Source organism: Mesorhizobium sp. M2A.F.Ca.ET.039.01.1.1 (genome assembly GCF_003998035.1).
GTDB lineage: Bacteria > Pseudomonadota > Alphaproteobacteria > Rhizobiales > Rhizobiaceae > Mesorhizobium.
In genome coordinates, this window is sequence record NZ_RZRY01000002.1 from 1 (window position 1) to 47800 (window position 47800).

The window sequence follows — 47800 nt, forward strand, 5'->3', positions numbered from 1 at the left end:
GCCCGGCCGCGACCAAACCCGCCACAGGCTGACCGACGTCGAGCTCGACGAAACGATCGGACGTTCGACGCCCGACGTCGAGCACGAGCGGGCGGTGGCGATCTTCGATCTCATCGAGGAGAACAGTTTTCGGCCGGTCAACGACGACGGCGCGGGTCCTTACAGGCTCAAGCTTTCGCTGGCCGAGTCGCGCCTGGTCTTTGCCGTCAGCCGCGAGAACGGCGCCGAGGTGGTCACCCACATCCTGTCGCTGACGCCGCTCAGGCGCATCGTCAAGGACTATTATTTGATCTGCGAAAGCTATTACGAGGCCATCCGCTCCTCGACGCCCAGCCATATCGAGGCGATCGACATGGGGCGGCGCGGCCTGCACAATGAGGGCTCGCAGACCCTGATGGATCGGCTCGCCGGCAAGATCGAGATCGACTTCGACACGGCGCGGCGGCTGTTCACGCTGGTCTGCGTGCTGCACTGGCGGGGCTAGATCAGGATGACGTTTCGTTGAACCGCCGTCCTGGTCCAGCTCTTTGTTGGAGCATGATCTTTTCCAAAAACCGGTTCCCACTTTTTGGGATCATGCTCTAGTGCCCGTCCTGCCCCACTCGATCCTGTTTTTGTGCGGCATGAACGCCGTGCGCTCGCCGATCGCGGAGCAGCTGGCGCGCCGCATGCTGCCTGCCACCACCTTCGTCGCTTCGGCCGGCGTGCGCGCCGGCGAGCGCGATCCGTTCGTCGATGCGGTGCTTGCCGAGGACGACCTGTCGCTTGGCGAGCGCCAACCCCGGACGCTGGAGGATCTGGAGGATGATTATTTCGACCTGATCGTGACGCTGGCGCCGGAGGCGCACCACGCCGCGCTCGAGCTCACCCGCTCACTCGCCGTCGAGGTCGAATACTGGCCGATGCCGGACCCGACCGACACCGGCGGGACGCGCGAGCACATCATGGCGGCCTATCGCGACGTGCGCGAGCGGCTGAAAACGCGCATAAGCCGACGTTTCCTGCTTCCAGAGGCAGCAAACGCCACGGATTAAGCGTGTTCACAAGCGCACGATTATCATATAGGTTCCGCCGCAATTTCCAGCCGGGTGCTGGAACTACCATCCAAGCAAAGGTATCGAATGCCGAAGGAAGAAGTCCTCGAGTTTCCAGGTGTGGTCACCGAACTGCTGCCCAATGCGATGTTCCGCGTGAAGCTCGAAAACGAACATGAAATCATCGCCCACACGGCCGGCCGCATGCGCAAGAACCGCATCCGCGTGCTGACCGGTGACAAGGTCCTGGTCGAGATGACGCCTTACGACCTGACCAAGGGCCGCATCACCTACCGTTTCAAGTAGCAAATCGGCGTTAAGCACGATGAGCATCCTGCAGAAGCTCGTGCTTGCCTCGGGTTCGCCGCGCCGCATCGAACTCTTGCAGCAGGCCGGCATCGAGCCGGACCGGGTGCTGCCCGCCGATGTCGACGAGACGCCGCAGCGCGCCGAGCATCCGCGTTCGCTGGCCAAGCGCCTGTCCAAGGACAAGGCCGAGAAGGCGCTGGCCTCGCTGAAAAGCGAGGAAGATTACGCGCCCGCCTTCATCCTCGCCGCCGACACGGTGGTGGCGGTGGGGCGGCGCATCCTGCCCAAGGCCGAGACGATCGACGACGCCATCAATTGCCTCGGCCTGCTCTCCGGCCGCTCGCACCGCGTCCATTCCGGCGTCTGCCTGATCACGCCCGGCGGCAAGCTGCGCCAGCGGCTGGTGGAGACCAGGGTGCGCTTCAAGCGGCTGCCGCGCGAGGAGATCGACGCCTATGTCGCCTCCGGCGAATGGCGTGGCAAGGCCGGCGGCTATGCCGTGCAAGGCCTGGCCGGCTCCTTCGTGGTCAAGCTGGTCGGCTCCTACACCAATGTGGTCGGCCTGCCGCTTTATGAGAGCGTGGCGCTGCTTTCCGGCGAAGGCTTCAAGGCGCACAAGAACTGGCACGTCGCGCGGCCATGAGCCTGGACGACAAGGTGACACCGCTTCGGCCGAAGCGGCCCTGCCCCGAATGCGGAAAACCGTCCTCGCGCGAGCACTATCCGTTCTGCTCCGCGCGCTGCAAGGACATCGACCTCAATCGCTGGCTGAAGGGCGCCTATGTCATCCCCGGCCGTGAAGAGGAAGACGAGGACAGCCCGAAGCCTGGCCCCAAGGACGAGGGCTAAGCGCCAGCGGCACGCCCCCTTCTAAACCGCGTCGCGATCTTTCAGATCGCTCCATGCGCTTTAGGTTTTGATTTTACGCATGTCTTTATCCCGAAACCGGTTTCCACTGCGGGAGACATGCTTAGGGTGGTTGCGGGCAATCAGATCCCGGCTTTGCCGGCAAGTGCGATTGCTCCTTTGCCGACATCGTTCGAACCCCATTGCGCGGCTGCGACAATTGCCCCGGAAAATCGCCCGTTAGGCGCTGGACAGCCAAGATTCCCGTGCTATAACCCACGCGCTTTCAAGGGGCGCCGCCTGGTGCCCTCGCGAAACCCGGCGGGCGCATCCCGTTAGCCGGCGCAGGCCCAGATAGCTCAGTTGGTAGAGCAGCGGACTGAAAATCCGCGTGTCGGTGGTTCGAATCCGCCTCTGGGCACCATCGCCCTTGATAAATCAGCGTTTTTCAGCGGAATTCCCGAACCCCGGATAAGGTTAGGGGTTGGCGGGCTCGTTGGCCGCCTCGAACTTCTGCATTGCCGAGGCCGCGAGGACGCGCTGCCGAGCCGATTTCGTGTAGCGCGTGACCTCCTTCATCGTCTGATGACCCGTGATCGCCATGATCTCGCGGTCGCTGCACCCAAGCTCGGCGAGGCGCGCGGACGTGGCCTTGCGAAGGCCATGAGCCGAGCAATGCGGCAGACCGGCCTTGTTGCACCAATAGCGGAACTTGTTGCCGAAGCCGGCGTCGGCGAAGGGCTTGCCGAATTCGGTCACGAGGAAGGTTTTGATCCCGGTCGGCGTCGCTGCGATGATATCGCGCAGGGGCTTCACAATCGGGATCGAGAGCGTGACCGGGTTTTTGCTGCGGCCCTTTTGCTGCGTGAAGTGGAGCCATCCGTCGCGGACGTGCTGCTGCCCGAACCGGACGATATCGGATCTCCGCTGCGCGGTGTAGAGCAGGAGCGCGAAGGCGAGGCGGGCCTGAGTGCCGATCGGATACTTCGCCTCGAACTGCTCGACTTCCTCGATCGTCCAAGCGTGGAAGCCGCCGGGCTTGCCTTTCAGATACGGCACTTCCCGCGCGACATTGGTCGGCAGCTCGTCGGTATCGACGCCGTATTTCAGCACTTGCCGGATCGCCTTGACCCGGTTGTTGGCGGCCTCGGGAAAGTCCGCCTTCCGATCCCGCAGGACGCGGATCGCCTTCGGCGTGAGGCGATCGAGCGGGAAGTCGGCAAAGGTCGTGGTCGCGCCCGGCTCGGTAGGCTCGTCAAGGCAATGCTCGACAATCTGCCGGCGCACCCGCTGCGTGCTGGCATCGAGCCCCGTGAATTCCGGGGCCGCGAAGTAGTTCTGACAGAGCCACCGCAGCGTGCGCGGGATGGCGACCTTGATCGCTTGCCGCTCGGCCGAGGCCGGCCGGCGGATGCCGCCGCAGGCTGCGTCATAGGAAGCCTTGAACTCGTCCGAGCCCGGCTCCCCTGTCAACGCAATACGCGGGCCTTTGCCCGCGCGGTAGTAGTATCGAACCTTCTTGTGCCGATCGGTCTCGCGGCACACGTTTTTCAATCGGAACATCATTCATTCAACTCCATCACTCGCTAGGCCCTGACGTTCCCCCATGGGTCAGCCGGGGCGGCCCCGTCAGTTGGAATAGCCTCAAAGGCAACGTCAACAGCCAGGCGATCCCATACGAGGCGTCCGCCGAGAGACTTCGGCCCCGGCAGCTTCTTTTCCTCGACCAACCGATCGAAAAGCGTCGTCCCGATCCCGAGGTACGCCGCCGCCTCGTCCCGCGAGAGGCCGCGAGGCGGTAGCGTAGGCGGCAGGATCGAGGCGCGGGCGCGGCTCATCTGCCGCCCTTCCTGGCGCTCGACCGGATCACGGTGCGCCCTTCCCTGATCCCGGCCACGATCAGCGCATTGACCGTATGCAGGAAGCTCTCGGCCGCGAGCTGCACCGACTTGAGGGGTCGCCGATTGCACGGACCCTTGAGCTGCGCGATCACATAGAGCTCTCCCCTCGGGTGCAGCTCCATCGTCGCGACCCGATCGCCCTGGCTGTTGCGGATCGAATAGATGCGGGTGCCGCCGAGCATGACGTGGCGCACGTAGCTCGACACGCAATGGTGCATCGCCTTGCCTTCGATGAAGAGATCGCGGCCGGATTGCAGGGCGGTGAACTCGTAGCTCCCCTCGACCCACGTTTCCGGCAGCGGCCCGTAATCCCGCCGATCGTCAAAGCCGAAGCCCTGCCGTGCGAGGAAGTCCTTCTCGGACTTCTCCTTGGCGAGGTCGGCGTGCCAACGCTCGGTGGCAGCGATCGCCGATCGGAAAGACCAGTCGGGATTGAGGCCTCCTGTGCCATAGCGCAGCATGTCGATGATCTGCCGAATGTGATCCTCGGGGTTCTTCATGCCGTCGCGGATCGCCACCGAGACGGTCTTCGCTGCCCACTCCCACGAGGCTCTGCGCTTTGTCTCGTTCCCGGCGAGCAACATGTCGTTCTGTTGCTTCCAGTTCCGCAGGAAGCGCAGCCACACCACTTGCTCGCCCGATTTCGGGGGGATCGCCTGGGCCAAGGTCGAGGGCGCGATCTGCCGCAGGGCGAGGATCGTCTGGAAATTCGAGGGGATGCAGCCCGATCCTGTGAGGGCGCGGACCTGCAATGGCCCGTTGAATTCCGCCAGCATGTCGCGGAGCTTGAGCCCACGATTGACGGCCGAGCCGAAGCGGTTGGCGACCATGACGCGCTCGTGGGGCCGCCGAGGTATCACGCCCCAAGGGGCGAAGACGATCAGCGCGGGGCACTGTTCTAGATACTGGATCGCATAGCGGTGCGTGCGCGCCATCAGCACCGCGAGGCGCTCAACCCCTTGGTTGGGGTAAAGCTGCCGGGCGCGGACCATGGCGTCGCCTTCCCAAGAGGTGTCGATCGAGGGGAGTGTTTCGCTCATGGCCGTCCTCGCTTGCCGAACGGGCGGCTTGGCCACCTCGACTTCTTCTTGGGCTCAGGCTCGCCCTCGGCCTTCGCGAGCAGCCGGCGTCGGAAGGCTTCCTCGTCCTTTGTGAGGTGCCGCAGCTTCTTGATGTTGCCGATATCGCTCCCGGCCGTGGTGATCCGCTTGTCACCGCCTCGGCCGAAGGTCTTCGTCTTGTGCTCGGTGATCAGCAACAGGTCGATGTGATCCGGGCTGTTGGCCGGCGGGATCGTGTCGCCGGTCTCGGGATCAATCGGACGCAGTTCGAGCGCAGGGTTGTGATCGAACTGCACTTGCTCGATCGTCAGCCCCATCCGCCGCAGGGCCGCGATCAGCTTGACGCGATCAGGGATGGCCTTGCGTTTCTTCATCGCCGGAAGACCTGCGTCCACAAGACGATCTTGTTGTCGATGATCGAGCGCAGCCGCCGCCACGAGCGGCGGCCACCGCGCTCGCGGATATCCTCGTCCCGGTATTGCCGCGTCAGCCGAGTGAGCGCCGTCCAGACTTTGTGCTTGGTCGCCTCGCCGCGATCGAAGCGCTGGATCATCATCAGATCGTACAGCTCTGCGCCTCGGATATAGCGTCGGTTGTTCCACGCTCGGACGCATTTTCGGCTACAGAACTCGGCCGCCTTGCGGCCCTGCTCGAAGCTCTCGCCGCAATTCAGGCAGACGCACACGCGCGAAGGCCGGCTCGGAACTGACGGCCCGTCTTCTGGCGATCGTTCTAGAATTTTTCCGCTCACCGGATACCTCCGGCGGCCTCGATCGCCTGCCGCTTACAGCGATCCCAGGCGCGGTTTGCCTGCCTGCCCTTCTTGGCAGCGAAGCCAGCCGCGACGCTGTAGCGGTAGATGATCTCTTGGTGGACCCCGCCCCCGTTGGCCTTGGCGCATTCGACGCCCTCGGCGTCGATCTGCACGCAGATCATGCGCGCAGCCTCGTAGGCTTCCTCGGCTCGGCGCTTCATCAACTTCGCCTTGCGGGAGACGAGCCGCCAGTGGGCCGAGCATATCCATTCCGTGTGGCCGGCGGGGAGCCGGCGGGCAGCGGTCGTGCGCCGGCAGAAGGGGACGAGGCATCCGATCCTGTCGGTCATTGCTTCGCCTTCCACATGCCGTGGCCTGCCCGCTCGATCACGGCGGCCCGCCTCACAGGCCCGAGATCGGCCACGATCGCCGCGTCGATCGCCTTGCCGACTTCATCGAGCACCCGATCCCGCAGGGCCTTGCTGCCGCCCGCCATGGCCTTGATGATCGCGTCGCTTGCGGCGCTTTCGATCGCGAGGGCTGCGCGGACGAATTCGTCATCGAGCGCCGCCTGGATCAGATCGGCGTTAGGCATTGCCACCCTCCTTGACGAGGCGCTGCACATTCACGTTCTGGCGCTTGATCGTCCAACCGTCGCCGGCTGCGCTCTTGCCGTTCAGCCGGCCCCAGGCGAAGACCTCGAACTCGCCGCGCCGCATCACGTCGGGGATGCCGGCCCCGATCCCTTCGACCCACAAGCGACGGCCAGCGAAGCGGCCAGCCGTGACCCGATAGATCGCGCCAACCTCGATCGTGCATTCGGCTTTCAGGCGATCGCGGACAGCCTCCTTGAGGGCCTCGGCCTCGCGGCGGGCTTCGCGCTCGCGCGCGAGGAGATCGGCCGTGGGGATGTTGTCGAAGCGATCCGTCATACGACGAGCCCCCTTGCCCATTTCAGGATTGCCGTGGCCTCGGGGCCGTCCGACTTTTCCAGCCGGCGCTCGATCTCTTGGACCGCGTAGAACAAGGCGTCGTCCTTGCTCTCGGCGAACTTCCCCCACTTCGCGCCGACCTTGTAGGAACTGCCGTGGCCGCCGCAGTTGAAGCTTGCCGACCACATCCAAAGGCCGTTGTCGTGGCGGTGCAGCTCGATCTCGGCCTGATGCCAGGCGAGGCGCTTGTGCGGCAGGACAAAGGAAACGTCGGCCTCGCCTTGGACAACCGGCCCGTCGCGATCGACGGGCACGATCACCGGGGGTTTGTGCAGGGCGTCGAAGAGATCACGCATCGCCGGCCCCCACGTCGAAGGGGACGAGCGGCCCGAGCTTCACGCCGCGACCGTGGCGCGGCGAGCCGTCCTGCGCGAGCGCGAGGCAGAAGACCGGCTTGCCGACTTCCCGCAGGATCGCCTTGACTGCCGTAGCGTGGACCCGCAGGCGATCGGGCAGCGCGCCCCAGGCGGCCACGATGACCTCGGCGTCCATGGCATAACGCCGGATCGTTTCCCGATTGACCGGGCTGCACGGGAAGATATCGGGGTCGAGCAAGGCCGCCGGATCGGTCGCGCGATAATCCATGACGTTCGCCTTGACGTAGGCGTAGAGGCCGAGGCGATTGTAGGTGTAAAGCCACTCGCGGCGGACGGTCGGATCATCGACCGAGGCGTCAGCCGTGGACGGGTTCATGCCGATCCACAGGGCGAAGGGCGTCCAGCCGTAGCCGAGCTTGCGGCGGGCGAGGATCGTGCGCCGCTTGCCGTCCCCGCTAAAGAACGCCTGCCCTTCCATGTCGGCCGGGATCGGCCACCGGGTCTTGCCGCCCGGATCGTGCAGATCGGCACTCATTTCCTTTTCCTCGCAAAGTCGGAAAGCCTCGGCTCCCTCGGCGGGGCGAGCCCTAAATCGAGCAGCGCGCCCTCGATCTCGTCGGACGCCTTGCGCAGCTTGGTCGCCAACTCGTGCAGCCCGTCGTAAGTGCGCGTGATCCCGGTCTGTTTGACAGCCTTGGCGGCGCGACCGAGCTGCTCCGCGTCTGCGCCCCAAGTGTTCCACGCGGGAAGCTTGATCCCGCTCGCCGCCTCGAACTCGGCGACCTGCCGCTTGAGCCCTTCCGCCTCATGCGCGCGCCGCGACGCTGCGGCCTCGACCCGAGCCTCGAAGGTCTCGTCGTGCAGCTCGCTACGGCGAGCGACCTCGGCGGCGATCACTGCCTCGTCGGCTTTGTGCGCGCGGCGCAGGAGCGCCGCGAGAAATGTGCGATCGATCGGCGCGGCGTCGGTCTTGAGGGCAAGCTTCCGGGTGGTGAATTTCTCACCGTTGAACTCGATCAGCCCCCAGGCCGGCGGGATTTCGGTCAAGTCCTTCACGACGCCCGGCGCGGTGACCAAATCCCAAAAGTCGCAGTAGGCCGCGATCTTCTCGGCTTTCTCGGGCTGCGCCCTCTCTTTCTGCCAATCCGAGCGGCTGACCTTGATCTCGATCCCGTGCAGCGTCAGCCCGCGCGAGGGCCACAGGGACATCGCGAGGGCATCGGCGAAGCGCGTGTGCCTCGCGCCCGTGGCGTCGCCTACCTCGAAGAGCAGCGCCCACTCGGGCTGCGCGTAAAGGCGACGCAGCCCGAGCTTGATATCGGAGGCGGTGACAGCCTTGCTCAACGCCACCTCCTTGCGTCCGCCATGGCGCGGAAGTCGCGCATCGCGCGCTCGGCGTCGCGCAGGCTCGCGGCCAGCCGGCGCATCGCGTATTCATGATCCGCGAGCAGCCGGCGCACCCGCCGCCAGGCGAGGAATTCTGGCGTGATCCCGTGCTTCGCCTTGCACGCATCGATCCGCCGGCCGAGATCGGCGAGGGCTTCGCGTTCCGGGCTCATTGACGGCACTCCTTCGCCGTGAGGACGATCACCGGGCGATACCAGTTGATCTTGATGTTCTTCGGCGGGGTCTCGCCCCGCTTCTTCATGGCGTCGATCTCGTCGTCGCTCGGGGCGTTGGGATCGTATTCGCCGATCATCCAGACCGGCTTCCCGCCGCGCTGCTTGAAAGCGAAATCGTGCGCGCCGTTGAGGCGCTTCCAGCGTTTGCCCGGCTTCGTGCCGGTCGGCATGGAGGCGCTGTATTCCAGCAGCTCGTTGAACTCGCGCAGCGAAAGGCGCAGCCTCGGCAGGTCGCGGATGAACCTGTCCTTGATCACGAGCGCCTCCCGATCTTGCCGACCTTGGCGCGCCGGAAGAATTCCTCGCCGACCTCGGGGATATCGCTGGTATCGACCGGATCGCCCCACAGCTTCGGCATGAACACGTCGGCCGGGCCGTCATAGTCGATTGCGGTGATGACGAAGTGCCGGACGAAGGGGAGGAACGCGGCATAGGTCCGCGCGCCGCCGGCAATCCAGATCGGCAGCGCCGGGTCCATCGTGTGGCACATCTTGAGAAGGCCCTCGGGATCGATATCCCGGCCCCACCCGATCTTGATCCGATCGGGCCGCAGGTTGGGCATGGTGTCGTAGGTCCGGCCGCCGACGATCACGAAGCCGGGCGTCGTCATGCGCTTGAACCATGCAAGGTCCGCCGGATCGTGCCAGGGCAGCTTGCCGCCGAGGCCGAGCTGCCCGCTGCGGCCCACGGCCGCTATGAGGCGCACGTCCATCACGAGCGCCCCCAATGCGTCGGATCGTCCATGAACTCGCGGACGCGGCGCTCGACAGCCTGCGCCTCTTCGGCGATCGCCCGCGCGGGGCGGGTGACTACCGCGCAGAGCGCCCACCCGATCCACGATCCGACAGTCAGCCCGATCAAGAGCCAAGCCCACCAAGGCAGTGCGCTATGCATTGTTCCCCTCCAAGGTATCGATGTTGCCGAGGCGCGGCGCGAGGCTGTAGGCGGCGACCCAAGGGTTCGCCGACCAGAGATCGCCGCCGTGCAGGTTGTTGATCAGGTCGCGGTAGACGAGGCGCGGATCGGGGTGATTACCGATCATGAGGCGGCCCTTGGGCGCATTCACGCCACAGAGCAGTTCCGCGCCGGGCAGGTAAAAAATATCGGGCACGTCGCCGTCGTCCTCGACAATGCCCTCGGCGAGCGCGTCGGCGTAGCTGATATCCTGCAACCGCTCGATCCGAACGTCGGTCACGAGCAGCGTGAGGCGCGACGCCCATCGCGGCATGTGAAGGCCGGGGTACTTGATCGCCTTCCGTGCTGCGCGCGAGCGGTCCACCATGCGGAAGTAGGAAACGAGCGCGGCATCAGGAATTTCGCCCGTGTTCGGACCCGTGTCGCGCAGTGCCTTGTCGGCGATAAATCGGAGTTGGCAGTCGTGGCCGTCTGACCAGAACTCGAACGCCTCGCGGACATACAGCCGGTCGCCGGCTGCAATCGGCAATTTGAACGCCTTCGAGTAGGCATTGAACCGACCGATGCGGAATTGCCAAAGTCGCCCGTTTTGCGCGGCGTAGCCTTCCTTTGGAGCGAGACGCGGGGCCTCGGCGCACGCAAGCGCAGAGGGCTCGATGCCGCTGACATCGAGCAAGCGCCGCGTCTGCGTCTTGCCCTTGCCTGGGCGAGCGATCTCGCGCAGGAGCCCTTGGACCATCGGCGGCGAGAAGAGGATCGGAAGGTCAGCCATCGCCGCTGTCCTTCCTGCCGGCGATCCGGCAGTTGCCGATCCGGCCGGCATTCATCTGGCCCGCCGCGTGACGTTCCAGCAGCATCCGCCCCATGGGGCCGGAGAACTTCGCGCACGAGAAACCGCCGGCTCCGGCGGTGAAGAAAATGCACGTGTTCTTCCCCTCGCCGACGCGGCAGATCGAGCGCTCCCACCCCTCGGGGATCGCCGCCAAGTTGCCGTCGCTGTAGTAGACAGCCGGCGTGTCCTCGGCATCGCGAGCGATCAGCGCGAAGCGATCCTCGGCGATCTCGACCTCGATCCGCCGGGAATTGAGGTTGTGCATGTGCTGCTCGAAATAATAGAGCACATTCGAGAAACCCCACCGGAACGAGGGCATCTTCGAGATCAAGATGCCCTCGCCTCGCGTCTCGAAGATCAGCTCGTATTCCGATGCCGGATCGGCGCGCAGCGCTATGCTGTCCCCGCGCGCGTCCATGCTTGTTGGCTTGCCCTTGAGGCGCTCGGCAGCGTCCCAAAAGTCGGCGCTGATATCGCGCGTCGATCCATCCTCGGCCGTGAGCGTCCACGGCCTTTGCCAGCCGAGATATTCGAGGGTGCCGATCATTGGCCACCTCCGACGACGCTGCGCTTGAAGAGATCGGGCTCGGCCGCCTGGGCGCGGCGATAGTCCTCGGCGATCGCCGTCATGATGCCGATCCGCCGGGTCGCCTCGGCGGTCTTCATCTTGCCAGCGCTGATCAGCCGCCGGTAAACCCGGTGCCGATAGGCGACTTCCTTCTCGACCTCGCGGAGCTTGTCGAAGACGGTGAATTCGGGAGCCTGATCACGCATCGCTGTGATCCCCGTCGTCCGCGAGCGGCAGCGGCGGCGAAAAGCCGATCGGCACCGCCTTAATATGGTTCGGGTTGTCGGCCGTATCCCCGCAGATCGAGCAGTCCCCCATGTGCATCACCGAGGGGCTGTAGTGGTGCGGGCCGGGATCGTCGGGCTGCGGCGCGTCGATCGGCCAGATGAAATCGGGGCCGAGGGGCGTGAAGCGGCCGGGGGTGTTGAAGTTCTCGGTTCGCCTGATCCAGACCTCGCCGGCCTCGTTGTCGTAGACGATGGCCTCGGAGAGATTTTCTTCGAAGCGACCAGTCATCAGGACGCGGTAATAACCGCCCTTGTAATGCCGGTGCGTCGGCCGCCATGCCGGCGGCAGATCGGCGGGCCGCTCGACCCCGAGATCGGCGAATACATCGCCGCTGCTCGGCACCACGATCTCGGCGACCGTGTTGCCGATCTTGCCCGCGAGGTTCGGGTAATTGAGCCGCACCCACTCGGCCGCGCTCGCCAGATCAGCCTCGCCGTTGATCCTGCGGATCAAGACCTCAAGCGCGCTGTCGAGATCGGCCGACAGGCCATCGATCTTGTCCTGCGCCTGATCAAGCTGATCGAGCAACCAGACATCGAGATTGGCGAGGTCGGGCTGCACCAATTCGTTGCCGGGGTTCCCGTTGCGCCACCGCTCGATAGCGCGCATGTGCGCTTTCCACCGCAGATCGAAAAGCTGCTGGTGTTCAAGCACCTCCATTTCGAGTTCGGAGATCCTGTTCTTGCGCTTGGTCAGCTCTTCGCCCACGACGAGCATCTTCGACGCCGCCGCCGCGAGGGCGGTGGACATGGACGAGGTGTTGATCTGATCCCGCCTGCGGGCCTCGCGCGCCTCTTCCTGATAGCGATTGTTCGCTTCGAGCAGCTCGGCCACGCGGCGCTCGTGTTCCTCGCGCGGCACGCCGCTATTCAGCTCGATGAACACCGCCTCGCGTTCGCACCCCTGGCATGGCTTCCAGTCTTCGCTATCGACGCACGGCGTCATGCCGCGCCGCTCGCACGAGCGCCGGCAGGCCGTCGCTGCGCGGGACTTGAAAAGTTCGTCTTCGGTCATTTTCGTGGGCCTCGTGGGTGGGGGAGCCGGCCGCCGCCGCGCGACCGGCTCGGGTCGCTATTCGGACTTGCTGTCGCTGCCCTCGGCGGCGTCGGTCTTGCCCCGCCGCGTGACCGGATCAGCGCGGAATTCTTCGACGCGCAGCCCTGCCTCGGTCAGCGCTTCGAGCTTGCCGCCCTCGGCCTCGACCACCGCATCGAGCTTGGCGCGGTGGCCTTTCAGATCGTGCGGATCGATCGGGATGAAGCCCCTGATCGTGATGTTGATACCCTTCTCCGTTGCCATCCTTTTTCTCCTTGGAAATGGCGTTGCAAAATCAGTGCTTGGCCACGCCGGCAGGCGCGACCGCAGGCTCTTCCTCGATCGGTTCGTTGAGGCGCTTGCTGACGAGCCCGGCGAGCGTGAGCTGCGCGTGGTTGGCGAGGTTGGCGCGGTCTTGGCCGGGGTTGCTGGCCTGCACGATCAGGTCGGCCAGGGCGCGGCAATACTGCGTGACCATGACCACGCGGTCGCCTTCCACGCCCTCGCCGTGCTCGGCGATCCACTCGTTCGCGGCTAGGATAAGCTGGCAGTGAAGGCAGGCTTCGACGGCCATCAGCTTGCCCCTCCGACAAGCCGGATCAGCGCGTCGTTGCTGGCGCTGGCGAGCCGATCGTTGGCCTCGATCTCGCGGGCGGCGTGAGCCTTCGCCTCGGCCACGTCACGCTCGATCCGGCTGCGCAAGGCGATGAATGCCCGCTCGGCCTCGAAAAGCTCGTCTTCGAGCGCGCGGACCTTCTCGTCGCGCTCGCGCCGGATCGCGAGCACGTTGAGGCTGTGCTTCTCGATCGCGCTGCGGTGGACGGCGGTCACGTCGGCGATCGCCACCGAGGCGAGCTTCACCGGGGCAGGCGCGGGTGCCTCGGCCGGCTGCGCCTCGGCGCGCAGCGCCTCGTCGGTGGCGAGCATGGCTGCGCCGAGCATTCTTCTCTCAGCCTGCATTGGTCGCGCCCTCCGCTTCGATCACGGCCGGCGGGATCACCACACCCGGCAGGTTGCCCTCGATCAGCTCGGCGATGGCTTTCAGAATGCCGGCCGCCGACCGCGCCTGCGCCTCGTTGCGCTTGATCCGCGAGTGGAAATCGTGGGCGGCGCGGACATCGATCTCGCTCCCGATGATCAGGCTGGATCGGCTGTCGCCCCATCCGCCTTGGTGCGGTGCCGGCCGAGCGCTCTTCCACTCGCCGTCGTAGTCACCCCCGTAGCCAGCCGCCTTGGCGATCTCGTCTTCGCTCGCCTCGATCAGGTAGCCGGCGTGGGTCTTGCCGATGATCTTCATGTTGAACTCCTTGGGATTGATGGGGCGGGCCGGCAGTGCGGCCCGCCGGCTGATCACAGGTCGGGCGACTTCTTCACCGGCCACGCGTCCATCCTGTCGGCGTGGCCCTCGACAAGGGCCGCGAGCTGCTCGTCCCCGCCGTCATTGCGGACGGCGCGGGCGTAGAGGCGAAGGAGCCGCGCCGCGTGCTTGTCCTGCCCCCGCAGGAGGAAGACCGGCTCGGCCTCGGGAATGAGCCCGGCCGGGTCTTGGATGCGGTCGTAATCGGGGCGAGCGTGCAGCATGGGTCAGCCTTCCTCGCCCGGCTCGCGCAGGGCCTCGCCCTTGAAGCCCTTGGTCCAGGCGTCGGCCTCGGCCTGCCGCTCCTTCGCCTTGAACTCGGCCGGCATTGCCTTGGGGGTCATGCCCTTGGCCTTGGCTTCCTCGCCGCGCGCATAGGCGGCGTCGATCGCTGCGGCGATCTGTTCCGGCGTGCGCTCGTCCTTGGCTTCCTCGGCCTTGGCGGGCTTCTCCTTGGCGGCCTTGCCGCCCTCGGCCTGCTTGCCCTCGCCTGCGGCCTTGCCGCCCTCGGCAGGCTGCTTGTCGCCGCCCTCGGCCGTCGCCTCGGTGCCGGCGTCCTTGCCCGCCTGATCCCCTTCCTCGGCTTGCTTGTCGTGGTCGGGGATTTCGTCGTTCAAGGGGTTCTCGACCACCTTGTGATCGGCCTCGGGCTTGCCGAACATGCTCTCGACCGTCTCTTCCCCGTTCTTGAGCGTCATGAACATCGCGCGCAGGGTGGCGATATGGTCGGTCTTGATCTCGCGCTCGCCATCGACGCCGAGGGCTTCGAAGATTTGCTCCGGCGTGACGCCGAAGTTGGCGAAGGCTTTGATCGCCTTGTCGCGATTGGCGGAAAGCGTCTCGGCTGTGCCGGCGACGATCTTGCGGGCGGCCATGTAGGCGGGGCGATAGACGCCGCGCGGGATGCCGGCGAGGACCGCGTTGCGCTTGGCGATCGCGCAGGCGGCGTTCGACGTGACGTTGATCATGTCGTCGGAAAAGAGGTAGCCGCCGCTAGTCGAAATGCGCCGCCGGACGGTCGCCTTCGACGCCATGTTCGTCTCAAGATCGAGGAAGATGCCCTCGGCCTCGACATACTTTTCGACGCGGTTGACCGCGATCACGCGGGCCTCGATCCGGCAGTTGCCGTAGCATTGCGCGGCGATCTCGGCGAGGCGGATCGACGGCCCCTCGATCGGCTTGTTTTCCTCTTCCGGTTGCTGGTTCGCCTGGGCGTTCCGGCTGCGCTGTTTCTTCTTGCGGACGAGGGCGTAGAGGCATTCCTCGGCGGTGTCCTCGTCCAGCGTGGCAAGGGTCGTGATGTTGCCAATCACGCGCTGGATCGAGCGCGGGAATTGCTTCGCGGTCACGATCTGTGCGTCCAACTCGGCGCGGACGATCGTGCTAAGGCCGGCGGTGTCGATCATCTGCGGCACGCTCGCGCGCTGCTCGATGACTTCGCCGTCTTGGTTGGTCTGGTCGGTCATTGAAGATTTTCCTCGTGGAAGGGCCTGCCCTTGCGGGCAGGCAAAAGCCGAAATGAAATCAACGGGTGGGGGCGCGCTCGGACGGGTCGCTCGGGCCGCCGGGGCGCTTGACGGCGATCTTCACCGCGCCTGCCTCGACCACCTCGATCCGGTCCTCGTCGTACCAATGGCTGTCGCGGGTGGTGCCGTCTTCCTTGACCGGCGGCGTGATGCAGAATTGCGTGCAGCCGGTCAGATAATCGGCCCGGCCGGTAGCGATGCCGGCGAAGCCGGTGATGGTGTCCTTGACGCGATCGCCGAGGTTGACTGTGCTCATGGTGGATTGCTCCTGTTGTGGGTTGGTCAGCGGTATTGCGCCTTCGTGTCCTCGTAGATGCGGACGCCGGGAAGGCTCCGGCCGCCGCCCTTCACGAAGGCGCGCACGGCCTTCGTCAGCTCTGCGTCACTGATGAAGTGAGCGATCCGATCGAACGGGATTTGCTCCCGGTTCTTGATCTCGAAGGTCCACTCGGTCTTGAGGGTGCTGACGCCGCCGCCGGCCATGCGCGTGCGTGCCAAGTCCGCGGCCTTTTCCTCGGAGGCCTGCTGCGCGAGATCGGCCCGCGTCTCGGCCTGCGCCGCCTGCTCAAGGGCAAGCTCGGTGTGGAAATCCTTTCCCGCTTCCTCGGCGGCCTCGGCCTCGCGCAGCTTGCGCTCGGCTTCCTCGCGGGCGATCCGCGCCGCTTCCTCGCGGCGCTCGCGCTCGGCTTGGGCCTTGGCATCCAGATACTTCTTGCCGCGCCGTTCGAGGACTTCCTTCCCCTTGTTGAGCCGATCCGTCAGGGCGGCGAAGAACGCATCGATCGTCCTGCCCGCTTCGAGGTGGGGGTCTTTTTCCTTTTTGCGGTCGGCCTCGGCATCGCGAGCCACGTCGCGGATGCCTTTGATGATCTCGCCGAGCTTGGAATTCTCGTCGTCGGTCGTGATCTCGGACGGCAGCTCGTCGCGGGCCTTGGTCAGGATCGCGGCCACGCGCTCGGTCAGCGCCTCGTAATCGAGCGGCAGGCGCTCGGCGAGCGTCATGGGCGGATTGTTGCCGCCGATCCGTGCGCGTTCGTTTTCAGCAAGGTCGTTCTGCGTCATCGGGATTTCCTCGTCAGAAATGGCGGCTGTGGGCCGCCTCCATGTCCTCGGGCGTGATCTCGGCCAGGGGCTCGTATTCGATCCACGCAGCCCCGGTGCCGAAGCGGTCGCGGAAGTTCACGAAGTTGCGGCGCGCCTGCTCGACAAAGGAGCGAGCGTCGTCCAGCAGCGGATTGGTGGGGGAGACGCTGCCGCTCCACACGAGCGGCGGGCCGTCGCTTGCCCAAAAGACCCACACGAAGGCGAAGTCGCGGGCGGCCAAAACCATGTCGAGCCACCTCGGCTCGGGCTCGTCCGTGCCGAAGACCGCGCCGGCCCTGATCATGTCGGGGATCAGCTTCCGGGCTTCGAGGTAGGTTTCGGCCTGCACCCCGTAGCGGAAGCTGCGGATCGCGCGCAGGCAAAGGACTTTGAAGGGCAGCGGGCGCTTGATCGCGATCGACTTGATGTCCACGATCGCGCGCGGCTTGAAATAGTCGAAGCGGGCTTTGCAGCGCACCGGCTTCCCGTCGATCTCGACCGTCCAGAAAACCGAGACCTCGGGATAGCCGCTGGTCAGCGAGTTCGCGAGATCGGGATGGGCGCGGATCATGCCGGCGGCGAGCGCTGCGCGGTCGTAGTGCTCGCCCGACAGGACTGTCTCGCCGCGCGGAGCGAGGATCGCCCGCACCTTTTCCGTCAGCCTTTCGAGATCGTCCGGCCGGCGGACGAAGGACCGCTTGAACGCCTCGCTGCCCTCAAGCGCCGCCTTGTGGACGCCGCGCCCGAGGGCGCGAGCCGGCGTGTCCTTGTCGGACACTCGAGCCGGGTTGAGGTGCGACCCATGCCAGTAGGCTTCCGGTGCCTGGGCGAGCAGCTTGTGATCGCTCGACCCGAGGGCAGGGTCTTGACGGTAGATCGCCTCGTCCAAGCCGAAGTAGATGCCGTCCTTGTGCTCGAAAGGCGCGGACATCACTGCGCGTCCTCGGCGACGGCGGGCGTCTCGGGCTCGCGCCGAACCTTTGACAGAGGCGCGACCACTCGCCTCGGCTCTTCGGCGCGGCTGATCTCGATCCAAACTTCATCGCCGGCCATGCCGAGGATTGACGCGCCGAAGGTGTGCGTCTCGTCGGGGGTGTATTCGACCACCTCGCCGATCTCGAAGTTCGGCCGCAGCATGGTCACGACCTCGGGGTCCACGTTGACGCTGCCGTAGTGCCCTTCGATCTCGACCGAGACGACCGATCCGACGCCGCCCTTCGAGGGGTAGCGAACGGTCGCTTTGACTGAGACGATATCGCCGGTCTTGTATCGGGTGTTCACAGCTTGCTCCTGTCTTCGATGCCGTAGCCGTCAGCGCTGCGCTGCTGATCCGGCCGCTCGGCGAATTGCGTGTTGAGGTTGATGAAGGCGGCGAGCAGGTCGAACCGCTCTTGCTCGTCCGGCGTGAGCGGGTGGTTGCGGTGGGCCTTCTCGATCAGCTCGCGATCAGCGGGCGTAAGGTGGAATTCGAGGGTGCCCATCAAGCGCCCTCCCCTTCGCCGCGCAGGAAGGTCACCACCTCGTCCCAATTGTGGGACACGTCCGCGAGGACGCCCTTCGCGGTCTCTTCCTGGCTGACGCGGGCGTCCCACGCCTCGCGGTCGATCAGCTCGTCAAGCTCGGCCTCGATCAAGCCCTCGATCGTCGGAGGATCGAGAGCGTCCAATTCCCACGAGCTGTCGCCGAATTGCTCGATGTAGCCTCCCGACCGGCTGTCGGTTTCCTTTGCCGGGTTCGGCGGCGGATCGTGTTCCTCGATCTGCTCCCAATTCAGCGCGAGCCGGCGGACCTCGACCTCGCGGCCGGCGAACATGGACAGCCGATCGGCATTGTCCCGCGTCATGTCGATGCCGGACGGATCGTGGTCGCCGAGGTGCAAGACGATCGGGGTCAGCCCGGCGCGGAAGATGCGGCGAAAGCGCAAGCCGGCGGCATACTGCTCCGATTGCGACGAGTATCCCCGGCAGGCGAAGTAGGGCACGCGGTAGCGCTCACAGATCGGCTCGATCACGCCTACAAGCGCGTCCTTCTCGATCCAGACCTCGGGGCGGTAGTGCTGCCCCTGCCAGATATCCTCCTGATACTGCTCGGCCACCGCGTCGATGATCTGCGACGGGCTGTCCCACACATTGGGCTTGCGGACGTTGCGGGTGCGGTCCTCGATCGCCGACCAATCGATAAGGCCGGCCAGGCGGCCGGCGTTCACGATCGAGCCGAGGCGCTTGTATTCGGTCTGCTTGTTGGCGATCAGATCGCGGCTGACGAATTGGTAGTAGAGCTGGCGCAGCGTGAGCGTGAAACCCTGCCGCTGATACTCGGCAATGATCGCGTTCGCCTGCCGGATCACCTCCTGATGGGGTTCCGAGAAGGGCTTCTCGATAAATGCTTCGCGCGCCATCGTCCGCCCCTAGCGATCGAAGCTGACGATGCAGGCGCGAACCATCGTGCCGGCGGACTTGAAGGCCCCGGCCGGCAGCTCTTCGAACTCGCCGCCCCATGCCGCGACCTGATCGCGGAAGGCCGTGGCCTTCCGATCCGAGCGATAGAGGACGCTCTGCGACATGATCCCGACGAGCCGGCCACCGGGCTTGAGGAACTTCGCCGCGTGCAGGACATGATCGATATCCGCCTGCTTGGCGAAGGGCGGGTTCATGACCACGCGATCATGCGGGGACAACCCGTGCAGGGACAGAAAGTCCGCGTGGATGATCGACCGGAAGCCCCTGCGCTTAAGCGCCTCGACGCGCTTCGCGTCGATCTCGATGCACATGACCTCGCCGCCGGCATCCAAGACCTCGGAAGCGATGTTGCCGAGGCCGGCGCTCGGCTCGATCACGCCCATCCCGTGCTTGATGCCCGCCATCGCGACGATCCGCTCCGCGAGATCGGGCGGCGTGTCGAATTGGCCGAAGTCCTGTTTCGTCCGCTGATAGGTGCCGGTCAGAAGGATCGGCTCGATAGCCTCGGCCGCATCGCCCTCGAAGAGGTGCGCGCCGGCCTTCTTGTTCCATTTCCCGCCGGCTGCGGTCAGCACTTTGTTGACCGCTTCGTAGGTCTTGCGGTCGAGCTGCCCAGGCGGCAGGCGGAAGGCATTTCCGTCCGTCTCGGCCTGCGCGAGGATGTCAAGCACCGTGGCTTCAATGAGCATTGTCAGTCTCTTCGCTGGAATTGGGGGTGGAGTGGGCGGCGGAAGCCGCCGCCCGAGCGCGACCGGCTACTTGCCGTATTGCGCCTGGATCGCCGGCTTCGCGCGCGCTACCGCCGTGATGAAGGCCGCGAGCGCCTTCTGATCCGTGATCCGATCAGAATTCACGTAGACCTTGGCGAGCCACGTCACGGTGCTCTTCCCTGAGAACCACCCCTGCAAAGACTTCGCGTAGGTGCCGCTCGGGATTTTGCTGTAGGTGTAGAGCGGCTTCCCCTGCGGATCGGTGGCGTTGTCGAAATCCCGGTCGTTGACGCCGACCAAGGCGAGGCCGTCGCCGAATTGCTCGTCCGCCTGCCGGACAAGGCTATTGCCGAGCGCGGCGGGCTGCAAAACGCACGTCGTCTCGTTGGCGGCGACCGAGGCCAGGGCGATGACGCCGCTCTCGTTCTTGACCGGCACCTCGCCGTAATCGCTGTCCTGCGCCACGAAGTTCTGCCAGATCAGCCAAGCGCCCGAGCCGGTGTCGCCGAGGGCGATCGAGTAGCCGTTCGCCTTGGGGCTGCTTTCCAGATCCCCGATATCGTCCACGCCGCTCTCCTTCGAGCAGAGGGCGTGCAGATACTCGCGGTGCAGATCGGCGATCGGCTTCAAGGAGGCCGCCGCACCGGGGTTCTGGCGCTTGAGGACGGCAGCGCCGTCCGGCTGGCCGATCATGGCGTCGCAGCCCTCGCCGAGGACCGTGCGCTGAATGTTGCCCCACGTGCCGCCGGTATCCATCACAACGCGGACGCTGATATTGGGGTCGCCTTTTGCCATCCCGGCGATCATTTTGCCGGCCTCGGCATAGGGGCCGCCGTCGATCCCGGTGCAGAGCTTGATTTCAGTCGGGGCGGCGAAGGCGTGGCTCGCGAAAAGCGCCAGGCTCGAAGCCGCAAGGAGGGAGAGAGTGCGCATCAAAATTTCCTCGATTTGATGGTTGCTGATTTCATTGCCGGGCGGAACGCCACCGCCCGAACCGGACGCCGAGGGTGAAGACCACCGCCGTCCAGCAGGTGCCGAGAACGAGCTCCGGCAGGCTATTGATGACGGCGATCCACACCGGCACCTCCTTCGTCATGGCGCGGGGGCCGCCCGCGCGCGGATGCCTAAGCTCGCTACTCGGCGAAGCTCGTGCAGTTCGGGGTTTCGCAGTGGGCCTTGAGGCCCGCCTGCATGAAGCTGTAGTGCAGTGGCCGGCGGCAGCTCGGGCACGGGATCGTGCCGCTGGCCTCGCCTGCCGGGATCGCCCGGATCGCCGCCGCGTGCCGCCAGAAGGCGGCCGAGGCGAAGGCGGCGTCGAAGTCGATCGGATCAGGGCGCATCATTCGGCCGCCCTCGCTGCATAGGGCGGCGGGCCGTTGTCCTCGCCGTAGCCGCCCTCGGTTTCGAGGATCGAGACGCGGGCGACCGTGATCGCCTTCTCCTTGACGATCGAGCGCTGCACGCCCCACCGGGGCATCAGGATGATCGTCCGGACCTTGCGGGTGACGCCCACGATCCGTTGGGCCTCGCCGTCCATGGTGGTGCTGTGCCCGGCCATTTCAGCAAATCACATCGATCGCGGCGGCAGCGGCACCCATGAACTCGGGACCGGCGAAGAGGGACGCGGCGACGATGCAATTCAGGATAGCGCCCTTGCGCTTGCGCGCGGCCTTGGCGAGCCTCGCCGCCTTCGCCCCGAGAAGGGCGATCAGGAACGGGTCGAATTTGGCCTCGGCAAGCGTGAGCGCGACGCTGCGGGCGCTGTCGATATCTGCCGAGGACGCCCGCAGCGTGCTCGTCATGTAGGCTAGAGATTTGGCGCGCTGATACGCAGCCATTTCCGGTGACGGATTGACGAATTTGACTTCCATGATGCCCTGCCGCATTTCCTGAAAAGCTGTTCTGATTTTGGGTAGGTCCGAGGGGCGCGGGCCTCGTATTCCGCGCCCCTCGGCAGGTCCGCCGCTAGGCGACCTTGTCGAGAAGCTTGCGGGCTTCGCTTTCCAGCTCGATCCGATCGTCGGTCTGCTGGATATCGCGGGCGACGGCGCTGATACCCTGCGCCAAGTCCCAAACCGTCCGGGCCGGGCGGCCTTCCTCTTTCTCGACCGCTTCGAGCACCGCCGTGGCGCGCGCGCGGCTGAATTTCCGCGAGGCGAGGAATTCGAGCGCTTCGTCGTTGTCGGCCGCGATCTTCGCGGCCTTGGCCTTGGCGACGCCCTCGATCAGCTTCGTGCTCGATCCGCTGGCGAAGCTCGCGAGGGCCGGCCGGGCCTCTTCGATGAAGCGCGTCGGGGCGAGCTTGCTGTGGCGCATCGTGATCTCTTCGAAGCCCTCGACCCCCCACATGAGGCGATTGCAGCAAATCGCCCGCAGGTAGAAAGCCGCGAGCTTGAGCGCTCCCGATCCGACCTCGGAATTGGTGATGTAGAAACCCCGGAAGACAAGGTCCGGCTCGCCCGAGGGCAGCTTCCCGATCTCGATCGGGTTGCGATCGTCCACCAAGAAAATGAAGACGTCGCGGTCGCTCGCATAGAGCGTCGTGGTGTCGATCGTGACTGGGTGGTTGGGGTCATAGCGCATGGTGCGCCAATCGAGCAGGCCGGGCACCTTCCACCGCTCGTCGCCCAGGCCGTTGCCGGCGACCTGCTGGACCGCAGCGACCACCTCGTGATCGTAGATGCGGCCATAGTCGGGGCCGGTCGCCGCAAGCAATTCCTCGGCGGTGCCATAGGTCTTGATGCTCTCGACGCCGCGATTATAGCGCATCCCGTATTGCAGGGCGTCCGCGACGATCTGGCTCGGCAGTTGCCGCAAGTATTTGGCGGGTGCCTGGGCGAGGCTGGCGAGCTGCCCGAAGCTCCAATGCGTCGGGGCGATTTCCTCGCCGCCGGGCAGGCCGATCGCGAGCTTGTGGAGATCGTCCTGCGTCTTGGGATCGGGGGCGATGAACTCGATCTTGCGAGTATCGAGGCGGGTTTCTTTGGTCCGCTGCGCGCGAGCCAAAACGTTGTCGCGCAGGGCATTCAGTGAGAGGAACCGCTGATCTGCGGGCCTCGCGATCCATTGCTTAGAAAGATCGCTTCTAATTTCACCCTTGCTTAAATTTCCGACCGCATAGTCCCCGGTTTGGGGTGCTTGGGTGGTGTCGATCGTCGTAATTGCGTCCATCATTCAGCTCCAATCCTGACAGCAAATCGCTGCCGTGGGACGGAACATAGATCGAATTTCCAACGCTATGCAACTGCTCCGTTGGAAATTTTTAGGGATAAACAATCATTCCCGTTGGAAGAGAATTAATCACTTTCTGAAAAAATTCGTGTCGCGCGCGTTACAGCGCCAAGCCTTGAGACGGCGACGCAAAAGGGCTCCGGCGAAAGCCCGGAGCCCTATGATAGGTAGTACCTATGTAGGTTTATATTCTACGATCCGCGCGGGATCGCGCATGTGCGCGCCCCGCGCACGCGGTAGGCAGATCAGTTTGTCAAGGGGTTGTCAGCGGCGTTTCGAGGTCGAGAAACAACCTCACAGCTCGGGTGACGATCGCCAAAATCTCGACGCCCTCGCTGCCGAGCGTCAGCGGCTCGAAGTGGTGCCGGGGATCGGCAGGCGCAGCCGTTAGCATGGTCGCCCCTTGCCACACGTAGGTCTTTCGCAGGGACAGCTCGATCGCAGGGCTCTCGCTGCCGTCGCGCCGAGCGCGGCAGACCGCGATCAGGCCGGCGCGCGGCGGGCCGAAGGCTTCGATCCACGCCTCGGCCTTGATCCCGGTCACTGTCATCCCGTCTAGGATGCCCTCGGCCCCCAGGCCGTCGCCTCGCACGTCAAAGGCGATATTCGGCATTCCGGGGTATCGCGGATCGGGCTCGATCGGGGCGGTTGTCCGCGCCGGGAAAAAGCCGGCAGCGTCGGTGCGCCAAACACCCGTCTCGCATATCCCGCCGAATTCCACAGCATTCGGATCAAGGCGACGAACCTCGCTCTGCTGGCCGGTCAAGTATTCGAAATCGCACTCAAGGCTCTTTGCCAGCAAAAGGCCGGCCTCGTCGTCGCGAACCGATTTCTTCCGGTCGATCAAAATGTCGTTGATGAAGCCCCGCTCAAGTCCAACGGATCGAGCCAAGGTGATTGCAGACTTCCCGAGCGCTTCAACACGCGCCGCCACCCTGTCCCTGCGGATTGGTTTGTTTGACATGTACTCACTCTAATCCATCCAACGGCTCTCCGGCCGTCAGTTGGGCACATATCAGATAATTCTCACGGATGCTATTGACTTTTCCAATCCCCGAGTAGGTAGGCTGCGCCCTGATTTGCAACGATCGATTGGAAGGATTTCCCATGCTTGATGCGCCGCTCGAACCGCGCATGAGGGAGTGGCTGATCGCCTTGTTTGACGCCTATTCCCAGCACACCGGCCGCACCATGGGCACGATCTCCGTTCGCATCTGCGGGGGCGATGCAGGCATGTACGACGCCCTGAAAGGTGGGGAACAGACCTTTTCGGCCTACACCTTCGATCGGACGTTGTCCGCCCTTTCCGACGCATGGCCCGACGATCTCCGCTGGCCCGAAGGCATCCCGCGCTTCGGCCGCTCGGCCGTGCGCACCAAGGCCCGCAAATCCTGATCCCTCGAAGACAGGCCCGGCGGTGGCCGGTGCCGAATGATTTCACCCACTTCGAGCAAGGAGACGCCTGGATGGCGAAACGAGCGAAAATGACCACCACGAGCGCGAAGGAAGCGCGTGGCGGTGTCAGTGCAGAAGACCTCAAGCGCGTGATCGGCGAGATCAGCCGACAGAAAAAGCACGCAAGCGAATACGCCGGCCTCGCCGGCAAAGCCACACAGGCGGCAGTCGAGCAGCACGGGCTCGAAAAGACCGCGCTGACCTTCGCCCGCCGGCTCAACGAAATGGAAGACGGCAAGCGCCAGTCGGTGCTGCGCTCGCTGATCGAGTATTCCCACAAGCTCGATTTCTTCGCGCAGCAAGACGCCTTCTCGGACCTGATCGAACTCTTCCGCGAGATCGTCGCCGAGGCGGACGCCACAGCCGACAGCGGCAAGCCGACAAAGGGCGATCCCGTCGTTTCCAGCATGGTCCAGTGACCAGTTAACCCCCCGAGCCGCGCCGGGCGATCGGCGCGGTCTCGATCACAAAGCGAGGCACTACCCAATGGCAATTTTCTCCGTCACGACCGTCATTCCGTCGAAGAGCGGTTTCGTCTGGTTTCCCGCCGAATTCGAGCAGGCAACGCTCGATGATCTCTTCGAGGACATGGCGCAGGACGGTTGCGTCAAGTGCCAGAAGATCATCCTCGAAAGCCAGGGCGGCACCCGGATCGCCCGCAAGCGCGAGCCGATGATCCTCGGCCTGCCCGGCATCGTCACGATCACGCCGATGCATATCGACTTTGTCGAAGCGGTGGACGCCAACTGATGTCCGCCAAAGAGCGCCGCCACTTCGATCCGATCACGGTCCCGGCCGAGGCCGGCCGGCGGCGCGTGCATCGGATCACGTGCTCGCGGTGCCCTGCCTTCGCTGACGTTTCCGCCAACACCCACGGCGGCTCCCGAGCCCACGACGATCTCTTCCGAGTGTGGGGGCGCAGCGGGTGGGAGATCGGAAGCAACCCGAACCGCGATCTGTGCCCCGCCTGCGCCTCGGCCAAGCGCCGCAGCGCCCACAAACCGAAAACCGAGAAGCCGATGGGCAACAAGCCAGCCCCGTTGAACGCACAGGTGATCCCGATGCCCGCAGTCCTCGCCGCCACCCCGGAAGCCCCTCGTCAGCCGAGCTTTGACGAGAAGCGGCTGATCAACGCCAAGCTCGAAGAAATCTATCTGGACGATAAGCGCGGCTACGCCCCCGGATGGACCGACAAGCGCGTCGCGGAAGACCTCGGCGTGCCCCGGAAGTGGATCGAGGATCTCCGCGAGGCGAATTTCGGGCCGGCGCAGGACAACGAGGAAATCCGGCTGGCGATCGAGGAAGCCCACACGCTTCGCAACGATACGCAGAAGGCCCTCGCCGACGCCAGGCGCGAAGTGGCGGCGATGCGCCAGCGGGCGGATCAGCTCGAAAAGCTGATCCCCTCCCTCGCCGATCGGTTCGCCGATCTCGATCGCAAGCTCGGGCAGATCGAGAAGGTGCTGCGCTGATGGCCACGGACGAGAACGGCTTCGATCTGCCGCCGGAGTTCCGTGCTGTCGCCTTCCAAGCGCAGGAGCGCGCAAGCTCCTTCGTGGCGATCGAGGCCGACTTCATCCAATCGCTGACCGGCTTGCCGCCCGAGCAGGCCGGCACGATAGCGGTCCACTCCGCGATCCGCGGTGCCCTCCTTATGGCGCTCTGCGTCGCCGATCAGCGCGGTGTCGAGCCGAGCCGTGATCGCTGGATGGCGGCTTGCGGCGAAGCCTTCGATCAGCAGGTGCCCGCCATGCTCGCCGCTATCAATGCCGCCAAGGCCGAGGGCAAGCTGTGATGGCGAAGGAGTGGAAAGGCGACATCCTCGCCCTCGATATCGCTACCAAGCTCGGATGGGCCGAGGGCGAGCCCGGCGGCACCCCTCGCTTCGGATCGCTCGCCCTCGCGCCGGACGGCAGCTCACAGGCCGCCATATTCGGCGGAATGATCGGCTTCCTCGGCTCACGCCTCCAAGCCTTCAAGCCGCGCACGATCGTCTTCGAGGCTCCCGAGCTTTTTCGTCTGCGCTCGGGCAAGGCCACCCGCGCCACGATCGAGGTTCTCTTCGGCCTGCCGGCGGTGATGCAGGGCGTCGCCTATCGGATGGGCGTCTACGATTTGCAGGAAGCCACAGCGCCCGACGTGCGCGGCTTCTTCATCGGGCAGCGCAATCTCAAGCGCCAAGAGGCGAAGAAGGCCGTCGTAGCCGAGTGCCATCGCCGGGGCTGGATGGTCCGGAATGACGACGAGGGCGACGCCTGCGCGCTGTGGGCGTTCATGTGCGCCTACAAGGTGCCCGAGCTGCGCACCGCGAGCCCCGCAACGCCGCTTTTCGGGAGGGCATCATGACGATCCTCAACCACGCCCTCATTTTCGTTTGCGCGATCTTGATCGTCTTTCTCGCGATCGCCTGCGGCATCCTTGTCAAGCGGTCGAACGATCTGGCCGCAACCGAGCGCTACGGGCAGGCCGGCCTCGAACTCGGCCGCGCGGTCTTCGTGATCTGCTTGGCCGCCCTGATCGCCATGATCGCGGTGCTCCTGAGGTGAGCGGCGACGAACTCGACCACGCGGCAGTCCTTTGGCTGCGCGGTTGGGACACCTTCGCGATCGCTCGCGAGCTGCGTCTGCGTGAAGCCACTGTGTATCGAAACCTACTCGCCATTCGGAACCGGGCACATGAAATCAAGCGTGAAGTGGAAGCCTCTGATCGACCGTCCGACCAGAGCTGATGGGGCCAATAAATGAGAGAGCCCCTGCCGCAGCGCCGTCTCTCCGAGACGATCCACTTCAAGCACGACAAGTTCGTCTATACCGCAACGCTCGGGTTCTATGACGACGGCCGGATCGGCGAAATCTTCCTGTCGTCCACAAAGTCCGGCTCCTTCCTCGATATCGCCACCCGCGACAGCGCCATCGCGTTGTCCTTCGCCCTACAGCACGGCGCGCGGATCAGCACGATGCGTGAGGCCATGACGCGCGACGGCCAAGGCCGCGCCGAAGGCGCGCTCGGGGCCTTGCTCGATCGGCTTGCCCCGATTGAAGCTGAGATCATGGCGCAGCTCGCCGAGGGCCGCGATGAATGAGGAAGTCGCCCGCGACGAGGAAGTGCAGGAACGCGATCCGCTCCTGCCGCAGGAGCCCGAGCCGAAGCCGGAGAAGCCCAAGCCAATCGGCCTCAATGAAATGGCCCTTGTGATCGTGACCGAGGCCATGAGGCGCAGCTCGTCGGCCAGGGCGATCGAGAAGGAATTCGGGCCGGCTCACGCCCCGAGCGACAAGGCGCTGCGCGAGATCGAGGTGCTGCACGCGACGGCGCGCTTCCTCGATACGCTCATGCCGATCCTGCCCGAAATCAAAAAACTGCTTAAGCCGAAGAAGAAATAACGGACATGGCATCCGGGGACAAAGGCGACCAATTCGCCCAATACATTCGGCCGGTAGCCGAGAAGCTGTGGGGTCAGCCGAGGAAGGGCGGCACCGCCAAGGAGCGCCGCTTCGGCGAGACGCGCACCATCAACGAGAACGAGGGCACGTGGTACGTCCACAACGACGACAGGGGCGGCGGCGTCCTCGACCTGATCGTCTATGAGGGCAAGGCCAGCGACCGCAAGGAAGCGGTCGAGTGGATGAAGCGCGAAGGCTTCTACATCGAGGACAGTCGGCCGGCGCAGCCGGGCAGCAATCGCAACGCGAAAGCCGAGGGTGCCGACGATCATCCTTCGGACGGAGCGCGGAAGGAACTCGTCAAGACGTGGGATTACACCGACGAGGCGGGCGCGGTGCTGTATCAGACCATGCGCTATCAATTCCGCCGGCCGGACGGCTCGTGGCGGCCGGGCGAGGACGGCAAGCCCGAGAAGACCTATTCGCAGCGCCGCAAGGCGCAGCCAGGCGAGCAAACCCGCGACGGGTGGGTCTACAGCCTCAAAGACGCGCGGATCGTTCCCTACCGCCTGCCCGAGCTGATCGAGGCCGTGTCGAACGGCTACCGCGTGTTCTTTGTCGAGGGCGAGAAGGCCGCCGATCGGCTGCTTGATCTCGGCATCCCCGCCACCTGCAATCCGATGGGTGCGGGGAAATGGTGGGACGAGCTGACCCCCTACTTCGCCGGGGCTGATGTCTGCATTCTGCCGGACAACGATCCGCAGTCGAGAAAGAAGTCGGGCGAGCTGCTCTTCCACGAGGACGGCCGGCCGAAGTTCGCCGGTAAGGATCACGCCCTTCTCGTCGCCAGCAAGCTCAAGGGCACCGCCGCCAAGATCGCGACACTCGAGTTGCCTGACCTTCCGCTCAAGGGCGACGCCTGGGACTGGATCGAGGCCGGCGGCACGGCCGAGCGCCTTTACGAACTCGCGGCGCAGGCCAAGGCCCCCGAGCTGCCCGCCTACAAGTCCAAATTCGGCGCGGTGTGGTTCAACGAGATCGGCAAGCAAAAGCCGCAGCGCGACTGGCTGATCAAGAACCTGATCCTCGCGAAGTCGTTCGGGATCGCGTACGGCCCGCCCGGCTGCGGCAAGTCCTTCCTGATCTCGGACATGATGCTTTCGTGCGCCGCAGGCGCGCTCATGGTGAATGATCAGCGGCCCGAGTGGTTCGGATATCGCGGGCGAGCCTTTGGCGTCGTCTACGTGGTTGCCGAGGGCCGCGAGGACTTCGAAATCCGGCTGCACGCCTGGCGCGCCGAGCACGACATCCCGGCCGACGCCTTCCTGCCCTTCGTCTTCCTGCCGACCTCGATCGACATGAGATCGAGCGACGCGGACATGAAGAAGCTCGCCGAGGAAATCCGGGAGATTGACAAGATCATGCGCGAGCGCTGCGGCTGCGGCGTCGGCGTGACCGTGATCGACACCGTTGCCCGCGCCCTGGCTGGCGGGAACGAGAACGACAGCCAAGTGATGGGCTCCTTCATCATCAACTGCGACAAGCTGAAAGAGGCGACCGGCGCGGCTGTCCTCGGCGTCCACCATGGCGGCAAGGAGGCCGGCCGAGGCCCGCGAGGGCACGAGGCGCTGCACGGCGCGGCCGACTTCGAGATCGAGGTCACAGGGGCCACGCCCGACACGCCGAACCTGTGGACCGTCCGCAAGCTTAAAGCCGGCCCTGCCGGCGCGACGCACCGCTTCCGGCTACGGCAGACCACGGTCGGGCAGGACGACGACGGCGATCCGATCACCTCCTGCGTCGTGATCAACCAGAAGGCGACCGAGGCGGCGAGCGGCACCGAGAAGCCGAAGGGCTTCAAGGCTCGCGATCCTGAAAAGGAGTTCTTGAGCGTCCTCGCTGACACGATCGACAAGAAAGGCGTCATGCCCCCGCCCGATCTGGCGCTGCCGAAGGGCGTCGTCCTCGTCGCCTCGGCAGACGACGTGCGCGCCGCCTTCAAGGAGAAATACACGGCGACCGAGGAAGGCACCGACGCGCAGATCGAGACGCGGCTGCGCACGCGGTGGTCCCGCGCCACCAAGGCCATGCTCAAGTTCAACATCATCGGCAGCAAAAGGCCGTGGATTTGGTTCACCGGGCGCGAGGTCCAAGGGGTGCACATCAAGGGCGTTTCTCGGGTGGAAAACACCTATGTCGAACCGCCGGAGCGCGAGGACGGCGATCCGGGCATCACTGACGACGACGTGTCGGACTTGATCGGCTGATGAGCAGAAAAATCGATAGGCGGGACGAAAAAATGCGGGAGCGTGACGAATACGAGGCCGAGCGTGACAGCGGCGGCTCGTTTCACGGCGGCCTTGACGATCTGTGGGTGCCGGCCACGGTCGAGAAGCGCCTGATCGAGGCCGCGAGGCTCACCCTCACAACGACCGGGCCGGTCGGTCCCAAGGCTTACGGCTCGGCCATGCCGATGTATCAGCGCGACTGGACCGACTGGCTTGCGCAGCTCGATGACGCCTTCAAGGACGCGGCCGACGTGAAGATCGAGCAGGACGAGCGGCCGACGCGGCTTGCCGCCACGAGCCGGCAGATCACCCGGATGGAGGCCGCGATCCGGTGGCCGATCAAATACCTCGACGCGGTGCCTGGGCCTCGCAAGGTGCTCGCCGTCTACCTGCGCTGCCGGGCCTACCGGAAGCCGTTCGGCCGGGCTTGCAAGCGCCTGGGATGGTCGAGGGCCACGGCCTACCGCGCCCGCGACAAGGCCCTCGCCCTGATCGCGCAGGGCCTCAACCGAGATCACGTTCCCACCGAGTAGGAGAAGCGGCGATGGACAAGCCGATCGCAGAGCAGACCGAGGAATTGACGCTGGCCTTGGAGGCGTTCGCCCTCACCTTCGAGGGCGACTTCTGGCGCGGATCGCCGGCACAGGCCGTGGCCCATCGGATCGCCGAGGATCGCGGCGGCATGGAGGCCGTGAGGGCGTCCTTCGAACAGCGGATCAGGGCGAAGGGCTGACGGCATGGAGCGCGAATTGAAGCTCGGCGAGACCCGTTGGCACACCTCCGATGCGGAATGCCCGAGCCCCGACGTTGGGATCGAGTTGCAGCTTGCCGGCGACCGGCAGCTATGGGCCGGCGAGATCACGCGAAAGCGGTGGGAAGACGCCGGGGGCGAAGCCCTCGGTCTCGGCAGCGACAACGGATGGTGGATCATCCTCTACGAGGGAGAGGCCACGACCGTAATCGGCAAGTGCCTTGACCCCGGCGACGCCCGCGAGCTGATCGACATCATCGCCGCCTCGATCCGCTCGGCCATGGCCCGGCATTAGCCGGGCGGCAGATACTTGTAGGTGTCCGCGATGTAGGCGGTGAATTCCCGTTCGAGCGCGGCCACAGCCTCGTCCTTGCTGGCTTCTGATCCGCGCTGTCCGCCGTGCTTCCGCCACCGCTTGTCATTGGTCGAGATCGACCAAAACCAACGGCCCGCGCCTGGGCCGTGCTGCTCGCCCCGAACACGTCCCACCGAGGCGGACCCGAGGAAGGTCGGCGAGAAATCGTGCGCGATCGGATTGCCGTTGATCACCGTGCGGCCCCAATCGAGCCAGAGGCGCGCGCCCAGGCCGCGCACAGCGGCGCAGGCATCGACAATGGAACCGCAGCTCAGCACGAGCCTTGATCCGTCCATGATCTCGAAGCGGCCGGCGGCCTCGCGCACCTTCAGCCGATCAGCCGGCATCGTCGCGCTCGTGGAATTCCTTGAGCGAGGCGTGACGCAGCCCCTCGCCCTTGAGCGTCCTCACGCGGCCGACGAGGGGCCGTGGTGGCGGCCCGCCGCCTTCCTTCATTCTCGCCCACAGACGCTTGCGCATTTCGCCAGAAACAGCCACGGCGGCCGAGCCGACATACTTGCCGCCATCGGCGAGCAACGCCACGGGCCGGCCGTCCTGGGCGCGCTTGAGGCCGACGATTTCCAGATCACGCAGCTCGAAGCACTTCGTCTTGACCCACGCGTCCGAGGCCCCGCTGCGATAGGCGCTGTTCGGGCGTTTCGAGACGATGCCTTCGAGATCGAACTGCTCGGCCGCCTGGAAGAATTCGGCACCGCCGCCGACGACGTGTTGGACGAACTGGATCGCCCCCTGCGCCGGCTTGACCAGATCCCATAGGATCGCCTTCCGCTCGATCAGAGGCAGCGCCCGCAAGTCCTTCCCGTCAAGGTGCAGGATATCGAACGCCACGAATGCTAGGCGCTCGGCGTTCCACTTCATGGCCTGGCGCAGCGATTGCAGATCGGAGTGGCCGGTAGCGTCCGGCGCGATCATTTCCCCGTCGAGGATGAAGGACGAGGCCGGCAGCGCCTCGGCCGCCGTGACGATCGGCCAATACTTGCTGCTCCAATCGAAGCCTTTCTTCGAGAAGGCGCGAGCGCCTGCCCAATCGAGGATCAGCTCCGTCCTGTAGCCATCGTGCTTGATCTCGTGCAGCCAGTCGTCGCCGGCCGGCGGCACCTCGATCAGGACGGGTGACATAGGCGGGATGAATTTCAGCCGCTCGGGGGCGGGCTTGCTACGCTTCAAACTCGGCACTCCAACACAACGCGGATCAAGGCCCGAGCCGGCCTTCCGGTTCCCGAACCATTTTAGATGAATTGCACTTAAGGTGCGTTAAGGCCGTTTAACAGGGCCAGTTGCGCGCTCGGCAGGACGGCCATTATGTCCCCCGCCACGTCCTTGAAGGAGGGAACGCAGATGAGAACAGTGATCCTCGCCGCCGCTGCCGGCGCGTCGCTCGTCGCGGGCGCAGCCCGCGCGGAAATGACTTCCGATCAGATTTCGAATGCCAGCGGTCTTGCGCAGATCATCTGGCGCGCACCGCTATGCGGTTACACGGTCGATCCAAAAAAGCTCGAAGGATACTTCGTGAAGAACAAGCTCGACACGCCGGAAGCGCTTGCAATGATCAATGGCGCTGTGCAGATCGCGACTGTCAAAAAGGCCAAGGCCACGCCAGTTGCCTGCACCATGACGCAGGCCACCGCTCGCAATATCGGCGTCCTCGGCGAGTAGCCTCAGTCTATCCGGTTGGGATGGTGGATGATCTGATCGCCGTCGCGCTCGTCGTCAGTCTCGATCAGGCCGGCCGGGGAGATCAGCACCCGCAGCGGCACGTCATGTTCCGGGTCGAAGCAATGGACCTGTAGGCGTCCCTTTGAGACCTCGACTTCAACAACGAAGTCCTTGCCATCCGGGCTTTTCGCGTCGATCCGAAGGCCGTGGTCGCTCACAGACAAATGCAGCGGCCACTCTCGCTGATCGGCGGCGTCACTTTCAACTGCTCTAATATTAGCAAATCGCTCTTTATACAAAATATGCTCCCTGAAATACCGGGTTGGACAAATAGGGTTATTTCCCCGCTCCAATCAAGGGCGAATGATCAGAACGGCTCGTCGCTCGGGTGCTCCGCTTCGAATTCGCGATCTTCGCGGCGCTGTTCCATGATCAGGTCAGGGTCGGGCTCTAGGCGCAGCGGGCACGAGGTTTCCTCGCACTCGCTTGCATCCCAAGCCCCGCAATCGGGGCATATCTTGCCACCGCGAGCCTCGTAGTCTTCCTCGGGGGTCATCAGCTTCCAATCGTCGTAGCCGGGGATGCTCATTCGGTCCCTCCCTCGGCGATCCGCACAAGATCGGGGATCATGTCGAGCGTCACGCGGGGGATCGCGTCAAAGGCGGCCTTGGTCGCCTTCTTTGCGGCCTGCTCGCGCCGGCACGCTTCCTCGAATAGGACGAAGGCCGCGTGGGCCTCGGGCGTGTCCGGCATCAGGGTGTTGATCTCGATCTCTTTGCGCGACGCTTTCTCGTTCGCACCGCGCTGCGCCACGGAAGCCACTCTGTGGGGGCCGGGCTCATACCCGCCCGATCCGTGGTTCAGCTTGTGATTATAGGACTTCCCTCGACCGAGATATTCGGTGATCTGCGCCTCGCTTTTCTCGGCGCGCGCGTGCGTCCACCCGCCGATCTCGAAGCATGGGAAGGCGCTCTTTTTCCGAACGTCCAAGAGCATCTTGTCGATCCGAGCCTTGATCTTCGACAGGCTCGGCGACGAATAGTATCCCGATGTCGAGCCGAGTTCGGAGCAATACCACTCGTCCGAGTTTTCGTTGAAGCGGATCACATAGCCGCGATGCGTGGCCTCGATGTCAGCCATGTCGTGCCCTCCGCTCGGTTCCCCGAGCGTCGCGGATGCGCTTGACCAGGGATCGCATGTGGGACGGCACCGGGAACTTCTCCGCGTGGACCTCAACCGCTTCGAGCAGATAATCGACCGCGCTCGTTGCCGGAACCTCGATCGGCCCGGAGACAGGATCGGCCAGGGCCGATCTGATCCGCGCCTCGTAGTAGGCTTGCGCCGCAGCTTTGCCGGTCTCGTCGTCACGGCAAGGGACGCGGCCTCGATCCGCGACCTGCCAAAAGCCGTCAGCAACGCGGAAGACGCCGAGGATCGAGTAAGCTTCCCATGCGCCAGCGCCCACGCTGTATTTCCATTCGAGCGGCTTGATCGCGGGCGCACCGGCCGGCCGCCGCGTCGCCTCGGCGATCGCGTTCTCGGCCGCAGCATATTCCTTGCGCAGCCAATCCGGCGGGTTGCCCCCGCAGGCGTTCACGAAGCCCCGCAGGGCCGAAAGCAGCGAGGCCGTCATGCGATCCCCCAGGCGGGCGCGAGGAAGCCGATCAGGAAGATCAGCGAGGCCATCAGGGCGAAGTGCGAGGGCGGGTATTTCTGTGAAAACATGGGAAGGAGTCCTTCATTCGGTTGAGGGGTAGGCCCGCGCGCGCGAGGCGCGCGGGCTCGGGGATCAGCTCTTGTAAAGCTCGTGCCGCCAGCTCTCCTGCCAATAGGCAACGATAGCGGTCTCGCCGCGCCCGTCCGTCAGGCTGGCGACGCGGAAATCCACGCGGCTCCCAAAAGCGCTGGAATAGATGTTGCTAACGTCGGCCGGGGCCTCGAAGTTGCGGATCGGCTTCTCAGCCACTTCGAGGACGATGTGCGGCTCGCCGGCATCCGCGTAGCCGAAGCCCTTGCGGGGCGTCACAATGTCGCCCGGCTTGAAGGGGCAGGGGTTGGTGTAGCGCTCGAAAGCCTCGCGCAGGGTGGCGATCTGCGCCTCGGGGATCGGGCGCGGGGCGGCGGGCTTGGCCGCCGGTCGCCCACCGGCGATCAGGTCGCTTAAGTTGATTGCAAATCCGTCCATTGTCAGTCCTTTCCTCGTGTCGGCTCCTAGCGGCCGTGGCGCTGTCCCGCAGGGCAGCGTCAAAGGCGCTACTCGCCAGCAGGCAGGATCACGCGAGCGGCCTCAGCCGGATCGCTCGACCGCAGCCGCACGATCCGCCCGTCGCGAGGGTCGTAAATCTCGTGATCCCCGGCCGCGATCAGCCGGTCGAAGTCGTAATCGGTGAAGTCGCGGATCAGCCGGGACAGCTCGGCCACCACCTGATCCGGGTCGGCCATGGGGGAGCGCATCAGGCTCCCCCGATCCGGCCGTGCTTGGCCTCGTAGGCTTCGAGGCGGACCCTGCCGCCCTCGGTCAGCTTGCGCCGATCGTCCAGAAGCCCTTCCTCGATCAGCGTCTCGACCATGCGATTGACCGCGCCGCCCATCGATCGCGCTCGCCGCCAATGGCACTTGTCGCTGCCTGCGTAGAAATAGGGCTGATGGTAGGGGCCTTGGCCGGCGCGCACCGCAGCCAGGCACTCGGCCTGCCGGATCGTCAGCGTATGGTTCGCGGCGCGGCTGGCCCGCAGCTCGGCCTCTGCGATCCGGGCGGCCTCGTCGGCTTCCCACGATCGCTTGTCGATCTCGTAGGTCCGGCGGACCTTCTTCGCGATCTCGTGCTCTTGCGAGGCTTCGAGCGCGCGGATCACGCGCTCGGCTTCCTCGGCCGTGAAGGTCGGCTCGATGCGCAGGGGGCGGCTCACGAGCGGCCCTCCTGCTCGCGCTCGATCGTCTCGGCAATCGCGATGATCGTATTCAGCGGGGTCAGCTCGCCGCGCAGATAGAAAAAGTGGCGAAGGAAGACCGCGCCCTTGTGGCCGTTGACCCAATGGGCGTTGACCGAGACCGGCAGGCCGCCGAAGAGCCGGGCGACTTCCAGGCCGCGCACATATTGCTGCTTGTGGCGCTGCATTTCTTCGATGATCGAGCGGCGGACCTTCTCGGCCTTGACCTCGATCTCGGGCTTCACCGGGGCCGGGGCGATCGGCGCAGCCTTGATCGCGGCTCGCATGGCGATGAAGTCGCGGACGATCTCGAAGGCCGGGTAAGCGGCGAGCGCTTCGAAATGGCGATCGCGAACCTGATGAAGATCGAAGGGGATCGAATAGTAGAGATCGGTCAGCCGGGTCTCTTCCTCGGTCGGGGCCGTCGTCATTGGGCCGCGATCTCGCAGGATCGCCGAGGTGATCTGATCCCTCACCGCCTCATATGCGCGGCTCAAATCGTCGGTAGCGCGCTTCTTGGCGGCCATGGAAAGGAAGCCGGCCTCATAGGCGGCCTGGGCGGAAGCAAAGCGGTCGGCGGGGGTCTTCATTCGGCTCATTCCTTCAATCAAGCCGCCCTTGCGGCATGGTTGGAAAGTTAGAGAAAATCGTTGGAAAGAGCAACAGCATCGCGAGGGAAATACAATCGATCGCACCGCCTTGTGCCTCGATTGAGCCGAGCCGCAAGATATAGGTCAATTCGGCCGGCGCGATGCCTTCCCAAAATGAGACAAAAAAATGCAAATCGCTAAAGCGTTGATATTGTTTGCGAAATGGTCGCGCAGAGGTGTGGAAACACAACCCAAGCGAAAAAAGACGATTGACGAGTGAGACAAAATCACGGCTTTTTCGCCCGCAGATAGCCTCGTAGATCGCGCGCAGATATCCAACCCTCGATTGGACAGCGCGCTTGTTAATCCGAGCGCTATTCGATCGTCCTCCCACGACGGCGGCTGATCAGGCGGGCGGCTGCTAAGGCAGCGCCCGCCGATCGCCCAACGAACGGACGCAAGCCTGATGGCAACCAAGCTCGTAGCGCAGCCGCTAGACGATATCCTCGCCCGCTACGGAAGCGCGCTCGAAGGGCTCGGCAAAGGCAAGGCGACGCGCGTCATGGGCCGGGCGCTGAATTACGAAGGCCAGCGCGCCTTCGTGCAGGTCAAGCGCGCTCTGCGCAAACAGACCTCAATCCCGACAGCCATGATCAACCGTGGCACGAAGACGGTCAAAGCCTCGACCAAGGCCGGCGGCGCGCTGCAATTCGCGATCGTCGGCACCGGCCGGCCGCTGCCCCTCAAGGTCTTCGGTCCCCGCCAATTCGGCGCAGGCACCAAGGCGACGGTATGGGGCCGCCGTCAGCTCTTCCCCGGTGCCTTCATGGGGCCACGGCCAGGCGAGATCGCGCCGAGGCTCGGCGGGCAGGTCTTCCATCGAGACGGCAAGAGCCGCCTCCCTATCGAAATGCTCTACGGCCCCGGCATCGCAAACGAGCTGGTCAAGGACGAGAGCGCTCAATCCTTTTACGAGGCGCTGCCTCGCATTCTCGATCGCGTCGGCAAAGAGATCGCGACCGTCCTACGGGGCTTCTGATCATGGCATTCCACCGCAACCGGAAGCCGGCGAGCTTCGCCGACGTGATTGCCGAGGAAGAGCTGCACAGGCTCGGAGGGCGGCCCAAGAAGGCCGCCGCGCTGATCACCTACACGCAGACCGCATCCGAGGTGATCCGGCTGCACAAGCTCGGGCGCAGCCGCGAGCAGATCGCGTCGCTCCTGCGGATGCCATACCGCGAGATCGAGGCCGCGTTGGCACTGGCGTAGGAGTGGGCCGCCATGAAGATCAGGCAGATCATCGCGCGGCTGTTCGGCCGCAAGGCGCAGCCGGCGGCCGAGCCCGAGGAAGTCGCTTACTTCCGCTGCCGCGATCGCGACAACAATCCGCTGGCCGACCGCAGCTTCCCCGGCTTCGATCATTGGCGCAAACAGCCGAACGGCGATCGCACCTGCTCATTCTGCGGATCGCTTCACGAGGACGACTTCCTCGAAATCATCGACGCCTACGCCAGGGGCGAGCCTGGCTACAGCTTCGATCCCACGACGAAGGGCTACAAGCGCTATGCCCATCGGCCGGGCGTGCAGAACGCCTCGCAAGGCGGGATCAAGTTCTACGGCTGGCACGCGGATCAGACGCCCGGTCCTCGATGGGATCGGCACAAGGAAATCCACGGCCGAGCCATGGCCCGCTATCGGGCCGAAATGCAGGAAGCGTTCGGTCCCAAAAAAGGAGAATGATCGATGGCCCTCTCCGGTCTTCACGTCGCCTGCGGCTTCGCCGGCTCGATTGCCCTGCGCTCGACCGGCTTTCCGATCCTTGGCAAGCCGTCATGGTCTCAGACCATGCCGACCGCAGCCACCACGACGCAGGCCGCACCGAAGGGCGACGAGGCGCGCGGAGATCCGATCATGTCGGTGATCTCGTCGGTTGACGCCTTTGTCGCCGTTGGCCCTTCGCCGGACGCGACCAACGGCCCCCGCTATTTCGTGGCGGCCAACGAGCGCCTGGAATTCTACGTGAGCGCAGGCGACAAGCTCGCGTGGGTGGCGGCTTGATGAAGAAGGGCCGCTTCGGGAAGCTCGGCCTCCCGCGCAAGAGTGGCCTCGGCCTGGCACCGCGCCGCAGCTCGCCGGCCGTCAATCTCGGCCTCCTGCCGCGCAATGCCCGTGTGATCGCGGTCGGCGACAGCAACACGCAATATGGCGCGGGGGTCTCGACCTCGCTCGCCTACACCAACCTCAGCGATCTCCCGGTGCTCGCCTCGCTCGGTGGCGATTACAACGAGGATATCTTCGCGCAGACCTGGGGCACCGTCCCCGGCTGGCAGGGCTCGAATTACGGCGTCGCGGGCGAGAGCTTGCCGGGCATCGGCCCGCGCATGACGGACGCCCTGAAATATGCCCCCGACGCGATGTATCTCGCGGGTGGCACCAACGACGGCGCGGACAACGCGACGGCCGGCGTCACGATCGCGAACAGCTACATCGCCAAGGCGCAGGAAGCTCGCGCCGCAGGCGTCAAGTTCGTGATCATCCGGGCAATCCCGCCCGTTGCCGGCGCGCAGTTCTCGACCTCTCGCCATCAGGGCCGGCTCGCCTTCCGCGATACGGTCGCGGCCTTCGCTGCGGCCAATTCGGCGTGGTGCAAGTTCGCCGATATCTACACGCCCAATATCCAAGGGACGGGCGAGGCGGTCGCGGGCTACCTCCAAGCGGACGGCCTGCACTTCTCCGAACTCGGCGCGTCGCTGAATAGCGCAATCGTCAAGGCGATCTTCGACGCGATCACGAGGCCCGGATCGCCGAGCCTCGTCGCCAATCAATCGGCCGGCAACCTGATCGCCAACGGCGGCAAGCTGCCGGGCTCGGGTGGCACGAAGACCGGCGTCACGGGCAGCGTGCCGGACGGATGGGACGCGACGCTGACGGGCACCTCGGCCGTGGCCGCCTCGCTGGTCGCTAATCCTGACACGGGCGGCCAAAGCCTACAGCTGGACGTGACGCCCGCCGCAGGCGGGGGCAACGATAGCGTGGCGATCTCGCCGATCGCCAATCTCGCGCTCACGGCCGGCAATTGGTATCAGGCTTGGGCGGAAGTCGAGGTGACGAACGGCGGTCGCATCGCCATATCGCACCCCGGCACCGACGCGAACGGCAACACGCTGTTCGGGTCGCAAGCGGGCATCGGCCTCTATCCGAAGCAATTCCTCCGCACGCCGCCCTTCAAGGCGACGGGCGCTTCGAAGCCGACGATCAATTTGGTGATCCCGCAAGGCGGGGCGGCCTTCACCGCGAAGGTCAAGCGTGTCTTCGTCGTCCCGGTCGCCAATCCCTACGCGACGTGGAATGTGACCGCGCCGCCGGCCAACACGGTCCCGCCCTCGGTCTCGATCCCAGGCGCGCGAGCCGTGGGCTCGGTGGTCACGATCAATCCCGGCACATGGTCGGGCGTCCTCGTCGGCTCGCAACAGCAGAAGCGCTATCGCGCGGCGCTGTATCGCGATGGCGACTTCGTGCAGAACATCGATTTCTCCTCGACCGGCAGCTACACGCTCGTCGCGGCCGATATCGGCAAAGACCTGCGCTTCGACGTGAGCGCAGCCAATCAGGCCGAGGCTCGATCGGCGGCTGTGACCGCTGTCCTCGGCGGCGATATCACCGCCCCGGCCTTGCAGAAGGCAGAGACGACGGTCGGCGCGAACACGATCGTGCTGACCTATGACGAGGTATTGCAGGGAGCCCCGGCACCCTCGGCCTTCGCGATCTCGAACTCGGCCGGCGCTGACCCCGTGACGGGCGTCGCCGTCTCGGGAAGGACGGTCACGATCACCAAGACCCGCGCGACCGCTCTGACGGACGTGCTCACGATCGACTATACGCCGCCGGGGACGAGCCCGATCGCAGATCGGGCCGGCAACGCCGCCGCAGCGCTCGCGGCGCAGTCGGTCACGATTGCTGACGTGCTGCTCAGGCTGCAAAGCCTCGGCGCGAACATGGTCGAGACGGCGAACGGCAACGGGTGGGATTACACTTCCACAGCGGCCGGCTTTAGCGGCACCGGCCGAGGCGTCAGCAACAAGAAGCTGCCCTCGGGCGCGGACGGCTACTTCGGCGTCAAGAAGGTCGCGAACGGCAATTGCGTCTTGAGCTTCAAGGCATCACAGGCCGGCGGCGCGTGGAACTCGGGCGTGTGCGGCGCATATGGGACCGTGGGCTCGAACTATTCTAACTACGGCACCGGGGTGACGGTGATCGCGGCCACGCAGGCGCAGAACAACGACGAGATCAGGATCAGGCGCGCAGGCGCGACCGCCTATTTCGAGGTGCGTCGAGCGGCCGGCGGTGCGTGGATACAGGTCTTCTCGTGGCCGATCACGACGGCCGACCTGTACGGGCACTTCTATTGCGCCAACACCGCAGCGCAGACCTGCTCGCTGCCCTACGGAAGCCCGGCCGTCGTCTAAAGTGCGAAAGGAGTAAGCCCCTGTGAAACCGATCCTGATGTCCCGCGAGAACCCGGATGGCCACAAGCTCGAAGAGCTGTTGCCGGCGATCCGCCTGGAAATCGAGGGCAAGAACCTCAAGATCATGAATGATCAGCGCGACGCGGCGCAGACGCTGCTCGCCAACAACAAGCGGATCATTCGCCTGCTCGCCGAGGCAGAGGAATTGCAGCGCGCAAGCCTGCAGAAGCTCGCCGAGATCGGCCCCGATCAGGGGCCGCGCGGCAAGCCTCGGGTCGGCGAGGGCAGCTAAATGGCTCGATACGTCACTGCCAATCCTGCCGCCGCATGGTGGGACGAGGCAAAGGCGTCGGACTATCTCGCAAGGACGGTGCACGAAGATGAGCGCAAGCCTGTCGCAACCGGCCTGCTGGACGCCAACGGCGCGAAGCTCTTTCGCGTCGAAGATCGCCAACCGATCGGCTTCGTCCATCACAAGGCATAAACCCCGGAGAGAAGGGGCTGTAGCGGGCGTCCTGCGCGTCAGCTCGCAAAGGGGCGAAGGGCCTGCAATCCCTTCGGTCCTCGGCCCCACGCGGCGAGGGAGGGGGCGCAGAGCCTCCCTTGCCAACCTATCAGTTCCCGCGAGGCCCCTTGCGGGGCAGCGCAGGGCGACGGACGAGGCTTTGGCCCGTGAGGTGCAGCCGCAGCACCAAGCCGGGGTGGGAAGCGAGCGGTCAGCCCTGCGTTAGCGCTTGCCGAAGTGGATCGGGCGAATGCTGTAGTCTTCGCCGATAGCCGTCCAAGACCCGTCGCGCTTCTGCTCGACCGAAGCCTTGGGCCAACCGGCCTTGATCAGGTTGGCGGCTGCGATCTGCGCTTCGGTCTTGGTCATTGGTCGGCTCCTTCATTCGGTGCGTTGGAGTTATCAGAACGACCAAACGGAGCAACTCCGAAACGGTCTCTTTTCAGCGCCGCAGATCGATCCGTGTCCCCTCTCCCACATAGGCGAAGGGTGCTCACGCTGTAGGGGGAAATGCCAAGGGTAAGGGAAGGCCAAGCGCGCGCCGCAGGCGCGCAGCGCGGGCACCGACTTTTCCCCACAGCATGACCCCCCACCCCTGCTTGGCAAAAGCCGTACCGAAAATGTCAAACGGCCCATAGCCACCGCAGCCCTCGGCCTTCGAAGCCCATCGCATCGAACGCCACCCACCACCCTGCGCACCATGGCAGGACGCACCGACGCCAGCCCTCAGCATGGCACGCCGTCCGCTCTCGGTCGCACCACCCACAGCACCCCGTCCCTCGCTCGGGGGACAGGGCCACGACCATGGCCACGCACCCCGACCACCCACGGCACAGCACGCAGGGAGGCAGGGGGCAGCATGGCCTCATGCATGGGAGCCAGCCCGCTTGCCCTGCCCCTCGGCCAGGCCCCGCGGAGCTGCTTTCCAGCCACAGTGTGGCTCCCCAGCCACTGGCCCCCCGGCCCAAAGGATTTTTACGCCTCCCCCCTGTCCTGCGGGCGCGCGGCCCCCGGATTTTGCGAGTATTTCGATTTTCGCGGTTTCCGGTTGGGTTGCTCAGCCGTTTCCGCTTCGGAGCTTCAATGAACGCCGCAACTCCTGCCCTGATCGAGGCCCACGTGCAGCTCGTGGCCCTTGCCGACTTGGTGCCGAACCCGCGCAATGCGCGACAGCACCCGGAAGAGCAGGTGACCATGATCGCGGACCTGATCCGCGAGTATGGTTTCACCAATCCAATGCTCGCCGATCTCGATGACGGCGGCGTGATCATCGCAGGCCACGGCCGGCGACTGGCCGTGCTGTCGATCGAGGCGGCCGGCGAGACGATCCGCCTGCCGAACGGCAAAGCGCTGCCGGCGGGCATGGTCCCGGTGATCGATTGCTCGGGCTGGTCGGAAAAGCAGCGGCGGGCCTACACGCTCGCGGACAACGCCTCGGCGCTGTCCTCGACATGGGACGACGATCTGTTGAAGCTCGAACTCGGCGAGCTGCGCGACGAGGGCTTCGATCTCGCGCTGACGGGTTTCGGCTCGGCCGAGATCGAGGCGCTGCTGGAAGCCTCTGGCGGTGGCGACGAGGGCGATCAGGGGCCGAAGGCCAACCTCGCCGAGCGGTTCGGGATCGCCCCCTTCTCGGTGCTCAATGCCCGCGAGGGATGGTGGCAGGATCGCAAGCGCGCCTGGCTGTCCCTCGGCATCCAATCCGAGGTCGGCCGAGGCGAAAATCTTCTGGCCTTTTCCGATACGGTGCTTGAGCCCGACCCGAAAAAGCGGGCGGCGAAGGCAGCGAAGCGTGTCGAGAAAACGACCGTCGTCGCCGGGAAGGGTTGGGGCGAAGGCGGCCCGGCTCGGCGCGACGCGGCGTTCTACGCGAAGAAGCGCGCGTGGGAAAAGGCGAACGGTCGGCAGATCAGCACGACCGAGTTTCGTGAGAAGCATTGGGACGGGGCCGCCTGATGGGGCGCAACGCCTACCTGCGGATCAAGGTCGCCTGCCGCGCCTGCGGGTGGGACGGCATCCGAAAGGATGCAGCCGCGCCCTGCCCGAAATGCGGCGGCGCGGTCGAGGCCATGAGCGGCCACGGCGGGCGGACCTTCGATCAGGGAATGAGCGGCAAGATGGCGAAAAAGCCCAAGGCAAAGACTTTCATGACCGGCGCGGTGCACGGCGGCGGCAACTTCAACGATCAGGTGTTCGCCAAGGGCCGCGACGTAGCGCCGGCCGGGCTGACCACGGGCGAGATCAAGATGGACGGCGCGCCGGCTTCCGGCACCTCGATCTTCGATCCGGTCCTCTGCGAATTGGCCTACCGGTGGTATTGCCCGCCGGGCGGCGTGATCCTCGATCCCTTCGCGGGCGGCTCGGTGCGCGGCGTCGTGGCCTCGAAGCTCGGCCGGCGCTATGTCGGCGTCGAGCTGCGGGCCGAACAGGTCGAGGCCAACCGCGCCCAGGCGGGCGCGATCTGCGCCGATGAAGAATTCCCGCCCGAGTGGATCGAGGGCGACAGCCGCGAGATCGCGGACCATGCCGAGGGCACCGAGGCGGACTTCGTCTTCTCGTGCCCGCCCTACGCCGATCTCGAAGTCTACAGCGACGATCCGCGCGATATTTCGACGCTCGACTATGCCGAGTTTCGCGAGGTCTACTTCGAGATCATCCGCGAGACCTGCTCGCTGCTGAAAGACGATCGCTTCGCGTGCTTCGTCGTCGGCGAGGTCCGCGATAAGCGCGGGAATTACTACGGCTTCGTGCCGGACACGATCGAGGCTTTCCGCAAGGCCGGCCTCCATTTCTACAACGAAGCGATCCTCGTGACCGCAGCGGGCTCGCTGCCGATCCGGGCGGGCAAGCAGTTCGAGGCCACCCGCAAGCTCGGCAAGACGCACCAAAATATCCTGATCTTCCTCAAGGGCGACGCGAAGCGCGCGGTCGAGGCGATCGGCGCTGTCGAATTCGGGGATCTGGAAACGGCGGCGGCCAACGCCGACGCAGCCGCAGCGCTCGGGATCGAGCAGTTCGGAACGCCCCTGTGATCGCGCCGCAGGTGATCGAGCACGAGGGGATCGCCGTCGTTCGCGACGATCTCTTCCCCGGCGGGACAAAGGCCCGCTTCCTGCCGGTGCTCTTCGAGGACGCGGACGAGGTGGTCTACGCGAGCCCGGCCGAGGGCGGGGCGCAGACAGCGCTCGCCACGGTCGCGGCGCAGCTCGGCAAGAAGGCGACGATCTTCGTCGCGCAGCGCGCCGAGCCGCACCCGAGGGCGCTGATGGCGAAGCGCCTGGGCGCGCTCGTGATGCAGGTCAGCCCCGGCTACCTCACGGTGGTGCAGGCGCGGGCGCGGGCATATTGCGAATTCACCGGGGCGAAGCTCGCCCCCTTCGGCGTCGATCTGCCGGAAGCGATCGAGGCGATCGCTGCGGCGGCCCAGGCGAGCGGAGAGAAGCCGGACGAGGTTTGGTGCGCTTCTGGCTCGGGCGTCCTCGCGCGGGCCTTGGCTGCGGCCTTCCCGCAGGCACGGCGGCATGTCGTCCAAGTCGGCCGTGATCTCGATCCCGCCGAGGTGGCAGGCGCGACGATCCACACCTACCCTCGGCCCTTCGGCCAGGGGGCGCGGATCAAGCCGCCCTTCCCTTCCGATCCGCATTACGATGCGAAGGCTTGGGAAATAGCAAAGGCCCGCCATGGGGCGGGCCGGGTGCTGTTCTGGAATGTGACGGGGCCGGCGGCTTAGGCGTTGCCGGCGAGCTTGTTGTAGCGATCGAGCCAGAATTGCGACTTGTCGTAGAGCTTTTCAGCTTTGTCGTGGTCGCCGCGCTCGGCCGCCTCGTTGCCGTCCGCGAGGTAGCGGCTTCCGAGGACTTCGGCCTGGATGAGGCGCTCCGCGAGCGACTTCTTCGGGGCGGCCTTCATGCGAGATCGTCCACGCTGATGCCGAGGGCTGCGGCGATCTTCTTGATCGTCTCGAAGCTTCCGTCGCGCGCGCCGGTCTCGATCTGCGAAAGATAGGCGACGCTGAGTTCGGCCTTGGTCGCGAGATCGCGGGCAGTCATGCCGCGATGCTCGCGCCACACGCGGACCTTGTTCTCGCCGTCGAGGATGCGGTTGACGATCTCGGCAGGGACAAGCTCTTCCTCGCCGGCCGCGAGGCGATCGTGGAAGGTGCGTACGGCCTCGGCGTCCTCGCGATCTTCGAGGGCCGCCTGCATCGCGAGGAATTCGGCCTCGGGGATCACGACAAGGCGCTCGCCGCCGGCCGTGGTGATGATCTGTTGGGTCATGTTGGCCTCCTTAGTCGTATGCGCCGCCGCGCGGCGCGATCTTGATGATGGCGATCACCTCGCCGGTCTCGGAAAAGATCACCCGCCAATCGCCGACGCGCAGGCGGCGGGCATCGACGCCGCTCATGATGATGACATTGTTCGCGAGGGTCTCGGGCTTGTCTGCGTATTGCTCGATCTTCGCGCGGATCAGGCGGGCGGTATTTGCCGGCATCCGGGTCAAGGTCTTCAAGGCGTCGCGGCTGTAGGTGATCTGTTTCATGTCTCCGTGTTAGCTATGAGCTAAAATAGGAGCAACATGATAATTTGCAATTTGCAAATTAAAAGGCCCGCCGAAGCGGGCCTAATCGGGCAGGTGATACCGGCTCGATACGCGGTACTCCGCGAAATCTGCGGCTGTTGCCGGGCGCACAACGTCCAAGCAGCCGATTACGGTCCAGCCCCGCATGGGATCGGGGCCGCCTCGCCAGATATTCCCGGCGAGGATGCCCAAGAACCAAGGCACGCGGGGGTCTGTATAGCCGAGGGTGTTTTCGTTCACGACGACGCAGGGGCGATACATCCGAGACCTCAATGCAGCATGTCGGCGAGGCCGATCGCCTCGAAGGCTGCTTTCATAGCAGGATCGAAGCCCGGGTCGATCCTCGCGTGGCCGTAGCCGTGCTCGACATGCCAAAGGTCGATGCCGCGCAGCGCCACGGCGAATTCCTCGGGCGTCTCGGCCTCGTGCGTGGTCACGTCACCCTCGCAATAGTTGACGATCGTCAGCGAGGTCGGCGAGGCCCATGTGCCGTAGTAGGAGGCGTCCTGCTTGGTGTCGATTTGGGCGAACCCCCGCTCGTAAGAGCAGGGGCCGAAATCCCAGGCGTATCGATCCGCAGGCTGGAAGGTGCGCGTGGTCTTCATGATCACGCGGCCTTTTTCGCGGCGGCCTGCGCTTCGAGGGCGATCACCGCGAGATTGCGGTATTTGTCCATGGCCTTCGGGCTCGAAGAGATCGGGTTGATCTTGACCGCCTTGAGGCCCGCGATATCGCCCGCCTTGGCAAGCTCGATCAGCTTCTCAAGGGTCGGCCGGAAGCGCTTGTGCGTCTCGGCGCTGAAATCGGGCGCGGCAGGCATTTCGCCGCGCTGTGCAGCTTCGAGGATCGCGGCGCGCTTGCCTGCCGGCTTCTCGGCCTGCTTGGCGGCCTTGGCCGGCTTCGCGGGCTGATCCTTCGGCTCGCCCTTGATCGCGGCCACCTTGCCGGCCTTGCCGCCGACGCGGGCGGCCTTGATCCCGAGGGGATCGTTGCCGAGGGCCTGCTCGACGCTGATCTTGGCGACCGGCTGGCCTGCGGCGGCCGGGGTATCGGTGGCCTTGGCCGGCGAGGTCTTGAGGCTGTGGGCAAGGACCGATTTCGCCTGATCGAACGTGGCCGCGCCGATGATCCGATCGGTGGCGATCCCGCGCTCGGCGGCGACATTCTCGAAGCGCTTAAGCGCAGCCTCCTTCGAGGCGGCCCGCTTGTACCCGCCGCCCGTGATCATGGCGGTGAGCTGCGCGATCTGCTGGCTCGAAAGGGCGGCGGTGGGTTTGGTCTTGATCATGGTTTCAGTCCCTTCATTCATTGGGGGTTGATAGCTGGCAGGCACGAAGATGGATCGGCCCTCGGGGGTGCTCGCGTAGACCATGCCGAGGCGTCCGTTGTTGGCTTCCTTCGCGAAGCGATCAGCCGCCTCGCGAGCCTCCGAAAGGGAGCCGAAGCTTTCGCTCCGATAGCGGCCCGTCCCGAGGAAGATCGTCGCGTTGAATTTGTCAGCGCGGGCGATCGCAGCGGTATCGAGGGGTGCAGGCTTTTTCATAGGTGCGGCTCCATTCGGTGAGACGACACCTAAGCGCATCGTTGGAAAGTGCAACTCCTAAGTCGTTGAAATTGCACCTTTTTGTAGGACTTTCCAATGGCAGGAAATGAGCCGCAGCAACAGAGCGGCACCATCACAATCGGGCAGGTCGCCCGGCTCCTGATGATCAGCGAGGAACGTGTCCGGCAGCTCGTGAAGGCTGGCTACATTCCGAAGTCCGCGAGGGGCGTCTACCCGCTCGTCGGCGCGATCCAGGGCTACATTCGGTCCCTCAAGGACGATCAGAAAAACACGAGCAAGACGGCCGGCGACAGCCGGGTCCGCGACGCTCGCGCGCAGGAGATCGAGATCAGGATCGCCGAGAAACGGCGCGAGCTGATCCCGATCGAGGACGCAACCGCAGCACTCGACAAGACCCTCGCGACCGTCGTCGCCGAGC

General features: G+C 65.2%; 86 protein-coding genes and 1 tRNA gene (1 of these 87 cut by a window edge). 32 read left to right on the forward strand and 55 right to left on the reverse strand.

Going from position 1 to position 47800, the window contains the following annotated elements; translation table 11 throughout:
* The first annotated feature begins 28 nt into the window (after positions 1-28).
* The 6 genes from EOA24_RS00465 to EOA24_RS00490 all read left to right on the forward strand — a co-directional run bounded on the left by EOA24_RS00465 (position 29) and on the right by EOA24_RS00490 (position 2613).
* Entirely contained in the window at positions 29-484 is a 456-nt protein-coding gene (locus EOA24_RS00465) for a UPF0262 family protein (RefSeq protein ID WP_127409481.1), read from the forward strand.
* Between the two features lie 100 nt (positions 485-584).
* Complete coding sequence (locus EOA24_RS00470; RefSeq protein ID WP_281059477.1) at positions 585-1034, forward strand: low molecular weight phosphatase family protein; 450 nt, start codon at positions 585-587, stop codon at positions 1032-1034.
* 87 nt (positions 1035-1121) lie between these two features.
* The gene (gene infA, locus EOA24_RS00475; RefSeq protein ID WP_006200926.1) at positions 1122-1340 is read left to right on the forward strand and encodes a translation initiation factor IF-1; all 219 of its coding nucleotides are present in this window, start codon (positions 1122-1124) and stop codon (positions 1338-1340) included.
* Between the two features lie 19 nt (positions 1341-1359).
* Positions 1360-1986 (forward strand): Maf-like protein, encoded by a 627-nt coding sequence (locus EOA24_RS00480; RefSeq protein WP_126079134.1) that lies wholly within the window; start codon positions 1360-1362, stop codon positions 1984-1986.
* Complete coding sequence (gene yacG / locus EOA24_RS00485) at positions 1983-2192, forward strand: DNA gyrase inhibitor YacG (RefSeq protein ID WP_126079135.1); 210 nt, start codon at positions 1983-1985, stop codon at positions 2190-2192. Before EOA24_RS00480 ends, yacG begins: the two co-directional genes overlap by 4 nt.
* A 345-nt stretch (positions 2193-2537) precedes the next feature.
* Positions 2538-2613, forward strand: a tRNA-Phe gene (locus tag EOA24_RS00490).
* 53 nt (positions 2614-2666) lie between these two features.
* Here the strand turns inward: EOA24_RS00490 and EOA24_RS00495 are convergent.
* The 38 genes from EOA24_RS00495 to EOA24_RS00680 form a co-directional block, all read right to left on the reverse strand.
* Positions 2667-3755, reverse strand: coding sequence for a tyrosine-type recombinase/integrase (locus EOA24_RS00495; RefSeq protein WP_127409379.1), 1089 nt, complete (start codon positions 3753-3755; stop codon positions 2667-2669).
* Positions 3756-4023: 268 nt separating this feature from the next.
* On the reverse strand, positions 4024-5130 hold the full coding sequence (locus tag EOA24_RS00505; RefSeq protein ID WP_127409383.1) for a PcfJ domain-containing protein: 1107 nt from the start codon (positions 5128-5130) through the stop codon (positions 4024-4026).
* Complete coding sequence (locus tag EOA24_RS00510) at positions 5127-5588, reverse strand: hypothetical protein (protein WP_245501728.1); 462 nt, start codon at positions 5586-5588, stop codon at positions 5127-5129. Before EOA24_RS00510 ends, EOA24_RS00505 begins: the two co-directional genes overlap by 4 nt.
* Entirely contained in the window at positions 5522-5707 is a 186-nt protein-coding gene (locus EOA24_RS00515) for a hypothetical protein (protein ID WP_127409385.1), read from the reverse strand. The genes EOA24_RS00510 and EOA24_RS00515 overlap by 67 nt, the downstream gene beginning before the upstream one ends.
* A gap of 191 nt (positions 5708-5898) precedes the next feature.
* Entirely contained in the window at positions 5899-6255 is a 357-nt protein-coding gene (locus tag EOA24_RS00520) for a hypothetical protein (RefSeq protein WP_127409387.1), read from the reverse strand.
* On the reverse strand, positions 6252-6500 hold the full coding sequence (locus EOA24_RS00525) for a hypothetical protein (protein ID WP_127409389.1): 249 nt from the start codon (positions 6498-6500) through the stop codon (positions 6252-6254). The genes EOA24_RS00520 and EOA24_RS00525 overlap by 4 nt, the downstream gene beginning before the upstream one ends.
* Positions 6493-6837, reverse strand: coding sequence for a hypothetical protein (locus EOA24_RS00530; RefSeq protein WP_127409390.1), 345 nt, complete (start codon positions 6835-6837; stop codon positions 6493-6495). The genes EOA24_RS00525 and EOA24_RS00530 overlap by 8 nt, the downstream gene beginning before the upstream one ends.
* Positions 6834-7193 (reverse strand): hypothetical protein, encoded by a 360-nt coding sequence (locus EOA24_RS00535; protein ID WP_127409392.1) that lies wholly within the window; start codon positions 7191-7193, stop codon positions 6834-6836. Before EOA24_RS00535 ends, EOA24_RS00530 begins: the two co-directional genes overlap by 4 nt.
* Positions 7186-7749: a DUF1643 domain-containing protein gene (locus EOA24_RS00540; protein WP_127409394.1), complete on the reverse strand. Its 564-nt coding sequence runs from the start codon at positions 7747-7749 to the stop codon at positions 7186-7188. The genes EOA24_RS00535 and EOA24_RS00540 overlap by 8 nt, the downstream gene beginning before the upstream one ends.
* A complete protein-coding gene (locus EOA24_RS00545; protein WP_127409396.1) occupies positions 7746-8558 on the reverse strand; it encodes a hypothetical protein in 813 nt (270 codons plus the stop codon). The genes EOA24_RS00540 and EOA24_RS00545 overlap by 4 nt, the downstream gene beginning before the upstream one ends.
* Positions 8555-8773, reverse strand: a complete 219-nt coding sequence (locus tag EOA24_RS00550) for a hypothetical protein (protein WP_127409398.1) — start codon at positions 8771-8773, stop codon at positions 8555-8557. The genes EOA24_RS00545 and EOA24_RS00550 overlap by 4 nt, the downstream gene beginning before the upstream one ends.
* Positions 8770-9093, reverse strand: coding sequence for a hypothetical protein (locus EOA24_RS00555; protein ID WP_127409400.1), 324 nt, complete (start codon positions 9091-9093; stop codon positions 8770-8772). Before EOA24_RS00555 ends, EOA24_RS00550 begins: the two co-directional genes overlap by 4 nt.
* Positions 9090-9548, reverse strand: coding sequence for a dihydrofolate reductase (locus EOA24_RS00560; RefSeq protein WP_127409402.1), 459 nt, complete (start codon positions 9546-9548; stop codon positions 9090-9092). Before EOA24_RS00560 ends, EOA24_RS00555 begins: the two co-directional genes overlap by 4 nt.
* Positions 9548-9730 carry a hypothetical protein gene (locus EOA24_RS00565; protein ID WP_127409404.1) on the reverse strand — a complete coding sequence of 61 codons (183 nt, stop codon included), beginning with the start codon at positions 9728-9730 and terminating at the stop codon, positions 9548-9550. The genes EOA24_RS00560 and EOA24_RS00565 overlap by 1 nt, the downstream gene beginning before the upstream one ends.
* The gene (locus tag EOA24_RS00570; RefSeq protein ID WP_127409406.1) at positions 9723-10523 is read right to left on the reverse strand and encodes a hypothetical protein; all 801 of its coding nucleotides are present in this window, start codon (positions 10521-10523) and stop codon (positions 9723-9725) included. Before EOA24_RS00570 ends, EOA24_RS00565 begins: the two co-directional genes overlap by 8 nt.
* A complete protein-coding gene (locus EOA24_RS00575; RefSeq protein ID WP_127409407.1) occupies positions 10516-11130 on the reverse strand; it encodes a hypothetical protein in 615 nt (204 codons plus the stop codon). Before EOA24_RS00575 ends, EOA24_RS00570 begins: the two co-directional genes overlap by 8 nt.
* Entirely contained in the window at positions 11127-11357 is a 231-nt protein-coding gene (locus EOA24_RS00580; RefSeq protein ID WP_127409408.1) for a hypothetical protein, read from the reverse strand. The genes EOA24_RS00575 and EOA24_RS00580 overlap by 4 nt, the downstream gene beginning before the upstream one ends.
* The gene (locus EOA24_RS00585; RefSeq protein WP_127409409.1) at positions 11350-12453 is read right to left on the reverse strand and encodes a DUF1653 domain-containing protein; all 1104 of its coding nucleotides are present in this window, start codon (positions 12451-12453) and stop codon (positions 11350-11352) included. The genes EOA24_RS00580 and EOA24_RS00585 overlap by 8 nt, the downstream gene beginning before the upstream one ends.
* Positions 12454-12510: 57 nt before the next feature.
* On the reverse strand, positions 12511-12738 hold the full coding sequence (locus EOA24_RS00590; RefSeq protein WP_127409410.1) for a hypothetical protein: 228 nt from the start codon (positions 12736-12738) through the stop codon (positions 12511-12513).
* Positions 12739-12769: 31 nt separating this feature from the next.
* Complete coding sequence (locus tag EOA24_RS00595; RefSeq protein WP_127409411.1) at positions 12770-13048, reverse strand: hypothetical protein; 279 nt, start codon at positions 13046-13048, stop codon at positions 12770-12772.
* Positions 13048-13416, reverse strand: coding sequence for a hypothetical protein (locus EOA24_RS00600; protein ID WP_127409412.1), 369 nt, complete (start codon positions 13414-13416; stop codon positions 13048-13050). Before EOA24_RS00600 ends, EOA24_RS00595 begins: the two co-directional genes overlap by 1 nt.
* Positions 13417-13423: 7 nt before the next feature.
* Positions 13424-13855 (reverse strand): hypothetical protein, encoded by a 432-nt coding sequence (locus tag EOA24_RS00605; protein ID WP_189353813.1) that lies wholly within the window; start codon positions 13853-13855, stop codon positions 13424-13426.
* On the reverse strand, positions 13825-14055 hold the full coding sequence (locus EOA24_RS00610) for a hypothetical protein (RefSeq protein WP_127409414.1): 231 nt from the start codon (positions 14053-14055) through the stop codon (positions 13825-13827). The genes EOA24_RS00605 and EOA24_RS00610 overlap by 31 nt, the downstream gene beginning before the upstream one ends.
* Positions 14056-14058: 3 nt before the next feature.
* Positions 14059-15297, reverse strand: coding sequence for a hypothetical protein (locus EOA24_RS00615; protein WP_127409415.1), 1239 nt, complete (start codon positions 15295-15297; stop codon positions 14059-14061).
* A 58-nt stretch (positions 15298-15355) separates the two neighbouring features.
* Complete coding sequence (locus EOA24_RS00620; RefSeq protein WP_127409416.1) at positions 15356-15613, reverse strand: hypothetical protein; 258 nt, start codon at positions 15611-15613, stop codon at positions 15356-15358.
* Between the two features lie 26 nt (positions 15614-15639).
* Positions 15640-16419: a hypothetical protein gene (locus EOA24_RS00625; RefSeq protein ID WP_127409417.1), complete on the reverse strand. Its 780-nt coding sequence runs from the start codon at positions 16417-16419 to the stop codon at positions 15640-15642.
* 13 nt (positions 16420-16432) lie between these two features.
* Positions 16433-17329: a PD-(D/E)XK nuclease-like domain-containing protein gene (locus EOA24_RS00630; protein ID WP_245501729.1), complete on the reverse strand. Its 897-nt coding sequence runs from the start codon at positions 17327-17329 to the stop codon at positions 16433-16435.
* Positions 17330-17370: 41 nt separating this feature from the next.
* The gene (locus EOA24_RS00635) at positions 17371-17721 is read right to left on the reverse strand and encodes a hypothetical protein (RefSeq protein WP_127409419.1); all 351 of its coding nucleotides are present in this window, start codon (positions 17719-17721) and stop codon (positions 17371-17373) included.
* The gene (locus tag EOA24_RS00640) at positions 17718-17921 is read right to left on the reverse strand and encodes a hypothetical protein (protein ID WP_127409420.1); all 204 of its coding nucleotides are present in this window, start codon (positions 17919-17921) and stop codon (positions 17718-17720) included. The genes EOA24_RS00635 and EOA24_RS00640 overlap by 4 nt, the downstream gene beginning before the upstream one ends.
* Positions 17921-18838, reverse strand: a complete 918-nt coding sequence (locus EOA24_RS00645) for a hypothetical protein (RefSeq protein WP_127409421.1) — start codon at positions 18836-18838, stop codon at positions 17921-17923. Before EOA24_RS00645 ends, EOA24_RS00640 begins: the two co-directional genes overlap by 1 nt.
* Positions 18839-18847: 9 nt before the next feature.
* Complete coding sequence (locus EOA24_RS00650) at positions 18848-19474, reverse strand: methyltransferase (RefSeq protein WP_210213566.1); 627 nt, start codon at positions 19472-19474, stop codon at positions 18848-18850.
* 180 nt (positions 19475-19654) lie between these two features.
* Positions 19655-20542 carry a TAXI family TRAP transporter solute-binding subunit gene (locus EOA24_RS00655; protein WP_189353815.1) on the reverse strand — a complete coding sequence of 296 codons (888 nt, stop codon included), beginning with the start codon at positions 20540-20542 and terminating at the stop codon, positions 19655-19657.
* A gap of 31 nt (positions 20543-20573) precedes the next feature.
* A complete protein-coding gene (locus tag EOA24_RS43815; RefSeq protein ID WP_281059867.1) occupies positions 20574-20705 on the reverse strand; it encodes a hypothetical protein in 132 nt (43 codons plus the stop codon).
* A gap of 37 nt (positions 20706-20742) precedes the next feature.
* Positions 20743-20952 (reverse strand): hypothetical protein, encoded by a 210-nt coding sequence (locus tag EOA24_RS00660; RefSeq protein ID WP_127409424.1) that lies wholly within the window; start codon positions 20950-20952, stop codon positions 20743-20745.
* Positions 20949-21167 carry a hypothetical protein gene (locus EOA24_RS00665; RefSeq protein ID WP_245501730.1) on the reverse strand — a complete coding sequence of 73 codons (219 nt, stop codon included), beginning with the start codon at positions 21165-21167 and terminating at the stop codon, positions 20949-20951. Before EOA24_RS00665 ends, EOA24_RS00660 begins: the two co-directional genes overlap by 4 nt.
* 1 nt (position 21168) lies before the next feature.
* Positions 21169-21480 (reverse strand): hypothetical protein, encoded by a 312-nt coding sequence (locus EOA24_RS00670; protein ID WP_127409425.1) that lies wholly within the window; start codon positions 21478-21480, stop codon positions 21169-21171.
* A 94-nt stretch (positions 21481-21574) separates the two neighbouring features.
* Complete coding sequence (locus EOA24_RS00675; protein ID WP_127409426.1) at positions 21575-22780, reverse strand: DUF932 domain-containing protein; 1206 nt, start codon at positions 22778-22780, stop codon at positions 21575-21577.
* A gap of 313 nt (positions 22781-23093) precedes the next feature.
* Entirely contained in the window at positions 23094-23774 is a 681-nt protein-coding gene (locus tag EOA24_RS00680) for an XRE family transcriptional regulator (protein ID WP_245501731.1), read from the reverse strand.
* 173 nt (positions 23775-23947) lie between these two features.
* On the opposite strand from EOA24_RS00680, the gene EOA24_RS00685 reads away from it, so the two are divergent.
* From EOA24_RS00685 to EOA24_RS00750, 14 genes are all read left to right on the forward strand, one after another.
* Positions 23948-24235, forward strand: coding sequence for a hypothetical protein (locus tag EOA24_RS00685; protein ID WP_127409428.1), 288 nt, complete (start codon positions 23948-23950; stop codon positions 24233-24235).
* A gap of 89 nt (positions 24236-24324) precedes the next feature.
* Positions 24325-24714 carry a hypothetical protein gene (locus EOA24_RS00690; protein WP_245501732.1) on the forward strand — a complete coding sequence of 130 codons (390 nt, stop codon included), beginning with the start codon at positions 24325-24327 and terminating at the stop codon, positions 24712-24714.
* Between the two features lie 67 nt (positions 24715-24781).
* Positions 24782-25045 carry a hypothetical protein gene (locus EOA24_RS00695; RefSeq protein ID WP_127409430.1) on the forward strand — a complete coding sequence of 88 codons (264 nt, stop codon included), beginning with the start codon at positions 24782-24784 and terminating at the stop codon, positions 25043-25045.
* Positions 25045-25767, forward strand: a complete 723-nt coding sequence (locus EOA24_RS00700) for a hypothetical protein (protein ID WP_127409431.1) — start codon at positions 25045-25047, stop codon at positions 25765-25767. Before EOA24_RS00695 ends, EOA24_RS00700 begins: the two co-directional genes overlap by 1 nt.
* On the forward strand, positions 25767-26090 hold the full coding sequence (locus EOA24_RS00705) for a hypothetical protein (protein ID WP_127409432.1): 324 nt from the start codon (positions 25767-25769) through the stop codon (positions 26088-26090). Before EOA24_RS00700 ends, EOA24_RS00705 begins: the two co-directional genes overlap by 1 nt.
* Positions 26090-26641: a hypothetical protein gene (locus tag EOA24_RS00710; protein WP_127409433.1), complete on the forward strand. Its 552-nt coding sequence runs from the start codon at positions 26090-26092 to the stop codon at positions 26639-26641. The genes EOA24_RS00705 and EOA24_RS00710 overlap by 1 nt, the downstream gene beginning before the upstream one ends.
* Entirely contained in the window at positions 26638-26841 is a 204-nt protein-coding gene (locus EOA24_RS00715) for a hypothetical protein (protein WP_127409434.1), read from the forward strand. Before EOA24_RS00710 ends, EOA24_RS00715 begins: the two co-directional genes overlap by 4 nt.
* A complete protein-coding gene (locus tag EOA24_RS00720) occupies positions 26838-27023 on the forward strand; it encodes a hypothetical protein (protein ID WP_127409435.1) in 186 nt (61 codons plus the stop codon). The genes EOA24_RS00715 and EOA24_RS00720 overlap by 4 nt, the downstream gene beginning before the upstream one ends.
* A gap of 12 nt (positions 27024-27035) precedes the next feature.
* Positions 27036-27377 carry a hypothetical protein gene (locus EOA24_RS00725; protein ID WP_210213567.1) on the forward strand — a complete coding sequence of 114 codons (342 nt, stop codon included), beginning with the start codon at positions 27036-27038 and terminating at the stop codon, positions 27375-27377.
* Positions 27370-27678: a hypothetical protein gene (locus tag EOA24_RS00730; RefSeq protein WP_127409436.1), complete on the forward strand. Its 309-nt coding sequence runs from the start codon at positions 27370-27372 to the stop codon at positions 27676-27678. The genes EOA24_RS00725 and EOA24_RS00730 overlap by 8 nt, the downstream gene beginning before the upstream one ends.
* Positions 27679-27683: 5 nt before the next feature.
* Positions 27684-29945: an AAA family ATPase gene (locus EOA24_RS00735; protein WP_127409437.1), complete on the forward strand. Its 2262-nt coding sequence runs from the start codon at positions 27684-27686 to the stop codon at positions 29943-29945.
* A 32-nt stretch (positions 29946-29977) separates the two neighbouring features.
* Positions 29978-30499: a DUF6362 family protein gene (locus EOA24_RS00740; RefSeq protein ID WP_127409438.1), complete on the forward strand. Its 522-nt coding sequence runs from the start codon at positions 29978-29980 to the stop codon at positions 30497-30499.
* Between the two features lie 11 nt (positions 30500-30510).
* Positions 30511-30699 carry a hypothetical protein gene (locus EOA24_RS00745; RefSeq protein ID WP_127409439.1) on the forward strand — a complete coding sequence of 63 codons (189 nt, stop codon included), beginning with the start codon at positions 30511-30513 and terminating at the stop codon, positions 30697-30699.
* A 4-nt stretch (positions 30700-30703) separates the two neighbouring features.
* The gene (locus EOA24_RS00750) at positions 30704-31012 is read left to right on the forward strand and encodes a hypothetical protein (protein ID WP_145992522.1); all 309 of its coding nucleotides are present in this window, start codon (positions 30704-30706) and stop codon (positions 31010-31012) included.
* On the opposite strand, the gene EOA24_RS00755 is transcribed toward EOA24_RS00750, so the two are convergent.
* A complete protein-coding gene (locus EOA24_RS00755; protein WP_127409441.1) occupies positions 31009-31419 on the reverse strand; it encodes a hypothetical protein in 411 nt (136 codons plus the stop codon). The two genes, EOA24_RS00750 and EOA24_RS00755, sit on opposite strands and share 4 nt — an antisense overlap.
* A complete protein-coding gene (locus EOA24_RS00760; protein WP_245501733.1) occupies positions 31409-32260 on the reverse strand; it encodes an RNA ligase family protein in 852 nt (283 codons plus the stop codon). The genes EOA24_RS00755 and EOA24_RS00760 overlap by 11 nt, the downstream gene beginning before the upstream one ends.
* 135 nt (positions 32261-32395) lie before the next feature.
* On the opposite strand from EOA24_RS00760, the gene EOA24_RS00765 reads away from it, so the two are divergent.
* Complete coding sequence (locus EOA24_RS00765) at positions 32396-32749, forward strand: hypothetical protein (RefSeq protein ID WP_145992523.1); 354 nt, start codon at positions 32396-32398, stop codon at positions 32747-32749.
* Positions 32750-32751: 2 nt separating this feature from the next.
* Here the strand turns inward: EOA24_RS00765 and EOA24_RS00770 are convergent, their stop codons facing one another.
* The 9 genes from EOA24_RS00770 to EOA24_RS00810 all read right to left on the reverse strand — a co-directional run bounded on the left by EOA24_RS00770 (position 32752) and on the right by EOA24_RS00810 (position 36663).
* Entirely contained in the window at positions 32752-32967 is a 216-nt protein-coding gene (locus tag EOA24_RS00770) for a hypothetical protein (RefSeq protein ID WP_127409443.1), read from the reverse strand.
* Positions 32968-33116: 149 nt separating this feature from the next.
* On the reverse strand, positions 33117-33338 hold the full coding sequence (locus EOA24_RS00775; protein ID WP_127409444.1) for a hypothetical protein: 222 nt from the start codon (positions 33336-33338) through the stop codon (positions 33117-33119).
* Entirely contained in the window at positions 33335-33889 is a 555-nt protein-coding gene (locus tag EOA24_RS00780; RefSeq protein WP_127409445.1) for a hypothetical protein, read from the reverse strand. Before EOA24_RS00780 ends, EOA24_RS00775 begins: the two co-directional genes overlap by 4 nt.
* A complete protein-coding gene (locus tag EOA24_RS00785; protein ID WP_127409446.1) occupies positions 33882-34382 on the reverse strand; it encodes a hypothetical protein in 501 nt (166 codons plus the stop codon). Before EOA24_RS00785 ends, EOA24_RS00780 begins: the two co-directional genes overlap by 8 nt.
* A 156-nt stretch (positions 34383-34538) precedes the next feature.
* Positions 34539-34934: a hypothetical protein gene (locus EOA24_RS00790; RefSeq protein WP_127409447.1), complete on the reverse strand. Its 396-nt coding sequence runs from the start codon at positions 34932-34934 to the stop codon at positions 34539-34541.
* Between the two features lie 68 nt (positions 34935-35002).
* A complete protein-coding gene (locus tag EOA24_RS00795) occupies positions 35003-35191 on the reverse strand; it encodes a hypothetical protein (protein ID WP_127409448.1) in 189 nt (62 codons plus the stop codon).
* An 11-nt stretch (positions 35192-35202) separates the two neighbouring features.
* Positions 35203-35658 carry a hypothetical protein gene (locus EOA24_RS00800; protein ID WP_127409449.1) on the reverse strand — a complete coding sequence of 152 codons (456 nt, stop codon included), beginning with the start codon at positions 35656-35658 and terminating at the stop codon, positions 35203-35205.
* A complete protein-coding gene (locus tag EOA24_RS00805; protein WP_127409450.1) occupies positions 35655-36269 on the reverse strand; it encodes a hypothetical protein in 615 nt (204 codons plus the stop codon). The genes EOA24_RS00800 and EOA24_RS00805 overlap by 4 nt, the downstream gene beginning before the upstream one ends.
* Positions 36270-36282: 13 nt before the next feature.
* Positions 36283-36663 (reverse strand): hypothetical protein, encoded by a 381-nt coding sequence (locus tag EOA24_RS00810; protein ID WP_127409451.1) that lies wholly within the window; start codon positions 36661-36663, stop codon positions 36283-36285.
* A 72-nt stretch (positions 36664-36735) separates the two neighbouring features.
* Here EOA24_RS00810 and EOA24_RS00815 point away from each other — a divergent pair, with 72 nt between their 5' ends.
* From EOA24_RS00815 to EOA24_RS00845, 7 genes are read left to right on the forward strand one after another with little or no spacing between them, the layout of a single operon-like run.
* Positions 36736-37308, forward strand: a complete 573-nt coding sequence (locus EOA24_RS00815; RefSeq protein WP_127409452.1) for a hypothetical protein — start codon at positions 36736-36738, stop codon at positions 37306-37308.
* Between the two features lie 2 nt (positions 37309-37310).
* Positions 37311-37538 (forward strand): hypothetical protein, encoded by a 228-nt coding sequence (locus tag EOA24_RS00820; protein WP_127409453.1) that lies wholly within the window; start codon positions 37311-37313, stop codon positions 37536-37538.
* Positions 37539-37550: 12 nt separating this feature from the next.
* Entirely contained in the window at positions 37551-38009 is a 459-nt protein-coding gene (locus EOA24_RS00825; RefSeq protein ID WP_127409454.1) for a hypothetical protein, read from the forward strand.
* 3 nt (positions 38010-38012) lie between these two features.
* Positions 38013-38327, forward strand: a complete 315-nt coding sequence (locus tag EOA24_RS00830; RefSeq protein ID WP_127409455.1) for a hypothetical protein — start codon at positions 38013-38015, stop codon at positions 38325-38327.
* Positions 38327-40735 carry a GDSL-type esterase/lipase family protein gene (locus EOA24_RS00835; RefSeq protein WP_127409456.1) on the forward strand — a complete coding sequence of 803 codons (2409 nt, stop codon included), beginning with the start codon at positions 38327-38329 and terminating at the stop codon, positions 40733-40735. The genes EOA24_RS00830 and EOA24_RS00835 overlap by 1 nt, the downstream gene beginning before the upstream one ends.
* Before the next feature lie 22 nt (positions 40736-40757).
* Positions 40758-41027 (forward strand): hypothetical protein, encoded by a 270-nt coding sequence (locus tag EOA24_RS00840; protein ID WP_127409457.1) that lies wholly within the window; start codon positions 40758-40760, stop codon positions 41025-41027.
* Positions 41028-41219: a hypothetical protein gene (locus EOA24_RS00845; RefSeq protein WP_127409458.1), complete on the forward strand. Its 192-nt coding sequence runs from the start codon at positions 41028-41030 to the stop codon at positions 41217-41219.
* A gap of 243 nt (positions 41220-41462) precedes the next feature.
* Here EOA24_RS00845 and EOA24_RS41340 read toward each other — a convergent pair whose 3' ends face one another.
* Positions 41463-41609, reverse strand: a complete 147-nt coding sequence (locus EOA24_RS41340) for a hypothetical protein (RefSeq protein ID WP_189353817.1) — start codon at positions 41607-41609, stop codon at positions 41463-41465.
* Between the two features lie 567 nt (positions 41610-42176).
* Here EOA24_RS41340 and EOA24_RS00850 point away from each other — a divergent pair.
* The 3 genes from EOA24_RS00850 to EOA24_RS00860 are packed head-to-tail and all read left to right on the forward strand — an operon-like array spanning position 42177 to position 44970.
* Complete coding sequence (locus EOA24_RS00850) at positions 42177-43196, forward strand: ParB/Srx family N-terminal domain-containing protein (RefSeq protein WP_127409459.1); 1020 nt, start codon at positions 42177-42179, stop codon at positions 43194-43196.
* A complete protein-coding gene (locus EOA24_RS00855; RefSeq protein WP_127409460.1) occupies positions 43196-44272 on the forward strand; it encodes a DNA methyltransferase in 1077 nt (358 codons plus the stop codon). Before EOA24_RS00850 ends, EOA24_RS00855 begins: the two co-directional genes overlap by 1 nt.
* On the forward strand, positions 44269-44970 hold the full coding sequence (locus tag EOA24_RS00860) for a pyridoxal-phosphate dependent enzyme (protein WP_127409461.1): 702 nt from the start codon (positions 44269-44271) through the stop codon (positions 44968-44970). Before EOA24_RS00855 ends, EOA24_RS00860 begins: the two co-directional genes overlap by 4 nt.
* On the opposite strand, the gene EOA24_RS00865 is transcribed toward EOA24_RS00860, so the two are convergent.
* From EOA24_RS00865 to EOA24_RS00885, 5 genes are all read right to left on the reverse strand, one after another.
* The gene (locus EOA24_RS00865) at positions 44967-45149 is read right to left on the reverse strand and encodes a hypothetical protein (RefSeq protein ID WP_127409462.1); all 183 of its coding nucleotides are present in this window, start codon (positions 45147-45149) and stop codon (positions 44967-44969) included. The two genes, EOA24_RS00860 and EOA24_RS00865, sit on opposite strands and share 4 nt — an antisense overlap.
* The gene (locus EOA24_RS00870; protein WP_127409463.1) at positions 45146-45517 is read right to left on the reverse strand and encodes a helix-turn-helix transcriptional regulator; all 372 of its coding nucleotides are present in this window, start codon (positions 45515-45517) and stop codon (positions 45146-45148) included. Before EOA24_RS00870 ends, EOA24_RS00865 begins: the two co-directional genes overlap by 4 nt.
* A 10-nt stretch (positions 45518-45527) precedes the next feature.
* Positions 45528-45779 carry a type II toxin-antitoxin system RelE/ParE family toxin gene (locus EOA24_RS00875; protein WP_127409464.1) on the reverse strand — a complete coding sequence of 84 codons (252 nt, stop codon included), beginning with the start codon at positions 45777-45779 and terminating at the stop codon, positions 45528-45530.
* Positions 45780-46087: 308 nt separating this feature from the next.
* A complete protein-coding gene (locus tag EOA24_RS00880; RefSeq protein WP_127409465.1) occupies positions 46088-46423 on the reverse strand; it encodes a hypothetical protein in 336 nt (111 codons plus the stop codon).
* 2 nt (positions 46424-46425) lie between these two features.
* Positions 46426-47361: a hypothetical protein gene (locus EOA24_RS00885; protein ID WP_127409466.1), complete on the reverse strand. Its 936-nt coding sequence runs from the start codon at positions 47359-47361 to the stop codon at positions 46426-46428.
* A 96-nt stretch (positions 47362-47457) separates the two neighbouring features.
* Here EOA24_RS00885 and EOA24_RS42735 point away from each other — a divergent pair, with 96 nt between their 5' ends.
* Positions 47458-47800, forward strand: partial view of a hypothetical protein gene (locus EOA24_RS42735; RefSeq protein ID WP_245501734.1) — the 5' portion only. Its footprint extends 227 nt past the window's final position; the window shows 343 of its 570 coding nt (coding positions 1-343); the start codon lies at positions 47458-47460; its stop codon lies beyond the right edge, outside the window.

Coding starts and splice junctions, on each gene's coding strand:
- infA (WP_006200926.1), top strand. CDS start 1,122: ATGCCGAAGGAAGAAGTCCTCGAGTTTCCAGGTGTGGTCACCGAACTG.
- EOA24_RS00480 (WP_126079134.1), top strand. CDS start 1,360: ATGAGCATCCTGCAGAAGCTCGTGCTTGCCTCGGGTTCGCCGCGCCGC.
- yacG (WP_126079135.1), top strand. CDS start 1,983: ATGAGCCTGGACGACAAGGTGACACCGCTTCGGCCGAAGCGGCCCTGC.
- EOA24_RS00495 (WP_127409379.1), bottom strand. CDS start 3,755: ATGATGTTCCGATTGAAAAACGTGTGCCGCGAGACCGATCGGCACAAG.
- EOA24_RS00505 (WP_127409383.1), bottom strand. CDS start 5,130: ATGAGCGAAACACTCCCCTCGATCGACACCTCTTGGGAAGGCGACGCC.
- EOA24_RS00515 (WP_127409385.1), bottom strand. CDS start 5,707: ATGATGATCCAGCGCTTCGATCGCGGCGAGGCGACCAAGCACAAAGTC.
- EOA24_RS00520 (WP_127409387.1), bottom strand. CDS start 6,255: ATGACCGACAGGATCGGATGCCTCGTCCCCTTCTGCCGGCGCACGACC.
- EOA24_RS00525 (WP_127409389.1), bottom strand. CDS start 6,500: ATGCCTAACGCCGATCTGATCCAGGCGGCGCTCGATGACGAATTCGTC.
- EOA24_RS00530 (WP_127409390.1), bottom strand. CDS start 6,837: ATGACGGATCGCTTCGACAACATCCCCACGGCCGATCTCCTCGCGCGC.
- EOA24_RS00535 (WP_127409392.1), bottom strand. CDS start 7,193: ATGCGTGATCTCTTCGACGCCCTGCACAAACCCCCGGTGATCGTGCCC.
- EOA24_RS00540 (WP_127409394.1), bottom strand. CDS start 7,749: ATGAGTGCCGATCTGCACGATCCGGGCGGCAAGACCCGGTGGCCGATC.
- EOA24_RS00550 (WP_127409398.1), bottom strand. CDS start 8,773: ATGAGCCCGGAACGCGAAGCCCTCGCCGATCTCGGCCGGCGGATCGAT.
- EOA24_RS00560 (WP_127409402.1), bottom strand. CDS start 9,548: ATGGACGTGCGCCTCATAGCGGCCGTGGGCCGCAGCGGGCAGCTCGGC.
- EOA24_RS00565 (WP_127409404.1), bottom strand. CDS start 9,730: ATGCATAGCGCACTGCCTTGGTGGGCTTGGCTCTTGATCGGGCTGACT.
- EOA24_RS00570 (WP_127409406.1), bottom strand. CDS start 10,523: ATGGCTGACCTTCCGATCCTCTTCTCGCCGCCGATGGTCCAAGGGCTC.
- EOA24_RS00575 (WP_127409407.1), bottom strand. CDS start 11,130: ATGATCGGCACCCTCGAATATCTCGGCTGGCAAAGGCCGTGGACGCTC.
- EOA24_RS00580 (WP_127409408.1), bottom strand. CDS start 11,357: ATGCGTGATCAGGCTCCCGAATTCACCGTCTTCGACAAGCTCCGCGAG.
- EOA24_RS00585 (WP_127409409.1), bottom strand. CDS start 12,453: ATGACCGAAGACGAACTTTTCAAGTCCCGCGCAGCGACGGCCTGCCGG.
- EOA24_RS00590 (WP_127409410.1), bottom strand. CDS start 12,738: ATGGCAACGGAGAAGGGTATCAACATCACGATCAGGGGCTTCATCCCG.
- EOA24_RS00595 (WP_127409411.1), bottom strand. CDS start 13,048: ATGGCCGTCGAAGCCTGCCTTCACTGCCAGCTTATCCTAGCCGCGAAC.
- EOA24_RS00600 (WP_127409412.1), bottom strand. CDS start 13,416: ATGCTCGGCGCAGCCATGCTCGCCACCGACGAGGCGCTGCGCGCCGAG.
- EOA24_RS00610 (WP_127409414.1), bottom strand. CDS start 14,055: ATGCTGCACGCTCGCCCCGATTACGACCGCATCCAAGACCCGGCCGGG.
- EOA24_RS00615 (WP_127409415.1), bottom strand. CDS start 15,297: ATGACCGACCAGACCAACCAAGACGGCGAAGTCATCGAGCAGCGCGCG.
- EOA24_RS00620 (WP_127409416.1), bottom strand. CDS start 15,613: ATGAGCACAGTCAACCTCGGCGATCGCGTCAAGGACACCATCACCGGC.
- EOA24_RS00625 (WP_127409417.1), bottom strand. CDS start 16,419: ATGACGCAGAACGACCTTGCTGAAAACGAACGCGCACGGATCGGCGGC.
- EOA24_RS00640 (WP_127409420.1), bottom strand. CDS start 17,921: ATGGGCACCCTCGAATTCCACCTTACGCCCGCTGATCGCGAGCTGATC.
- EOA24_RS00645 (WP_127409421.1), bottom strand. CDS start 18,838: ATGGCGCGCGAAGCATTTATCGAGAAGCCCTTCTCGGAACCCCATCAG.
- EOA24_RS00655 (WP_189353815.1), bottom strand. CDS start 20,542: ATGCGCACTCTCTCCCTCCTTGCGGCTTCGAGCCTGGCGCTTTTCGCG.
- EOA24_RS43815 (WP_281059867.1), bottom strand. CDS start 20,705: ATGACGAAGGAGGTGCCGGTGTGGATCGCCGTCATCAATAGCCTGCCG.
- EOA24_RS00660 (WP_127409424.1), bottom strand. CDS start 20,952: ATGATGCGCCCTGATCCGATCGACTTCGACGCCGCCTTCGCCTCGGCC.
- EOA24_RS00665 (WP_245501730.1), bottom strand. CDS start 21,167: ATGGCCGGGCACAGCACCACCATGGACGGCGAGGCCCAACGGATCGTG.
- EOA24_RS00670 (WP_127409425.1), bottom strand. CDS start 21,480: ATGGAAGTCAAATTCGTCAATCCGTCACCGGAAATGGCTGCGTATCAG.
- EOA24_RS00675 (WP_127409426.1), bottom strand. CDS start 22,780: ATGGACGCAATTACGACGATCGACACCACCCAAGCACCCCAAACCGGG.
- EOA24_RS00685 (WP_127409428.1), top strand. CDS start 23,948: ATGCTTGATGCGCCGCTCGAACCGCGCATGAGGGAGTGGCTGATCGCC.
- EOA24_RS00690 (WP_245501732.1), top strand. CDS start 24,325: ATGACCACCACGAGCGCGAAGGAAGCGCGTGGCGGTGTCAGTGCAGAA.
- EOA24_RS00695 (WP_127409430.1), top strand. CDS start 24,782: ATGGCAATTTTCTCCGTCACGACCGTCATTCCGTCGAAGAGCGGTTTC.
- EOA24_RS00700 (WP_127409431.1), top strand. CDS start 25,045: ATGTCCGCCAAAGAGCGCCGCCACTTCGATCCGATCACGGTCCCGGCC.
- EOA24_RS00705 (WP_127409432.1), top strand. CDS start 25,767: ATGGCCACGGACGAGAACGGCTTCGATCTGCCGCCGGAGTTCCGTGCT.
- EOA24_RS00710 (WP_127409433.1), top strand. CDS start 26,090: ATGGCGAAGGAGTGGAAAGGCGACATCCTCGCCCTCGATATCGCTACC.
- EOA24_RS00715 (WP_127409434.1), top strand. CDS start 26,638: ATGACGATCCTCAACCACGCCCTCATTTTCGTTTGCGCGATCTTGATC.
- EOA24_RS00725 (WP_210213567.1), top strand. CDS start 27,036: ATGAGAGAGCCCCTGCCGCAGCGCCGTCTCTCCGAGACGATCCACTTC.
- EOA24_RS00730 (WP_127409436.1), top strand. CDS start 27,370: ATGAATGAGGAAGTCGCCCGCGACGAGGAAGTGCAGGAACGCGATCCG.
- EOA24_RS00735 (WP_127409437.1), top strand. CDS start 27,684: ATGGCATCCGGGGACAAAGGCGACCAATTCGCCCAATACATTCGGCCG.
- EOA24_RS00740 (WP_127409438.1), top strand. CDS start 29,978: ATGCGGGAGCGTGACGAATACGAGGCCGAGCGTGACAGCGGCGGCTCG.
- EOA24_RS00745 (WP_127409439.1), top strand. CDS start 30,511: ATGGACAAGCCGATCGCAGAGCAGACCGAGGAATTGACGCTGGCCTTG.
- EOA24_RS00750 (WP_145992522.1), top strand. CDS start 30,704: ATGGAGCGCGAATTGAAGCTCGGCGAGACCCGTTGGCACACCTCCGAT.
- EOA24_RS00755 (WP_127409441.1), bottom strand. CDS start 31,419: ATGCCGGCTGATCGGCTGAAGGTGCGCGAGGCCGCCGGCCGCTTCGAG.
- EOA24_RS00765 (WP_145992523.1), top strand. CDS start 32,396: ATGTCCCCCGCCACGTCCTTGAAGGAGGGAACGCAGATGAGAACAGTG.
- EOA24_RS00775 (WP_127409444.1), bottom strand. CDS start 33,338: ATGAGCATCCCCGGCTACGACGATTGGAAGCTGATGACCCCCGAGGAA.
- EOA24_RS00780 (WP_127409445.1), bottom strand. CDS start 33,889: ATGGCTGACATCGAGGCCACGCATCGCGGCTATGTGATCCGCTTCAAC.
- EOA24_RS00785 (WP_127409446.1), bottom strand. CDS start 34,382: ATGACGGCCTCGCTGCTTTCGGCCCTGCGGGGCTTCGTGAACGCCTGC.
- EOA24_RS00790 (WP_127409447.1), bottom strand. CDS start 34,934: ATGGACGGATTTGCAATCAACTTAAGCGACCTGATCGCCGGTGGGCGA.
- EOA24_RS00795 (WP_127409448.1), bottom strand. CDS start 35,191: ATGGCCGACCCGGATCAGGTGGTGGCCGAGCTGTCCCGGCTGATCCGC.
- EOA24_RS00805 (WP_127409450.1), bottom strand. CDS start 36,269: ATGAAGACCCCCGCCGACCGCTTTGCTTCCGCCCAGGCCGCCTATGAG.
- EOA24_RS00815 (WP_127409452.1), top strand. CDS start 36,736: ATGGCAACCAAGCTCGTAGCGCAGCCGCTAGACGATATCCTCGCCCGC.
- EOA24_RS00820 (WP_127409453.1), top strand. CDS start 37,311: ATGGCATTCCACCGCAACCGGAAGCCGGCGAGCTTCGCCGACGTGATT.
- EOA24_RS00825 (WP_127409454.1), top strand. CDS start 37,551: ATGAAGATCAGGCAGATCATCGCGCGGCTGTTCGGCCGCAAGGCGCAG.
- EOA24_RS00830 (WP_127409455.1), top strand. CDS start 38,013: ATGGCCCTCTCCGGTCTTCACGTCGCCTGCGGCTTCGCCGGCTCGATT.
- EOA24_RS00835 (WP_127409456.1), top strand. CDS start 38,327: ATGAAGAAGGGCCGCTTCGGGAAGCTCGGCCTCCCGCGCAAGAGTGGC.
- EOA24_RS00845 (WP_127409458.1), top strand. CDS start 41,028: ATGGCTCGATACGTCACTGCCAATCCTGCCGCCGCATGGTGGGACGAG.
- EOA24_RS41340 (WP_189353817.1), bottom strand. CDS start 41,609: ATGACCAAGACCGAAGCGCAGATCGCAGCCGCCAACCTGATCAAGGCC.
- EOA24_RS00855 (WP_127409460.1), top strand. CDS start 43,196: ATGGGGCGCAACGCCTACCTGCGGATCAAGGTCGCCTGCCGCGCCTGC.
- EOA24_RS00865 (WP_127409462.1), bottom strand. CDS start 45,149: ATGAAGGCCGCCCCGAAGAAGTCGCTCGCGGAGCGCCTCATCCAGGCC.
- EOA24_RS00870 (WP_127409463.1), bottom strand. CDS start 45,517: ATGACCCAACAGATCATCACCACGGCCGGCGGCGAGCGCCTTGTCGTG.
- EOA24_RS00875 (WP_127409464.1), bottom strand. CDS start 45,779: ATGAAACAGATCACCTACAGCCGCGACGCCTTGAAGACCTTGACCCGG.
- EOA24_RS00880 (WP_127409465.1), bottom strand. CDS start 46,423: ATGAAGACCACGCGCACCTTCCAGCCTGCGGATCGATACGCCTGGGAT.
- EOA24_RS00885 (WP_127409466.1), bottom strand. CDS start 47,361: ATGAAAAAGCCTGCACCCCTCGATACCGCTGCGATCGCCCGCGCTGAC.